A 57,109-nucleotide genomic window follows, 5' to 3' on the forward strand; every position below is an offset into this window, starting at 1 on the left:
CCGAGAAACTCGTCATGTGGTGGAACTTCATCGCCCGCACCGGCGACGAGATCCTCCAGGCCCGCAACGACTGGGAAACCGGCACCCGCTTCGGCCAGGTCCACGGCTACGACGGCCCCCGCCTCCACGCCCCCACCCTCCCCGACATCCCCCTCAAGGCCCGCGGCCGGGAGCGCTGACCTGCGAGGACGACGCCGAAGTGGCGTTCCCGACCACCGGTGTCGGGTGAGGCCGTGCCGGAGTTCGCGAGGGTGATCACGCCCCGGTCCGCTGTCCCCGCTGCCGGTGTGATGTGGGTGGCCCGCCGATCCTCCGGTCCGGGTGTCTGCCGCAGGGGCTGCTCGTATCGACGCCGACCTCGCCGACCCTTCTGATGGCCGATCAGTCTCGAATGGACAGGCGGGCCGGTCGAACGGGTGGGCGGGGCAGGTCCTGCGGTCGGTCGGCTGCTTGTGGAGCCCGTCCGGAAACTGACAGGATCTCAGTTTGGATACCTCCTGGGTGCTGCGGATCGGGCAGCGCCCGGGCGGCGCGGAGAGGGGACGGGATGGCACGGGTGAACCTGCGGGCCGCGTTCATGAGCGGGCTGTCGTCGACCGTCACGGCGCAGCAGGTCTTCACCAACCGGGTCGACGAAGTGGCCGCGTTCAACCGGTCGGTGGAGAGCCTGCGCCGGACGCTGGACGAGGCCGAGGTCTCGCCGGTCGTGGACCGCGTGCAGGGCCGGCGCAACGTCCTGACGCTCTACGGGGTCGGCGGCATAGGCAAGACGACGCTCTCCCAGGAGTTGGAGCGCCGGCTGCTCGCCGACGCGGCCGCCGAGGGAGGCGACGACGTCGTGGCGGTTCGGGTCGACCTCTCCGAGGACGGCGCGTGCGACATCGAGAACCTGGTGATGCGCCTGCGGGCCGCGCTCGGACAGCTGGGGAGCCGGTGGCAGGCCTTCGACCTGGCGCTCGCCTCGTACTGGGTCCGCGCGCACCCCGGTGAGACGCTCCAGGACTTCCTGGACTCGTCGCCGGCGCTGCGCCGCGCCTCCCGCAGCGTCGGCCTCGGTGACCAGATCGCCGAGAGCGTGCGGCAGGTCGACCCGGCGGGGCTCGGTGGCCTGGCGGGGCTGGCGCACCGTGCGGCCCTGGCCACCTACCGCGCCGTGCGTGACCGGGTGCGTGAGGGGCGGCTGCTCGCCAACTGCGAGCTGTTCGCCGAACTCGTTGAAGCAGAGGCCGACTACGAGACCCTCTCGTACTTCCCGTACCTGCTGGCCTGGGACCTGGACCAGCTGCCCAGCCGCGGCAGGCCGGCCCGGCGGCCGACGGTGTGCGTGTTCCTCGACACGTTCGAGGTGGTCAACGGCGGCGCCGACCGGACGGTGGAACGGCTGATCCAGCGGTGTGCCTACCTGATGCCCAACGTGCTGTTCGTGATCACGGGCCGCAACCGCATCGACTGGGCGGACACGGGTGTCGGCGGCGAGTTGGACTTCACCGGTCCCCAGTGCTGGCCCAATCTGCACTTCAGCAACGACGCCGTCGAGCCGAGGCAGCACCTGGTCGGCTACCTCTCGGACTCCGACGCCGACAGCTACCTCCGCGAGGCGCTCGTCCGCGACCACGAGCCCGCCATGACGGACGAGGTCCGCCGGCGCATCATCGACGGCGGTCAGGGCCTGCCCCTGTACCTGGACCTGTCGGTGTCGCACTTCGCGGCGCTCCTGGCCCGCGGTGGCCGGCCGTCGGCCGCGGACTTCGGCGGCTCGTTCACGGCGGTGGCCACCCGCTCGATCCGGGACCTGCCCCGGGAGGAACGCGATCTCGTCCGTACGGCGGCGCTCACCGACCGCGTCGGGGCCGAACTCCTGCGGGCCGGACAGCCCGGCATCTCGGACGGCAGCGTGGCCCGGTTCCTGCGCCGGCCGTTCCTGATGCACGACGACGCCTACGCCCTGCCGTATTCCCTGCACGCGGCGCTGCGCCATGCCATCCGCGAGGCGGACCGGACACTCCCGGACGGGTGGTCCGACCGCGACCGCACCGAGGTCGCGGCCCGGATGCTCGTCTGGCTGGGTGAGCGCCTGGAGCCGTCCGCGGGGCGGGTCACCATCGCCAACGCCCTGGAGTCGGGCCTCCGGCTCTCGGCCGCGCACGGGGTCTTCGAGGACTGGATGGCCCGCGCCACGCAGCGCCTCGTCGAAGCCGGGCAGTGGTCCGAGTTGGGCGCCGGGCTCACCACCGAACGGGCCGCGACGCCCGAGTACCGTGCCCTTCTCGCCGCCATACGGGGTGTTCAACTGCGCCGTACCGGCCAGGCCGCGGAGGCCGTGTCGCTGCTCGCCGGTGCGGGCGAGGGCGTCCGGCAGGGCAGTGCGACGGCGCAACTTCTGCGGCTCCACCTCGCCCACGCGCTGCGCAACCACGGTGACTACACCGAGGCGGCGGAGATCTACCGTGCCCTGGTGGGAGGCGAGTTCGATCCGGCGGCCCGCTACTGGCTCTGCGACTTCGACTACCTCAACGGACGGTTCGGTGCGGCGCTCGGCCTGCTGCGCGAGCAGTGCGGCCGCGGGCCGGAGGCGGAGGGCGAACGGCTTCGGCTGATCGGGCACATCTGGCGGGTCAACGCCCGCTTCGACGAAGCCACCGCCTCGTACACGGAGGCGATCGACCTCGCCCGGCGCGAGGGCCTGGCCGCCGCCGAGGCGAAGGCGCTGGCCAACCTGGCGCAGACCGCCTGCTGGTCCGGTGCGACGGCGCCGGTCTCGGAGGCGGCGGCCCGGGCGCGGGACCTGCTCGATCTGGTGCCCAACCCCGTCGAACTGGTCAAGATCCGTTCCGCGGAGGCGGTCGCGCTCGCGGTGGCCGGTGACGCCGGAGCCGCCCTGGAGGCTGTCGGAGGCACCCGTCGGCTGGCGGACGGCATCGGCTACCGCGGTGGTCACAATCTTGCCGACGTGGCTCAGATCCTGCTCGGGGTGCTCGACGGCGATCACGACGGCGCCCGTCGTACGCGGGTCGAACTCGATGCGCGCACCCGCAGGTCGGGCGGCAACACCTATTGGGTTCCGATCGTGACGAGTTGGATCGACGGTGTCCCGAGGGCGGCGGAGCACGACCCGGGGATCGAGTGGGTCGACGGGCCGGCCGTGTCGTTGGGCCGGTGGGCCGAGGTGGCCGCGCGACGATAGAGGCACCCGGGTTCCGGGGAACGGGGCCGTAGTGGCGGGAGGGAGAGACTCATGACTGACCGCGTTGGCGTCGAGCCGGTGCGGGTCGGCCTGGTCGGGGTCGGCGTCATCGCCGAGACGCACCTGGCCGTGCTCGCGGAACGGCCGGACGCGGAGCTGGACTTCACGGTCGACCCCAGGCCGGCGGGGCCGGTCGTGTTCCGAGGAGCCACGCCGTCCCACTACGGGAGTCTCGCCGAGGCGCTCGATGCGCACCGACCGGACCTGCTCGTCCTCGCGACCCCGACGGAGACCCACGCCGAACTGACGGTGCTGGCTCTCGCCCGGTCGAAGGCCAGGATCCTGGTGGAGAAGCCCCTCGTTCACGATCTCGCCTCGCTCGCCGGGCTGCGCGACCTGGACGGCGAGACCGGCGTCCGGGAGCGTGTGTTCACGGCACACCACTTCGCGTTCTCCCCCGAGGTGGACTGGGCGGCCGAGCTGATCGCCGCGCACCCGGAATGGGGACCGGTCACGGCCGTCACGTCGGCGTTCTACGACCCCTACGTCCTGCGGGGTCCTGAGGCCTTCGCCTCGTACGTGTCCAGTTGGACGGACTCGGGGGTGAACCAGCTCAGTATGCTCACCCGCTTCGTCGAACTCACCGAGCTCACCTCCGCCCGACAGCTCGACGGCGGCGCAAGCGCGTGGTGCACGGTGGCGTTCCGTTCCCGAGGTGAGGACGGCACGGCCCGGCTGCGCAGCAGCTGGCTGACCGGCTCCAGCAGCAAGGAGAGCAGCCTGGTGTTCGGCCGCTCCGGTGTGGAGATGTGGATCGACCACACTGCCATGACCGGATTCGCCGCCAGGGGTGGCGAGTTGGTGGCCGCATTCGGCAACGACGGCCGAACCGGGCGGAAGGTCGCCCACTACCGCCCGCTCTACGCCAGCCTGCTCTCCGACCGGCCCGATCCGGTCCTCGGCTTCGACGCCGCGGCGACGATCACGGCGATCCATCTCGCGAGTCCTGCACCACGGTAGTTCCCGGCTGCCCGGCTCGGAGGGTTTCAGCCGGACCGGGGTGGCCGTGTGCGCAGGGGAGTGAATACGCGCGGGATCGATGCGCACCCGATTGATCCGAGTTGCCGTCAACAGTCCGACATTAGTGCCGAGTTGTCTTCCCCCTCAATGGGGCGGGGAAGTCGTTGCGCCGTGCAAAACGTGTTCGGTCGGGGGTTGACCGGGGTGAACGCGGGGCGGTTCAGTGTGCGCCAACATCCTCCTGCACGGCGTCTGTCGGCGGGCCCGGCCCCCACCGGGTCCTGTTCGGCGTGTCCGTGGTGCACGAAAGGGAAGCTCGTGCTCAGAACTCGTGTGAAGGCGCTGCTGGTCGGTCTGATGGCGGCAGGGACTCTGGCCGCCACGGCACTCGTACCGGCTGCGGCTTCTACCGCCGCCCCCACGTCGGCGGACGAATGCGAGATTGCGCCCAGCTGGTCGCAGGGCGCCAACTACCAGGCGCGCGACATCGTCAAGTACACCGACGGCAAGATCTACGTCGCCCAGCGCGACAACCCCGGATACAACCCCGCGGTGAGCACGTACTATTGGGCTCCGTACACCTGCGGAACCGGTGGCAACCCGTATCCGAACAGCTTCGTGGTGAGCGAGGCCCAGTTCAACCAGATGTTCCCGAACCGGAATCCGGCCTACACGTACCAGGGCCTGGTGGACGCCATGGACGCCTTTCCCGCGTTCGCGCACACCGGTGACAGCGTGATGCGCAGGCAGGAGGCCGCGGCCTTCCTCGCCAACATCAGCCACGAGACCGCCGGGCTGTACTACATCAAGGAGGTCAACGAGGCGAACTACCCGCACTACTGCGACGCCGACCAGCCCTACGGCTGCCCGGCCGGACAGGCGGCGTACTACGGGCGCGGGCCGATCCAGCTGAGCTGGAACTACAACTACAAGCGGGTGGGTGACTTCCTCGGCATCGACCTGCTGAACAACCCGTGGCTGGTGGAGACCGATCCGGCCGTCGCGATGATGACGGCCCTGTGGTACTGGAACACCCAGGCCGGGCCGGGCCCGATCACCGGGCACGACGCCATGATCAGCGGCGCGGGCTTCGGGCAGTCGATCCGCTCGATCAACGGTGCGCTGGAGTGTGACGGCAAGAACCCGCGCCAGGTCGAGAGCCGGGTCAACCGGTACAAGGCGTTCACGCAGACCCTCGGGGTGCCGACGGGCTCCGGGATCTCCTGCTGATCCTCCGGGTAAGGCAGGGCAGGGCAGGGCAGTTGGCCGCGGGCCGGGCGTTCTCGCCCGGCCCGCGGTCGTGTCGGCGCCGGCTGCGGGCCGGTCAGACGACGGTGAGGAGGGTGCCCTCGTAGGCGAGCCACTGCGAGTAGGAGTGGAGGCCCTTGGGGTGGGGGGTGGTGGGTGTCCAGGTGGGCGGGCGGGGGGTGGTGGCGGGGAAGGGCTGGGTGGTGGCCGGAGGTGCGGGGGTGGGGGCGGGGTGGATGGGGACGGGGCGGACGGCGGTGTGGATGGTGCCGGCGAGGTCGGCGAGGGTGGTGGGCTCTTCGGGGGCGACGGTGAGGGTGCGGGGGGCGGGGCGGGTGCGGAGGACGGTGAGGACGGCGTCGGCGAGGTCGTCGACGTAGACGGGGTGGATCTCGGTGTCGGGGGCGCCCGGGACCGTCATCGGGAGGCTGCGCAGGGCGTCCCACACCATCCGGCCGATCAGGGTGTCGCGGGAGCAGCCGGGGCCGTAGACCTCGCCGACGGTGAGGGTGTAGGGACGCGGGTCGTCGGGCAGACTGATCGTCAACGTGCGCTCGGGGGCGCCTTCGCGCAGGCCGGTCAGGTCGAGGACGGCGTCGAGCGGGGCGTCGGGGCCGGCCAGGTCGGTGAGGCGGCGGGCGAGGTGCTCGCCGAGCGGTGAGGCGCCGCCGCGTACGGTGAGGCCGGCGGGGCGCCGGGGGCGGCGGGGGGACGGACCGGCGGCGGCCTCGTGGCCGGCGGCCAGGGCGCGCCGGGCGACGGCGGCCAGGACCTCGCGGCGTTCGGCGATCCGCTCCTCGGTGCTGGTGTTGCTGATGCCGCCGGCGCCGATGGTCGCGATCGCCTCGGCGTACACCTCGGGCCGCACGGCGGGTGCGGAGCCGTCGGGGGCCAGGCCGAGGCGGGCGGCCTCGTGGCCCATGGCGAGGGCGGTGAGCCAGGTGCCCCGGACGTCGGACGCGCCGGACTCCGGGCCTGCGGGCGGTGCGAGCAGGGTGCGGGGCAGTTCCAGGCCGCGCAGGTACTGCTCGCAGTCCATGTGCAGCCAGCGCTCGGGGCCGGGGCCGTCGACCCGCACCGTGCAGCGCGCGACGCCGTACTTGAAGAACGGCAGGACCCGCAGGCCGGTCAGGTTCAGCGCCTCGTCGCCGGGGCGGTCGCCGGGCAGGAAGCAGACCGAGCGGCGCGGGCCGCGGAAGGCGTTGCCCGAGATCGAGCCGTGGTCCTGGTGCTCGGCGAGGTTGGGGACGGAGACGTAGCGGGGGACGCCGAGGTCGGTCAGGTAACGGTGCATCAGGATGTCGTCGGGCCAGCCGCCGAGGCGCGCGCGGCCGTAGCGGACGAAGCCCTCGGCGACGGGCCGGGGAAGTACGATCGCGACGCACGGGAAGTACTCGTTGACCGCGCCGACCCAGCGGGCGCCGGCCATGGCGCCGAAGCGGATCGCGGCCCCGTTGCGGGAGTCCCACAGCGCGAACAGCGCCAGCGCCGCGTCCGGCATCGCCTCGATGGCGAGGTGGACCCGCTCGAAGAACGATTCGGACAACAGCATGTCGTCCTGGACCACGAGTTGGTGGGTGGCGCCGTCCTCGACGGAGTCCCAGGCGGCGAGCGCCGTGCGCAGCACCGAGGGAGTGCCGGTCGGGTCCGGGTCCATGACGACGCGCAGCGCGCCCGGAGGTGCGGCCATGGCCATCCGCTCGGCGGCGTGCCGGCGCTTGGGGTGGGTCATGACCACCCCGCTGAGCTGATGGCGCGTCACGTGGTTTCCCTCTTTCCGATGGGGTGTGGGGGACTTGGTGGCACTCGTGTCGCTATCGGCTACTGCGGGTGCCATCGATTCCGGACAGTACGGATCACGCCGGACGCTGGCAAGAGTGCCGAATTAGCACTGGTGTAACGGTTGGTGTCCCAAGGATGCTGGACTGGCACACCACCTTGCGTGTGAAGCGTGTGGCTGTGTGTGAGCGTGTTTTGAGAGTTGATGGCTGAGAGTTGAGAGTTCGCCGTCTTAACGGAGGGAACCCCTATGTCCGCTGGATCGCACGCGCCGTTGAACGAAGCCGGAACCGACGGGGGTGAGAGCGTCGAGGCACGGCTGGAGAGGCTTCGCGACTCCCGCATCCTCGTGACGGGAGGCGGGGGCCTGGTGGGAAGCCGCCTCACCGCCCTGCTGTGCAAGGTCGGTGCCGAGGTGACCGTCCTGGACCGGATGGACGCCTACCCCGAGAACGGGCACGAGATATTCGGAGTGGAGAAGACCGGGGCCAGGCTGGTCGTCGGGGACGTCTGCGACCGCGAGGTGGTCGCCGGGCTGCTCCGGGACGCCGATTACGTGGTCCACGCCGCCGCCTACGCGGACGTCGCCGCCTGCACCCGGGACCCCGACGTCGCCTTCCGGGCGAATGTGCAGGGCACCCAGGTCATCCTGGAGGAGCTGGCCCGGACGGGGGTGCGCCGGCTGGTGCTGGTCTCCTCCGCGTCGGTGTACGGCGACGGCCCCACCGACTCGCCCGGACCGCACATGTTCCACGAGGACCAGGCGCTCTTCCCGCTGTCGGTGTACGCCAACGGCAAGTTGTGGGCGGAGCACCAGACCCGGCTGATGCTCGGGCCGGCGGCGGGGGCCGAGTTCGCGATCGTGCGCTACTTCTCCGTCTACGGGGACCCGCAGATCCCGAAGCCGGGCAGCCACTCCTGGATGGTTCCCTGGCTGTCGCTCCAGGCCAAGCTCGGCCGCCCGATGCGCCTGAACGGCGGCGGCGTCCAGGTGCGCGACATGATCCACGTCCAGGACGTGGCCGAGGCGACCGCGCTGGCCCTCGTCGAGGAGGGGATGGCGGGCCGGACGGTGAACGTGGGGACCGGGCGTCCGACGGCGGTGCGGGAGGTCGCGGACCTGCTCATGCCCTACTTCCCGGACGCGGAGCGGATCCTCACCCCGCGCCCCGAGGGCGACCCGCTCGGCGGGTACGCCTCCACCGAGCGGGCCCGGGAGCTGCTGCGCTGGCAGGCCCGGATCGGCGTCGCGGAGGGCGTCGACCGCTATGTGCGCTGGTTGGAGCGGACGCCGGAGGCGGTGCCGCGCTGGCTCGCCGAGGACCGCGCGTGACAGTGTGTGACCCCGTGACGTCCGCCGTGGGGGCGGATGTCGGAGGAGGGGGTGCCGGCATGGGCTATGTCGGGTCGTACGTCTGGTCGCTGCGTCAGAAGGTCGGCGGCAGACGGCTGTTGGTTCCGGGCGCTCAGGTCCTGCTGATCGACGGGGCGGGCCGGGGGCTGTTCCAGCAGCGGGCCGACAACGGCGTGTGGGAGCTTCCCGCGGGCGCCTGCGAGGAGGACGGGGGCTTCGCCGACGCCGCCGTCCGGGAGGTGGCGGAGGAGACCGGGCTGCGGGTCGCCAAGGAGGACCTGGTCGCCTTCGGCTCGCTGTCCGACCCGGCCGTGCACACGGTGACGTACCCGAACGGGGACGTCAACCACTGCTTCGCGCTGTGCTTCGAGGCCCGGCGCTGGTCGGGGGAGCTCTCCCCGGGGGCGGACGAGGTGCGCCGGGCGGAGTTCCGGCCCCTCGACGATCCGCCGGCACCGTTGCACCCGCCCACGCGGGTCGTACTGGAGATGTACCGCGAGTTCCGCACCGACGGGAGGTTTCGGGCAAGGTGAGCGAAGAGCAAGTGATCCGCGTCGCGGTGCCGTGCCGGGCGTGTCTGTCGGGGGAGGACCTGGACTGGCTGGGCGACGGCCGCTCGGTCAGCCTGGCCCTCGACCTGCCGACCACGGTGGAGGTCCTGCCCACCACGGTGGGGGCACCGCCCGACAGCACGGACGGCGACTGGCCGGAGCAGGTGTGGGCGTTCCTGGGCGAGCGGCTGCCCGGGGCGGCCGGCCCCCCGCCGGCCGTGCGCATCGGCAGCGAGGCGCCCGCCGCCAGCGGGCTGTCCTCGTCCACGGCCCTGATCGTGGCGCTGTTCCGGGCGTTCGCGCAGGCGGTCGAGGCGGCGGGGCCGGACCGGACGCCGGACGCCGTCCTCGTCGAGTGGGCGTACGAGTTCGAGTTCGCCCGCTTCAACGGCGGCGGCATGGACCACCTCGCCGTCGCCGAGGGCGGCGCCCTGCTGATCGACGGCCGTGAGCGCGGCCTGCCGGTGGTCCGGGAGCGGCTGGAGTTCCCGGCGGACTGGGGGGTGGTCGTGGTGGACTCCGGCACCCGGAAGAACACCGCCGACCACATCCGCACGGTGCGGGCGCAGCTCGCGGCCGGCGACCCCGGCCTCGCCGCCTACCGGGCGGAGGCCGACCGCGCGTCGGGCGCCGCCTGGGCGGCGCTGCGCGGGCACGACCACGAGGCGCTGGGGGAGGCGATGAGCCGGGCGCACGCGGCGATGCGTGACTTCCAGGGCATGTCGACCCCGCTCCTGGAGGAGCTGCGGGCGCTGGCCCTGCGGTCCGCCGCACTGCCGCTCAAGCTCAGCGGCGCCGGCGGCGGCGGTTCACTGGTCGGCGTCTGCCCCGCGGCCGACCTGCCCGGGGTGGCGGCGCGGCTCGCCGACGCGCTGCGCGGACCCTTCCCCGGGGCACGCGTGATCCCCGCCCGGGCGGCTCCGGGGAGCCGGAGTGCCCGGGCGGGGGACCGGGCCGTCGTCAGCACCGGCTGACGACGACCGCGGCCACGGTCACAGGAACGGGTCGTAGTCCTCTCCAGGGGGGACTGCGCCCGTTCCTTGTGCTATCTGCTCCAGCTCCAGGTTGGAACGGTGCCGCGCGCAGTGGAAGCGGCAGTCCCGGCTCGGGTCGACGATGCCGCGGTCCGACGTCTTCCAGATGTCGGGCAGGCTGTCGGTGACGGCGTCGCCGATCCGGGCCAGCGGGTTGCCCCGGTGGTAGGAGCAGATGTACACCCCGGACGGGGTGACCAGGGTGCGCAGCTCGGCGATCGCGCAGCGGTGGTAGTCCTTGGGCTGGACCGGCCCGGTGTGCCGGCGCAGCGAGGTGAGCGTCGAGGAGTTGATGAGCTGGAAGGTGTCGCTCTCCAGCCGGGCGGCCTCGGCGAGCTGGCTGTCGACCGAGTCGAGGAGGTCCTGGGAGACCTGGATGACGTGGTGCTCCTCGTCGAACATCGCCTTGGTCTCGAAGTAGTCGCAGCCGATGTCGTGGGCGAGTTCGGCCGCCTGGAGCACCTCCGTGTGGTTGCTGACGATCCGCCCGTCACGCTCCTGGCGGGTCATGACGAGGAACGAGTAGCCGAGCGCGCCGGTCTTCGCCTCGGCGAGCAGCCGCATGTTGGCGACCACCTTGTCGAAGACGCTGCGGCCCTTGCGGTCGGGGCGGAAGAGGCCGTACGTCTCCGAGGTGCCCGCGTCCATGGAGACGCGGACCCAGGAGGCGTAGGCGGCGAGTTCGTCGAGGTTCTTGTCGATCATGGTGCCGTTGGTGACGACCCCGATGGCCAGGCCGGCCTCGCCGAGGATGCGCAGGACCCGGCGGGTGCCCCGGTGGGCGAGCGGTTCGCCGCCCCCGATGAGGACCACGGCGCGGACGGACATGGAGACCAGTTCCTCCGCGAGCGCGGCGAGCCGCTCGGGGGTGAACCGGCCCTGGTTGAGCAGCTTCCCGCTGATGCACTCGGGGCAGGCGAGATCGCAGAAGGTCGTCGGGTCGAGGTCCACGACCAGCGGGGCGTCCGACGCCGCCCCTCCGGCCGCTTGAAGTATTCGGGGCCAGCCCGATGGCTGGTAGAGCTTGGAGACGAGATCGAGACGGTCGTGCGTCACAGAGTCCTCCTGTGGACGTGAACGGGGTGCGACCGGGGGAGCCGGGTGTTTCGAGTGAGGGTTGGTTCAGCCCTTGACCGCTCCGGCGGCGAGGCCTGAGGCGATCCGGCGCTGAATGACGAGGAAGAAGATGACGACGGGCAGGGCGGTGAGCGAGGCACCCGCCATCAGCCCGCCGTAGTCGGTCCCGAAGCTGGTCTGGAAGGAGACCAGCCAGATGCTGACGGTCTGCTTCTCCGGGGTGGAGAGCAGGATGTAGACGAGCACGTACTCGTTCCACGCCTGGACGAGCGCGAAGACCGAGGTGGCGACGATGCCGGGTGCGAGCAGCGGGAGCACCACCCGGCGGAACGCGCCGAGCCGGCCGCAGCCGTCGACCATGGCCGCCTCCTCCAGTTCCACGGGCACCCCGGCGATGAAGCCGCGCAGCATCCAGACCGTGAACGGCAGCGTGAACACCAGATAGGTGATGATCACCCCGGTGAGGCTGTCGGTCAGCCCGGCGTCGTTCAGCAGCAGGTACAGCGGGATGACCAGGGCCGTCAGCGGCACCATCTGGACGATGAGGATCACCACGACGAAGGCCTTGCGGCCCGTGAAGCGGAAACGGGCCAGGGCGAAGGCCGCGAGCGTGCCGATCACCAGCGACACCAGGACGGTGCCGATGCCGATGACGACGCTGGAGCGGACGTTCTCCCAGAAGGTCTCCGAGTTCAGCGCCCGCGAGAAGTTGGCGAGCGTGGGACGGCCCGGCCAGAACTTCGGCGGCAGGCTGAGGATCTCGTTGGCCGGCCGGAACGAGGTGAGCACCATCCAGTAGACGGGGAAGCCGATCACCGCGGCGACGAGCAGTCCGAGCAGATCGCGGCCCAGCGACCGCTGTCGCCTCATTCGAGCTCTCCCGTTCTGAGCATCTGACGCAGGTAGACGACCGAGCCGGCGAGCAGCAGCACGACGGTCACGACCGCGATCGCGGCGCCGGCGCTGTACCGGTTCACCGCGAAGGACTCGATGAAGGAGTAGACGCCCAGCAGGTAGTACTCCCGCTCGGGCTGGCCGCCGCGCATCAGCCAGATCTGGTTGAAGACGCCGAAGTCCCAGATGGCGGTCAGCGTGGTGACCATCAGCAGCACCGGCTTGATCACCGGGACGGTGACGTGCCGGAAGACCTGGAACGGCTTGGCGCCGTCCAGGACCGCGGACTCCTCCAGTTCGGGCGGGACCTGCGCCAGCGCGGCCCGCAGGGTGATGGCGGCGAACGGCAGCGAGCCCCACACCACCACCGCGACGATGACCGAGAACCCCTGCCAGGGGTTGACGAACCAGTTGTGGTGGGCCATGTCGACCCCCGGCAGGTTGGAGAGCACCCAGTTGGCCACGCCGTAGTCGGAGTCGAAGAGCCAGCGGAAGATCGACGCGGCCACCATGGCCGGCATCGCCCACACCGTGACCAGCACGCCGGCGATGACGGCGCGCACCCAGGGCGAGACCCGGTGCATCAGCTGCGCCGTGAACAGCCCGAAGGCCACGGTGAGGACGACGCACACCGCGGTGAACAGGATGGTGCGGCCCAGCACCGTCCAGAAGAATCCGTCGCCGAAGATCCTGCTGAACTGGTCCAGCCCGGCCCACGGCGGGGAGTCGCCGCTGAAGAGCTGCTCGCGGGTCATGTCCTGGAAGGCGAGCACGACCATGTCCACGAGCGGGTAGCCGAGCACCAGGACCATCGCCAGGACGGTGGGGCCGATCAGCAGGTACGGCAGCAGCGTCGGACGCCGCCGCCGCCGGCCCCGGTCAGCGCTCATTGATCACTTCGTTGATCCGCTTGTCCGCCTCACGGGTGGCGTCCTGCACCGACTGCTTGCCGTTGGAGATGCGCTCCAGCATCTCCTGGAGGATGTTGGACTTCTCCACCGAGGTCCAGCCCGGCGCGAACGGGGTCATCCAGCCGCCGGTCGCCGCCGCCTGGGCCGCCGGGCCGTTGATGCCGCCCGAGGCGACCTCGGTCAGCTGGTTGGTGTTGTTCGGCAGGGTGTTCACGGCGATCAGGGCCTTCTGCGACTCCCGGTCGGTGAACATCTTGATCCAGTCGGCGGCCAGGTCCTTGCGCGTCGACTTGGCCGGCACCGCCAGGGTGGAGCCGCCGAGGAACGGCGGCAGGAGCTTGCCGGACGGGCCGGGGAAGGGGAAGGTGTCGAACTTGTCCTTCAGCTTCGGGTCGCCGCCGGAGCGCTCGTCGGCGGCGGCGGTCGCCTCCCAGGTGTTGCCGTAGAAGACGCCGACCTTGCCCTGGCCGACCACCTGCGGCTGGTCGCTGTTGTCCTTGGCCCGGTCACCGACGTAGTAGGTGTCGATCAACCGCTTCCACTCGGTGAGCCCGGCCATGGACGCCGGCGAGGACAGGGTGCTCTTCCACTTGTCGCCCTCCTTCACCGCGATCTCGCCGCCCGCGTCCTTCACGAAGGCCATCGCCGCGTACCAGTAGCGGCCGGGCATGTAGAGCGCCGAGTAGTTGGGGTCCTCGGCGCCGTAGGTGCTCTTCAGACGGTCCAGCGAGTTGAGCAGTTCGGTATAGGTCTTCGGAGCGCCGGTCACACCCGCACGGGTGAACTGGTCGGTGCGGTAGACCGCGATCCGGGCCCCGACGTAGTACGGCACGCAGTAGGTCTTGCCATCGGCCCGGCAGGCATCGGCCAGCGCCGGCAGCCAGGCCTCCGACTGGTCGAAGCGCGCCGGGTCAACGGGGGAGAAGGCGCCGTTGATGATGTAGTTGGTGGTCTCGCTGTTGCCCATCTCGACCACGTCGGGAACGTTCTTCCCGGCCAGGACGGCATCCAGCTTCTGGTTCTTCGTCGTCCACTGCTGGTACTGGACGTCCACCGAGACCCCGGGGTGGGCCTGGGCGAAACGCTCATTGGTGGACTGGACCAATTGCGGCCAACTGTCCTGGGCGTCCACGGCCAGCCACACCGTCAGTTTGCCGCCCGACTCGGAGCCGCCACCCGATCCGGAGCTACAGCCGGTGGCGGCGAGAGACAGGAGAAACGTGAGGACAAGGGGGCGATAGGACATGCGAATGGCCATGAGGTCTCCAAGTTCGCTATGGGGGTACCCATCTGATTACCCGTCTGATCGCCAAGAGTCCCAGAGGTTTAGACATTCGGCCGGAAGATGACGTTCAGTGTCCCGCATAGAGATCAACCCTTGACTCCTCCGGGGCAGTACCCGCAGGTTAGGCCTCTGCACCCACGTGATCCCGATACGAAGGGCTTGTTACGTGACCGAGCAGACGACTGCCGCGACCGATGAGACTCCCGACGCCTCCTCCCGTCCGATCCGGGTCAACGCCTGGAACGGCTGGGACCCGCTGCGCCACGTGATCGTCGGCCGGGCCGAGGGCACCGTGGTCCAGGCACCCGAGCCCGCGGTACGCCGGGACTACCCCGAGGACGGCTTCCCCCTGGGCACCTACGGGCCGATGCCCGAGGACATGGTCGCCGAGGCCGATGAGCAGCTCGACAACTTCGCCGAGATGCTGCGCCGCCGGGGCATCAGGGTGGACCGCCCCACCCCCCTCGACTTCAACCAGCAGGTCTCCACGCCCGACTGGACCCAGGACTCCATGTTCGGCTGCATGCCGCCGCGCGACCTGCTGCTGACCGTCGGCAACGAGGTCCTGGAAGCGACCATGTCCTACCGCAGCCGCTTCCACGAGTACCTCGCCTACCGGCCCCTGCTGCAGAACCTCTTCGACTCCGACGAGCGCATGCGCTGGGAGGCCGCACCCAAGCCGCGGCTCTCCGACGCCTCTTACAACACCAAGTTCTGGGACACCTACAACGACCTGCCGACCGAGGAGCAGCTCGCCCGGGTCCGCGACTACGACCTGGTGCTGACCGAGGCGGAGCCGCTGTTCGACGCCGCCGACGTCGCCCGCTTCGGCAAGGACCTCTTCGTCCAGCTGTCCTTCGTCACCAACCGCAGCGGCTACCAGTGGCTCAAGCGCCACTTCCCCGACCACCGGGTCCACGCGGTCACCTCCACCAACACCCACCCGCTGCACATCGACGCGACCTGGGTGCCGCTGCGCCCGGGCCTGGTGCTGCACTGCGGCGAGCGGCTCGCGGACGCCGAGCTGATGGAGTTCTTCCGGCTCAACGACTGGGAGATCATCGAGGCGGTGCAGCCGGCCAGCTGGGACCACCCGCCGAAGCTGTCGTTCTGCAGCCCGTGGCTCGCCGGGAACATGCTGAACATCGACGAGAACACCCTGTGCATCGAGGAGAAGGAGGTCCGGCTGTCGGAGCAGCTGGCCTCCTACGGCTTCGAGATCGTCCCGGTGCCGTTCCGGGCGGTCGGCCCGTTCGGCGGCGGTCTGCACTGTGCGACCGTCGACATCGAGCGGGACGGCGATCTGCAGGACTACTTCCCGCGCCGGCACGGTCGTTACTGAGGCCGGTCCTGATGCCGACCGTGCCGATGCCGGAGATCCGCGCCGTCGTCTTCGACTTCTACGGGACGCTGGCGCGGATGGTCGAGCCGTTGCCACCCGACCACCGCGAGATCTTCGACCGCCGGGGCCTGTCCGCCCAGGGCGCCCGCTGGGGCGACCAGTGGGCGGTGGGTCCCGGTGAGGGGGAGGAGCACGCGGCCCACTCCGCCACCGAAGCCGACTACCACCGCTGGGAGTTGGACCGGCTCCGGCGCAGGGCCCTCGACTGCGGGGTGCCCGGGCACGAGCTGGAGGGCCTGGTCGGGGAGATCGACCTGGTCATGAAGGCCGTCCGGCTGGAGCTCTTCGAGGACGCCCGCGCCGTCCTCGGGGAGCTCCGCGCCCGGGGGCTGCTGGTCGGCATCTGCTCCAACTGGTTCTGGAACCTGGAGGACTGCCTGGCGGAGGTCGGCCTCGGCGGCCTGGCCGACGTCGTGGTGGGCTCCGCCCGGGCGGGTGCGCGCAAGCCGCACCCGCTGATCTACCGGACGCTGCTGGAGAAGTGCCGACTGCCGCCCCGGCAGGTGCTGTTCGTCGGGGACATGTGGGCGCCGGACGTGCTCGGCCCGCTCACGGCCGGGATGCCGTCCGTCCATCTGTGCCGGCCGGACCCGGCGGTACTCGGGTCCGAGCCGCCCCTGCCGGAGGGGGCGGCCCGGATCCGCGGGCTGGAGGAGCTGCTCAGCCTCGTGGCGAGCGGTGCCGCAGCCGGTCCAGGAGGTTGCGGGTGACCCGGGCGACGCCGGCGTCCTGGTCGTTCCCGCAGACCACCGGCCAGTCGGTGGTGCCCGCCGAGAACACGGTGCCGCCGGCGGTGTAGAGGCCCATGGTCGCGGCCCGGGGGCTGGTGATGCCAGGCTCCCGGGCCGGACCGTTCCAGTGGTCCCACTTGAAGTCGTGGAAGTCCTCGTGGACGGGGTCGAGGACGTGGATGCCGAGGATCAGGAAGGAGGCGGGAGTGCCGTCCTCGCCGGTGGCGCGGGCGACGCCGTGCTCGTCGCGCTCGTAGGCGGCGCCGTCGCACTCGTACCCGATGAGCGCGGTGCCCTCGCCCAGCCGGTCGGGCCCACCATCGTCGGGTCCACCGTCGTCGGGCCCGCCGCTGCCGGAACCGTCGCGCAGACCGGTGCCGGCGAAGACCCAGTGGTCGGCGTGCTGCACCGTGTACCCCCCGCGCGGACGGTTCCCGGGCCATTCCGCGCTCGCCCACATGCCGCCGTTGCGGAAGCTCACCCCGGTGAGCGAGTTCTCCGGACGGCCCACGCCGTCGGGCTGCGCCGGCCACCACTGGTCGGTGGCGGGAAGGTGTGGATATTCGTCGCCGACGTGGTGGTCGGTGTCCGAGACGAAAGCGGTGTTCCCATCGGTCGGGTGAATGCGCCACCAGCAGGTGTTGGCACTGAGGAAGGCGATGTTCCCGCCGTCCCGGACGAATTCCTCGGCATGGCCGCGCATGGCCTCGCTCCAGTATTCGTCATGGCCGACGCTGAGCAGTAGATCGTACGAGGACAACAGGTCGGGGTCCTCGTGCAGATCGAGGTCCGTGCAGAATTCGACGGGGTAGTCGTTGCGCTCCAGCCAGCCGATGAAAGGGGCGTCCCAGTAGGCCAGGTCGATGATTCCGCCGGGCCGGTGCAGGCTCAGCCGGTGCCCGCGGGGATCGCCGTCCGGCAGGTACACGGGGTGGTCGTAGAGGCTGGCGCCGCGGTCCTCGCCCGGCCGGTCGGCGCGGTTGTAGGCGTGCCGGGTGTAGGTCGACTTCTTGTAGAGGATGCGCGAGCGGCTGCCGGCCCGCCGGGGCCGGACGACGAAGAACTCGCGGGCCGGCCCCTCCAGGCCCGCGGCGTCCAGGAGTGGCGGGTCGTCGCCGTCCTCGACGAACTGGACGACGTGCATGCCGGGGGTCCAGTGCTCCGGCACGGGCAGGGTGAGCGGTGGCCAGTCCCAGCCCCGGGCGGGCGAGACCCGGCCGGGGACGCCGTCGGGGTGCGGGCGCGGCGGGTGGAGCGAGCCGGGGTGCCACCCGGTCTCCGCCACCAGGTCCAGCCCCCTGCCCAGCCGGTAGAACCTCAGCCGGAACCGGGCGGCGTCCGTGGAGACGTGCACGGTCAACTCCTCCCCGGAGGTGACGCTTTCCCTGCCGAGATATCCCTCTATCATTCCGCCTCCCAGCAGAGCGAACGGCCGGCGAACAGGTTTCCGGCGGCTTCGGCCCGCCATCGTAGGCGGTTCCGCGAATTCCGGGCAACGGTGTTGTGGAACCGGTCATTCAGCACCGCCTTTCGGACAGCGAAGCGGATCGGGGGAATCCTCTACCGCCGGGCCGGGTAGTCGGAATTCAGCGGGACCCGACCGGCTACCGCGAATCCTTCACCTCCGGTCAAGAACGAGGCTTTGGCATGAGCAATGAATTTCGAGTGAGAGAACTCGTCCTGGGAATCGAGGGCCTGGCGCTGCTGCGGCACGCCCTGGACGGCGATGAGAAGTTCCTCAAGGAGCGCGTCGAGGACATCCGGCGCTTCGTCGCGGGCGACGCGGAGCTGCCGGGAGGGGACAGCGACGTCAGCGAACTCGGCCTGGCCGAGGGCTACGCCTCCTGGTCGGCGGTGTACGACTCGCTTCCCAACTCGTTCATCGAGGTCGAGGAGCCGGTGCTGCACGGAATACTCGACACCCTTCCCACGGGGACCGCCCTGGACGCCGCCTGCGGCACCGGGCGCCAGACCGGCGCCCTGGTCGCCCGGGGGCACCGCACCATCGGTGTGGACCAGTCGCCGGAGATGCTGGCCAAGGCCGCTGAGCGCGCCCCGCAGGCGGAGTTCCGGACCGGACGCCTGGAGAGCCTGCCGCTGGAGGACGACTCGGTCGACCTCGCCGTCTGCTCACTGGCCATGACCCATCTGCCGGACCTGGCGGCCGGCGTGGCCGAGCTGGCCCGGGTGGTGCGGCCCGGCGGGCGGATCATCGTCTCCGACCTGCACCCGTTCGTCATCGCCCTCCAGGGGCAGTGCGTCTTCGTGCACGGCTCCGAGCAGCTGGCGTTCGTCCGCAACCATGTGCACCTGCCCGGGCGTTACCTGGAGGCGTTCAACGCGGCGGGGCTCCGGGTCCGGGCCTGCCACGAGCCGCTCTTCAACGGCCGCCTGGCGCCTGGTGGTTACGAGGAGTTCATCGCGGACGCGGCCCGCGCGGCCTGGGACGGGCTGCCGATCGTCATCGTCTGGGACGTCGAAGTCCCCGCCTAGGCCTACGAGAAGAAGGAGGAGTTTCCCGATGGCCCTGGTCGTGGTGACCCACGCGGAGAAGCCCGAACTGTGGGACCGCATGCCGGAGCGGTTCGCCGGCATCGTGCCCGAGTACAACCTGCACGGAGACGTCAACGACGGCTACTGGGACCGGCTGTTCTCGGATTTCGCCGAGTACCAGTTCGTCCTGTACGACGACGAGCGCGAGCTGGTGGCGGGCGCCGGGCGCTCGCTGCCGCGCACCTGGGACGGCACGGCCGCCGACCTCGGTCCCGGCCTGGACGACTCCATCGCCCGGGCGTTCGCGGACCGCGACGCCGGCCGGACCCCCGAGGCCCTGTGCGCGCTGGGCATCGAGGTCGCGGAGGACTACCAGCGCCGCGGCTTCTCCAGCGTGCTCCTGGACGGGATGCGCCAGGTGGCCCGGCGGGCCGGCCTGGCAACGGTGCTGGTGCCCGTCCGGCCCACCTGGAAGGACAAGTACCCGCTGGTGCCGATCGAGCGGTACGCGACCTGGCGGCGCGCCGACGGCGCTCCGTTCGACCCGTGGATCCGTACCCAGGTGGGCGCCGGCGGCGCGGTCGCCGGCGCCTCCGAGCGCTCCTCGCGGATCACCGGCACGGTGGCCGAATGGGAGAGCTGGACCGGGCTCGCCTACCCGGAGGACGGCGACTACGTCTTCCCGAACGGCCTCTCCACCCTGCGGATCGAGCGCGAGCGGGACCTCGGCTCGTACTGGGAGCCCGCGGTGTGGATCACCCACCCGGTGCCCCCGGAGGTCACGCCCGAGCTCACGCCGTAGGCCACTTCTCCCCGGCCCTGACGGCGGTCCAGGCGAAGGCGGACATCAGCCGCACCTCGTCCGGCCCGGCCTCCGGCCGGCGCTCGGGCGGCAGGCCGGCGGGACCGGCGGTGGAGACCGCCGAGTCCCGCAGCCGGGCGAGGGCGGCCGGCGGGACGTCGCCGGGGCCGTCGCCCAGCCGGCGGGCGGCCTCGGCCGCCTGCCGGCCGAGCAGCAGGCAGTGGATCCACAGCTCCTCGGCGAAGCTCCGGCCGAACAGCGCGGCCACCTCCGCCGCAAGGTCGGCCGGCATGCCCTCGGCCACCGCCTCGTCCACCGCGCGCTCGGTGAGACCGGTCTGCGGAAGGGCGTCGCGCCAGCGGTGATGGCCGCGCCCGCCGTCCGGGCCCTTCTCCTGGCCGACGAGCCGGATGTAGCCCTCGCCGTACCGCATGTACGGGATCCACCCCGGCTCCTCCAGGACCCGGCCGCGCGCCAGCAGCGGCCCGGCGTCGAAGGCGTCCGTGGGGCAGACCGCGAGCCGAATCCCTTGCGTCGCATGGCCGTTGATGCTGCTGGTGCCGATGTGCTCGACCACGTTGGGCACGGCGATCAGGCCCATCCGGCCGCGGGCGCGGAAGAAGACGGAGAACAGCTCGTCGTCGTGGCGCTCGGAGCTGCCGGCGGCGAACCGGCGGAACTCCTCCGCCGTGTCGACCGGCAGGCAGACGGCGAGGGACGGTGTGAACTCGTCGGGCACCGCCCGCACCCAGGCGGCGCCGGCGAGCGCGGCGAGCCGGGAGGCGCCGCCGTTGCGCGCGTGCCAGTTGGTGTAGTAGACGAGGGCCTCGTCGGGGAACCGGGCCGCCGCGCGGGTGACCAGCGCCACCAGGTTCTCCGGGCAGGCCACGTCGTCCTGGACGACGAGGTGGTGGCTCGCCCCGGCGTCCGCCGCCGCCCAGGCGACCATTGCCGTCCGCATCGCCGAGGGCGGACCGTCCGGCTCCGGGTCGAGCGCCAGGCCGCCCAGCCCGAGCCGGTCGGCCAGCTCCCGGGCCTGGACCAGGCGCACCGGGTGGGTCATGACCGCCGAACTCACGCGCACCATCGTCACCTTGGCTCTCCCTCGCTTCTGGGGTCTCGCGCCATGGTGTCAGGAGCCGCCCAGCTGCGGATAGGGTGCGAAGTGATCTCGGCCGGATTTGGGGCGGTCGGGCTCACGACCAGTGGCGCGCTCTCCAGCGCACGATGGCCCGGGGCTCGCCGGCCGTCCGGTACGCGAGGTCGATTCCGTCGTCCGCCGGACCGTCCGCGGGCCGCCGTCTCGGCACGGCCAGCGCGAGGACCGACAGCCAGGCGATCCCGACGAACACGTCCACACACAGTGCAGGCAGCAGCGGCATCCGGCCGCCGTCGTGCACGGCCACCACCACCCAGGCGGCGGCGGCCGCGGTCACCCCAACGATCAGACAGCGCAAGGCGATCGGCATTCCGTCTCCCTAACAACCGGTCGTGCGGCCAGCGAACCCGGCTGCTTGGGGACACAGTGAACGGCACGGAGTGCCCGTTGTGACGACGTATTCAGGACAGAATTGGAGTAGACCAATTTTGATCACGCGATCCGCCTCGCCGTGGCACGGCAGGGGCCGTCCCACCTGGGGCGGGAGGCGCGGATGCGGTCCAGCCGTTCGGTGTCCTCGCCGGGCGCGTGCGGGACGAAGGAGGCCTGCTCGCGGCGCCGGGTGTGCTCGGCGTTGCCAACTCCCGCCAGTGGAAAGGGAGTCCGCACAGCTCCGGGTCGCAGTACTCCTCGCCGGTGCCGCGATGGCCGTTCACCTGGGCCGTGAAGTCCGATTCGCCCGCCACGCACTGCCGTCCGCCGGTCCGGCACCCGGTGGCGGGCGGGGGCCGAAAGCCGCTCGTGATCCAGTGTCAGGAGGAGTGTCGAGGCCGGCGGCAGGCAGGCCCCGGAGATGGAGCCGGGTGTCTCGACGTCGCCCACGAGGCCTTCCCCGGACCCCGCGCCGCCCCCGCGCCGGCCGGAGGACCCTCCTCCGGCCGGCACGGGGGTCGCACACGCCTCAGCGGCGCAGCGGGCCCTCGCAGGTGTAGTCGGCGGTGCCGGCCTGGCCGGTGGGCCAGACGTCGACCTTGCCGAACCAGCAGTTCATGTCGGCGAGGTTGTTGGCGGCCGCGCCGGCGCGGGTGAGCAGGTAGTAGTCGACGGTGTCGGCCATCGACTCGCGGACCTGGCCGGCGCTCAGGGAGTTGGTGAGGCTGGCGGTGATCCGGCCGGTGCAGGTGAAGCGCATGGTGTTGTTCCAGTCCGCGTTGTCCTTGCAGACCGGGGTGTTCTGGGTGGCGCGGGCGAAGGAGTCCCGCACCTCGGAGGCGTAGGCGAAGCTGAGTTGGCCGTTGGGGGTGTAGGCGGTGGCCGGGACGTAGAGGTCGGCGGCCTTCGGGGCCTGGGCGTCCAGGTACGCGGTGTACTCGCGCTGGAGGTCGGCGTCGCGGCCGAGGCGGTCGCGCCAGGCGTTGTAGCCGTCGACGTCGTCGGCGCGCAGCAGGCGGTACATCTCCGCGAACTGGTCCGGGTGCCGCTCGCCGAGGAGGTTGAAGAAGGCGGCCGCGTACGGGTAGGCGCGGAAGCCGAGGCCCTTCCAGGTGGCGTGCAGGATCTGGTCGACGGTCAGCCGCGGCGTGCCGTACCGGTCGTCGGCGGCGATCTCCTTGAACATGTTCTTGCGTGCCTTGACGCCGTCCTTGGCGGTGGCGCCGGCGAAGTACTCGGCGGTGCCCTCGTTCATGGCGAAGGTGGCGTCGGACGGCCAGCGTTCGGTCCCGCCGATCCCGGGCAGGGCCCAGCGGCCGTTGAGGTAGTGGGTGTACTCGTGCCGGAACAGCTCCTCCAGGCTGAGGTACGACTCGTCGCTGGTGCGCTGGTAGGTGTAGAAGGTGGAGCCCTGCTCGATGTACATGCCGCCGTTCTCGACCTCGCCGATCCGGAACAGCAGGTACTGCAGCAGCTTGTAGTTGGACTTGGTGTCGTACAGCTGCACGGTGAGGACCTGGTTGGGGTCCTCGGCGAGCGGCTGGTCGGTGCCGACGGTGCGGAAGAACTGGGCCTTGACCTGCTTGGTGGCGTAGTAGAGCCGGTCGGCGGTGGCCTTGTCGAGGGCGGTGCGGACGACGAGGGTGCCGTTGTCGTAGCTGTAGGTGTTCGGGAAGAACTGCCGGTACAGGTCGTCCTGGCAGGCGTCGTACGCCCGGCACAGGCCGAGGTCGTTGACCGGGACGGCCACGTTGGCCCACGGGCGGCTGAGCCGGCCGAAGTTGTCCCGGACGGCGGTGATGACGGCGCCGACCTCGTCCTTCAGCACGGGCTTGAGCGCCTCGATGTCGGCCAGCCGGGCGTACTCCAGCATGGCGTCGCCGACGGCCCACTCGGTGCCGGTGCCCTTGAGGTGGGTGTAGTCGGCGAAGGCCCGGATCGCCTGCCGGTAGCCGGGGTTGTCGACGACGGTGGTCCGGAACTTCCCGTCGTCCTCGACCACGTTGCGGATGCCCTGGTAGTTGATCTGGAGCACGGCCTGGAGGGCCCAGTTCCAGCCCCTGTTGCCGATGTACGGGCTGTCGGCGGTGGCGTACTGCCGCAGCACCCGCTCGCCGAGCGGCAGGAGGACGGGCCGCAGCGGGGGGCCGCTGGCGGCGTGGAACACCTCGCCCATGGCGTCGCCCGCCGCCTCGGAGGGCTCGAAGACGCGGGGGTTGGCGGTGTAGGCGGCGATGGCGCCTTCGATCGAGGACGTGGTGGTGTCGTCCTTGAAGTCGAACTCCTCGTGGTCGTAGTCGACGATGGTGGCGACGTGCAGGTAGTACCAGAGTCCGCGCGGGTTGAGGGCGGTGGTGCCGTCGAACCTCGGGGCCAGGGTGGTGATCCGCTCGGCGACGGCGCGCACGTGGTCCGTGGTGAAGACCGTGGCGAGTTCTGGCTTCCAAGTGCGGAGCAGCGGCAGCAGGCAGTCGTCGTAGCCGTGCGCGGGGTCGCCGAGGAAGTCGGCGAGGGCGGTGGGGGAGAGCGCGGCGAAGGCGGCGGGGTCGCAGGCGGCGACGGCCGTGGTGCGGGCGGTGGGGGAGGAGGGGGTGGCCGGGTCGGCGACCGGCTGCCCGGCGGTCGGGATCGACGGGCGGTCGGCGTTCTCCGGTGCGCCCTCGGGGCCGGCGTCGCCGGCCCCGCTGCCGTGGGCGATGTCGCCGGTGGCGCCGGCCGGGGGGCGGGCGGCGTCGCCGAACGTGGACGAGAGGGCGGATGCGGCCGGGCGGGGGCCGGGCGCGGCGGCCTGGGCGCTCCGGACGAGCGGGGCCGTGAGGGTGGCGGCGAGGGCCGCGGAGAGCAGGACTGTGCGCAGACGTGGGGTGGCTGACACGGGAACTCCCGAGAGCGTGGGGGTACTGCCAACCATCATGGGGAAGGCGGCAGTTGAAGGTGTGGGATGAGCTCGCGGGGTCGGAGGCGAGGGGGGTCGACCCGGTAGTCAGTAAAATAGTAATGTCAAATTGCATTGCGCAAGAGGGTGTCGGCCGGACCTCTTGGCAGGGGTGTAACGAGAAGGTCTCGACCGGGCGGCGTTGGCCGCACGGGTCTTGACGGGGACTCAGCAACGGGCGTTTGCTGGCTCCCGCTCGTTCGATGGTGATTGGTTCTGTTTATTTGCGTGTGATTTGAACGTTCAAATCGACTCAAGTGTGGGGGAGGGTCATGCGTGACTACCTGGCGCAGTTCGCCGAACCGTTCGGCTATCTGGACTTCGCCCGGTTCGGGCCGGTCTCGGAGCCGGTCCGCAGGGTCCATGTGCGCGAGGCCGACCGGCTCCACCGCCGGGGCTGGGCCGCGCTGGAGCGCCTCGACGCGGAGGCGGACGCGACCGCCCGGACGGCCGGCGGGCTGCTCGGCTGCGCACCGCACGAGATCGCCTTCGTGAGCTCCACCTCGCACGGCCTCTTCGCCGCCGCCCACGCCTTCACCCGCCCGTTCGCCGGTCAGGACGGAACCGTGCTGATGGCGCGGACGGACTTCCCCGGCGCCCTCTACCCGTGGCTGCGAGCCGCCGGGAACGGCGGATTGACGGTGCGTCAGATCGGCGGGCCGCTCACCGTCGACACCGTCCGCGCCCACCTGGACGACCGGGTGCGCGCCGTCGCGGTCTGCGCGGTGGACGCCGCCACCGGCTTCCGGGCGCCGCTGGCCGGGCTCAAGGAGCTGATCGGCCCGGACCGGGTGCTGGTGGTGGACGCCGTCCAGGCCCTCGGCGCCGTGGAGTTCGACGCCGACGCGGCCGACGTGCTCGCCGCCGGCGGCCAGAAGTGGCTGCGGGCCGGCTGGGGCGCGGCCGTCCTGATGGTCCGCGACCGGGTCGCCGGGCTGCTCGGCCCCGGACTCGGTGGCTGGTCCGGAGTGCTGGACCCGCTGGAGGCCCCCGCCCACCCCTGTCCGCCCCGGCCCGGCGCCGTCGCCCACACCCTCACCAACCCGGACGGCGTCGCCGTCGCCGCCCTGGGTGCGGCGCTCGCGCTGGTGCGCGACGCCGGCGCCGGGCGGATCGAGGTCCGGATCGGCGAGGTGCTCGGCGGGCTGCTCGCCGCCGCCCGCGCCGCCGGGGCCGAGACGGCCGGCGGGCCGGGGGAGCCGGAAGGCTCCGGCAGCGGCATCGCCCGGCTGCGCCTGCCCGGCGCCGACCCCGCCGCCGTCCACCGCACGCTCACCGCCACCGGCCTGGCCACCACCCTGCGCGGCGGCTGGATCAGGCTGTCGCCGCACGCCAGTACCGACCCCGCGACCGCCGAGCCGCTCGCCGAGGCGCTCGGCCGCGTCCGGCGGGGCGTCCACGTCGGCTGAGCGGACCGCCCGCCCCTTTCGCCCCAAGTCCAGTCCTTCGCCCCCCTCGGAAAGGCCTGCAATGTCACACCTCACTCGTCGCGATCTGCTGCGCGCCTCCGGCGCCGGCCTGCTGGCCCTGTCCGCCGGCGGCGCCCTCTCCGCCTGCGGCGGCTCCGGCGGCACCGGCTCCTCCGGCGGGGACGCCGCCACCGGCACCGTCACCGTCTGGTCCTGGACCAACGCCGCCGACGCCCTGCGCGGCGTGGTCCCCTCCTTCGAGAAGGACAACCCCGGCATCAAGGTCGACGTCCAGGACGTCGGCAACCCGGCCATCTGGGACAAGATCACCGTCGGCCTGGCGGCCGGCGGCCAGGGCCTCGGCGACGTCCTCCACATCGGCTGCGACTACCTGCCCGGCTACCTGGAGAAGTTCCCCAACGGCTTCGCCGACCTCTCCGCCCTCGGCGCCGACGCCCACAAGGACAAGTTCACCCCCGGCCTGTGGCCGGTCGTCACCGACAAGGCCGGGCGAGCCCGAGCCCTGCCCTGGGAGGTCAACGCCCAGGGCTTCTTCTACCGCAAGGACATGTTCGACCGGGCCGGGATCGACCCGACCACCTTCGCCACCTGGGACGACGTGATCGCCGCGGCCGGCGCCTTCAAGGCCGCCAACCCCGGCGTCGGCCTGGTCGGCCTCAACCGGACCGGCACCCCCGGCCCCGACGTGGACTTCCTCCAGGCCCTCATGCAGCAGCAGGGCGCCTTCTTCTTCGACCTCCAGGGCGACATCAGCCTCACCTCCCCCGAGTGCGTGCGCGCCCTCACCCTCGTCAAGCGCCTCGACGAGGCCGGCGTCGTCATCGAGACGCCCGGCTCCACCGCCTGGCGCGCCCAGATGAAGGACGGCAAGCTCGGCGCCGGCCCGCAGCCGTCCTGGGCGGCGCACTTCATCGAGAGCAGGTTCCCCGACCTCAGCGGCAACTGGCGGCTCACCCGGCCCCCGGCGGTCACCCCCGGCGGCAAGCGCACCGCCCTGGTCAACTCCACCCACCTCGCCGTCGCCGCCTCCAGTCCGCGCCGCGCCGCCGCCTGGAAGTTCGTCGAGTACGCGCTCACCCGGGTCGACGCCGTCAACTCCATGTTCAAGGCCGGCAGCGTCTTCCCCGCGCTCACCGCCGCCTACCAGGACCCGGTCTACAGCGCGCCGAGCGCCTACTACGGCGGCCAGCCGGTCCTGAAGACCTTCACCGAGCTGCTCGCCGAGGGCGGCGACGCCACCAACTACTCCGGTGACTACGCCCGCGCGCTCAAGGTCGTCAGCGACGCCCAGACCAAGGTGCTGACCAAGGGCGCCGACCCGGCCGGGGCGCTGCGGGAGGCCGCGGAGCAGCTCGCCCAGCAGACCGGGCGCAAGCTCAAGTGACCGCCGCCGCCCCCTCGGTGGACGGCCGCACCCCGGCCGGTGGCACCCCGGCCGGCGGCTCGGCGTCCGGCGGCGCGGCACTCCCCGGCGCCCGGGTCCGGCGCGCCCGGCTGCGCCGCCGGGCCGTGCCCTACCTGCTGCTCGCGCCCGCGCTGCTGCTCTTCGCGGTCTTCAAGGCCTACCCGATCGTCTCCTCGCTGCTGCTCTCGCTGAGCGCCGGCTCGGGCACCGTCACCCACAGCGCCGGACTCGCCAACTACCGGCGGCTGCTGGACGATCCGCTGTTCTGGACGGCGCTCGGCAACACCGCCCGGATCCTCGTCGTGCAGGTTCCGGTGATGCTCGCGCTCGGCCTGCTCCTGGCGGTCGGGCTCAACACCGCCCTGGTCCGCTGGCGTGTGGTGTGGCGGCTCGGCGTCTTCATGCCCACCGTCACCGGCCTGGTCGCCACCGGCGTGCTGTTCTCCTTCCTGCTCAACACCGACAGCGGCGCCGTCAACAAGGCGATCGAGGCGGTGGGCCTGCCCGCCGTCGACTGGTTCGGCAGCGGCTTCTGGTCCCGGACGGCCATCGTCCTCGTCCTGACCTGGCACTACACCGGCTACAACGCCGTCATCTACCTGGCCGGGCTGCAGGGCATCCCGAAGGAGCTGTACGAGGCGGCGACGGTCGACGGCGCCGGAGCGGTGCGCCGGTTCACCTCGGTCACCCTGCCCGCGCTGCGGCCGGTGGTGCTGTTCACGGTGGTGCTCTCCACCATCGGCACCCTCCAACTGTTCGACGAACCCTATGTGCTGACCCGCGGCGGCCCCGACAACGCGACCCTCACCGTCTCCATGTACCTGTACGACAACGGCTTCCGCTACTTCGACTTCGGCTACGCCTCCGCCATCGCCTACGCGCTCACCCTCATCGTCTCGGTGCTCGGCGCGATCCAGATGCGCCTGATGGGAGAACGCGAATGACGCCCGTCACCTCCGTGCCGCCGGGGGCCGCAGGCGCGAGGCGCCGGCTGCGCGGCTGGCCGGCGACCCTGGCGCTCGCCGCCGTCACCGGCCTGTCCGTCGCCCCGTTCTACTGGCTGGTGGTCTCCGCCACCCTCAGCGACGCCGAGATCTTCTCCTGGCCGCCCCATCTGCTGCCCGGCGGCCACCTCGGCGACAACCTCCGGCACCTGAACGACCGGGTCGGCCTCGGCCGGGTGGTGCTCAACTCCCTCCTGGTGTCCGGCATCCAGACCATCGGCGCGCTCGTCGTCGCGCTGCTCGCCGGCTACGCCTTCGCCAAGTTCCGGTTCCGCGGCCGCACGGTGCTGTTCGCCGTCCTGCTGTCGACCCTGGTCGTGCCGGACCAGGTGATGCTCGTGCCGCTGTTCAAGATGATGATGTCCTTCGGCCTGCTCGACACCTACCAGGCCCTGATCCTGCCCGGCCTGTGCGTGCCGTTCGCCATCTTCCTGATGCGCCAGGCGCTTTCGAGCATGCCCGACGAACTCCTCGACGCCGCCCGGGTCGACGGCGCCGGGGAACTGCGGGTGCTGTTCGGCGTCGTGGTGCCGGTCATGCGGCCGGTGCTCGCCGCACTCGGGATCTTCCTGTTCCTCGGTTCGTGGAACAACTTCGTCTGGCCGCTGATCGCCCTGCGCAGCCCCGAGATGCACACCCTGCCGGTCGCGCTCGCCACCCTCCAGGGCATGAAGAGCAACACCGACTACGGCCTGATCCTCGCCGGAACCGCGCTGTCCACCCTGCCGATGATGGTCCTCTTCCTGGTCCTGCAGCGGCAGTTCATCTCCGGCCTGCTGGCCGGCGCCACGAAAGGCTGAACCGAACCATGACGGAGAACGCCGAGAGCACGGCGGCCACGGAGGTCTGGGAACCGCACGCCACCGCCACCACCGCCCGCCCGCGTCCGGTCGCCGTGCCCGGCCTCACCGCCGGGCGGCTGGAACTGCTGGTCGCGGGCACCGCCGAGGTGCGCACCATCGCCCCGGACGTCGTCGAGATCACCGCCGAGGACCCGGGCCAGGACGGCGCGGGCGACGTCCGGATCGAATGGCGCACCCCCTGCACCGACGCCACCGCCTTCTGGACCCCCGAACTGCGCGGTGCCGACTGGCTGCCCGCCGCCTGGAGCGCCCCGCGCCGCACCACCCTCTCCCGCGGCGCCCCCGTCGCCGCCCTGGTCGGCACCGGCGACACCACGCTCTGCGCCTTCGCCGCCGACCGCGAGGACGCCCTGGCCGGCGCCGGCGTCGTCGAGGAGACCGGGGAGTTCCGCTACTGGGTCCAGGCCGCCGGCCGGCTCACCGTCCGCATCGACACCTCCGGCCGGCACTTCGCCCAGAGCCTCGCCGACCTCGCCGACTGGTGGGCCGCCGCAGCCGAACGCAAGGCCCACGTCCCCGACGCCGCCCGCCGCCCCGCCTACTCCACCTGGTACGCGCTGCACCAGAACATCACGCCCGAGGCCGTCGAACGCCAGGCCGCCCTCGGCAAGGAACTCGGCCTGGACACGATCATCGTCGACGACGGCTGGATGACCACCGACCGCACCCGCGGCTACGCCCACTGCGGCGACTGGGAGCCCCGCTCGCTGCCCGACACCGCCGCCCACGTCGCCCGCGTCCACGACCTCGGCGTGCGCTATATGCTCTGGTACGCCCTGCCCTTCATCGGCAAGGACAGCGCCGCCTGGGACACCCTCTCCCGGTACGCGCTCGCCGACGCCGACCACCTCGGCGCCGTGATCGCCGACCCCCGCTACCCGCAGGTCCGCACCCACCTCGCCGACCGGCTCGCCCGCGCCGCCGAGGAATGGGGCATGGACGGGCTGAAGATCGACTTCGTCGACTGGTTCGGCGTCCAGGACCCGCCCGCCCCCGGCCCCGAGGCCGACTGCGCCACCGTCGACGAGGGCCTGCGCCTGCTGCTCGGCGAGATCCGCCGCCGGATCGACGCCGCCCGCCCCGAGACGATGGTCGAACACCGCCAGCCCTACGTCAGCCCCGGCCTGTGGCCCTACGCCACCATGATCCGGGCCACCGACTGCCCGCTCAGCCCACACACGAACCGCCGGCTCGTCATCGACACCCGGCTGATCGCCGGACCGCTCGCGGTCCACTCCGACATGCTGATGTGGCACCCCGCCGAACCGGTCGAGCAGGTCGCCTGCCACCTCATCAACGTCCTGTTCGGCGTGCCGCAGATCTCCGTCGACCTCGCCGCCCAGAACCCCGGACAGCGCGAGGCACTCGCCTTCTGGCTGGGCGTCGCCCGCGCGCACATCGACACCCTGCAACTCGGCGACCTGCGCCCGGCCCGGCCGGACCTCGGCTACCCGATGGTGACGGCGACCGGCGACGGCGAGGTGGTCGTCGGCCGGTACGCGGCGCTGCCGGTCGCGGCGGCCGGGGAGTGGCGTACCCTGCTGGTCGCCAACGCCGACGCCGACCCGGACGTCCGCCTGGCCGGCGGCCACGGCCTCGCGCAGGCCACCGTCCAGGACGCCCGCGGCCGGGACGTCGCCACCGCGACGGTCCGCCTCGACGGCGGGGCCACCGTCCACGTCCCCCGGGGCGGCCTGCTGACCCTGCGCCGGGTCTGAGCGCCGCCCCCATCCGCCGACCGAGGAGCGCCGATGACCACCCCGGGACCGCGCCCCGTCCGCCGCGCCACCACCATCGCGGACGTCGCCCGCGCGGCCGGGGTGTCCCGGCAGACCGTCTCCAACACGCTCAACGCCCCGCACCGCGTCCACCCCGACACCCTCGCCCGGGTCACCACCGCCGTCGAACGGCTCGGCTACCGGCCCGACCAGTCCGCCCGCTCGCTGCGCACCGGCGAGCGGCGCACCATCGGCTACCTCGCCCCGGTCGACGACCCGCACGACCCCAACCCGCTGATGGCCGGCTTCCTCGAAGCGCTCGTCGACGCCGCCGGCGCCGAGGGCAACCACGTGCTGCTCCTCCGCCCGGCGGCGGGGGAGCGGCACGCCCGGGCGGCGATCGATGCCGTGGTGGCGGCCCGCCAGGTCGACGGACTCGTCCTCGCCGACGTCCTGCCCGACGACCCGCGCACCGCCCGCGCCGTCCGCCTCGGCATCCCCTTCGCGGCCTTCGGCCGCACCGGCCCCGGCGTGCCACCGCACTGGGTCGACATCGACAACGCGGCCGCCACCGCCGAGGCCGCCCGCCACCTCGCCGAACGCGGCCACCGCCGGGTCGCCTTCGTCGGCTCCGCCTCGCCGCTGCCCTGGCTCGCCGCCCGCCGCGAGGGCTTCCACCGGGAGGCCGCCCGCCTCGGCCTCACCCTGGTCCCCCCGGCCGCCGACGGTGACCTGCGCACCCTCCTGCGCGGCCCCGACCGGCCCACCGCCGTGGCCGCCGACAACGACCTCGCCGCCCTCGACATCTACGAGGCCGCCCGCACCGAGGGCCTCCGGGTCGGCCACGACCTCGCCGTCACCGGCTTCCACGACACCCCCCTCGCCCGCCACCTCCGCCCGCCCCTCACCTCCCTGCGCCTCCCCCTGCGCCCCATCGCCACCGCCCTCGTCACCCGCCTCCTCACCCAACTCCGCGGCGCCCCCACCCCCACCGAGGGCACCGAACTCCCCGCCGACCTGGTCATCCGCCCCAGCTCCTCCCACCGGCTGCCCTCCTCCTTGGGAGGGTGAGAGCGGCGGTGGGTGCGGGTGTGGGCGTTGGAGTTCGCGCCGACCGGGTCATCCGGCCCGGCTCCTCCCACCGGCCGCCCTCCTCCTGAGGGAGTGAGGTGTTGGTGAGCGGGGTGCGGGTGTTGGGCCCCTTGCCTCAGGCTCCCTCTTCCACGTGGTGGTCGCCGGACGGCTTTGGAGGAGAGTTCTGACGGTCGGTCCGTCCGGTCGCGCATTGTCGCCTGACACGCCGGGCGCGGTCTGGACACGGTGGGGGTGTTCGGCGGACGCTGCTCGTCCGGTGACCGAGACGGAGGAGGCGCTGTGCGGCGGGTTGCGGTGGTGGGGGCGGGGCAGGCGGGGTTGCAGGTGGGGTTGGGGTTGCTGGGGGCGGGTGGGTACGAGGTGGCGGTGGTGGCGGCGCGGACGCCGGAGCAGGTGCGGGGTGGGCGGGTGATGTCGACGCAGGCGATGTTCGGGCCGGCGTTGCGGGTGGAGCGGGCGGCGGGGCTGGATCTGTGGGAGGGGGAGGCGCCCGGGGTGCGGTCGGTGGACGCCGTGCTGGTTCCCGAACCCGGGGTGCGGGCGGTGGAGTTCACCATGACGCTGGACGAGCCGGCGCAGTCGGTGGACCAGCGGGTGAAGATGGCGCGCTGGCTGGAGCTGGTGGAGGAGCGCGGCGGGCGGGTCGAGTACCGGGAGCTGGATCTCGCCGGATTGCGGGAGTTGGCGGCGGCGAACGATCTGACGGTGGTCGCGGCGGGGCGGGGCGAGCTGGCCGGGATCTTCGAACGGGACGCCGCCCGTTCGCCGTTCGACGCTCCGCAGCGGCGGCTCGCGGCGCTGTACGCGCACGGGGTGGGCGCGCCCGATCCGGCGGCCGGGCCGCGCGCGCGGATGCACGCGGTGCCCGGGGTGGGGGAGTTGTACCTCCAGCCGGCGCTGACACTGTCCGGGCCGTGCGACATCCTGCTGTGGGAGGCGGTGCCGGGCAGCCCGTTCGACTGTTTCGGGGATCGGCCGGAATCGGTGGAACAGCTCCGCAGGATGCGGGAGTTGATGGGGGACTATCTGCCGTGGGAGGCGGAGCTGTGGAAGGACGCCGAGCCCACCGACCCCGGCGGCTCGCTGTACGGGGCGCTGACGCCGGTGGTGCGCCGTCCGGTGGCCGAACTCGGCAACGGGGCAGCCGTGTTCGGGATCGGGGACGCGGTGGTGGTGAACGATCCGATCACCGGCCAGGGCGCGAACAGCGCCGCGCGGGCGGCGGAGGCGTACCTGCGGGCGATCGTCGAGCGCGGGGACCGGCCGTTCACCACGGAGTGGATGACGGAGGTGTTCGAGGACCACTGGGAGCGGCACGCCCGCCACGGCGTGGCGCTGACGGCCGCGCTGCTGACGATGCCGGACCACCTCCAGGCGGTGTTCGCCGCCGCCGGTGAGCACGGCGCGGTGGCCCGGCGGCTCGCCAACACCTATGCCGAGCCCGCCGACTACGCCGCCTGGCTGGCCACACCGGAACTGGTCGACGCCTACCTCGCCACCGTCGGCTGAGCCGCCCGGCCGCCGTCAGGGCGCGTCGCCGACCCGCAGGTCGGTGGCGATCTGGCGGCGGCCGGTCAGCAGGGCCTCGGCGAGGACGCCGGCCGTGACCAGGGCGGTGAGGGCGAGGGCCGGGGGCAGGACGGCGGCGGGGTGCAGCGGCAGGCCCGGCGGGACGGGGGTGCCGAGCAGGGCGGACAGGTCGAGGGCCGGGCCGAGCAGGGCGACGGCGGCGAGCGAGGCGAGGACGCCGCCGGCCGCCGCGAGCAGGGTCTGCGGGAGGGTTTCGACCAGGATGAGCGCCAGGCCCTGGCGCGGGCGCAGGCCCATGGTGCGCAGCCGGGCGAGGGCGGCGGCTCGGTCGGGGGCGGCGCGCAGCAGGGTGAGCAGGGCGGCGAGCAGGGCGAACGCGCCCGCGCCGGCGGTGGTGGCCCGGAACACCCGGGTGGCGGCGCGTTGGAGCGGGTCCTCGGCGAGCGCGGCGGTGCGGGCGGCGGCGGTGTCCACCAGGTAGCCGTCCGGGACGTCCTCCGGCCGCGGGCCGACGACCGGGACACCGGTCAGCCGGGCGGTGTCGGCGAGCAGCGGGTGCACCGGCAGGTCGTGCAGCAGTCGCCGGAGGGCCGCCTCGTCGAGGTCGCCGACGGCGAACCAGTGGCCGTGGTCGGCCAGTCCGGGGACCCGGGCGGTGGCCGGGCCGGCCGGCAGGACGATGAACGGGTGGGTGGAGTCGCGCAGCGCGGGGGTGGCGTCGACGGTGCCCGCGTACTGGGCGCGCAGTTCGCCGGTGCTGGTGAGGTAGATCCGCTCGGCCCCGGCGTGGCCGCCGAGTTGCTCGACCAGGCCGCGGGAGTAGAGGGCGGGGACCGGGACGTCGCGCCCGGCCGGCCAGACCGGACCGTCGGGGGCGGCGAGCCGGGAAGGGTCGAAGGCGCCGCGGCCGACGCTGCGGGAGATCTCGGCGTAGGCGGGCGGGTCGACGACCAACAGGCTGATGGTGAGGTGGCGTTGGCCGGGGCGCAGCACCGCCGCGTCGGTCAGCAGGGTGACGGCGGTGGCGGCCCGGACGCCGGGCAGCCGGCCGGCCGCCTCGGTGAAGGACGCGGGCAGGCCGTAGCCCCTGGGGGCGCTGACCATGACGTCGCCGCCGGTGGCGAGTCCGGACTCGCGGACGCGGCCGGTGTCGACGGCGTCGAGCACGTTGGCGCCGAACCCGGCGGTGGTGACGGCGAGCAGCAGCGCGAGCGTCGGCAGGACGGCGGGACGCGGGCGTTCGCCGCAGCCGCGGGCCGCTCCGGCGAGCCCGAGGAAGCCGACCGCGCTGCGCCGCCGGCCGACGGCCCTGGCGAGGGCGCCGAGCAGGAGCGGCTGGAGCCGGGCCAGCAGCAGGCCGGTGACCAGGGCGATCAGCAGCGGCGCGGCGACCAGCAGCGGGTCGGTCCCGGCGCCGGGCGGGGCGGCGCCGCGCCGGCGGACCTCGGCCACGGCGGCGGCGGTGACGGCGAGCAGGGCGAGTTCGCCGACCACCCGGCGCGCACCGCCGCGCCGGGCGCCCCGGCGGGCCCGGGTACGGGCCCGGGTGCGCGGGCCGAGCAGCATCAGCGCGCGGGCCGGGAAGGCGAGCAGCGCGAAACCGGTGGCCGCCGTCCCGGCGAGCAGCGCGGCGCCCCAGCGCGGGGTGGGCAGCAGCAGGAGGGCGAGCAGCAGGCCGGGCGCGGCCCCGGGCAGCACGGTCGTCGCCCCCTCACCGAGCAGCCGCCGCAGCACGCCCCGGCGGGAGCCGCCACGGGCCTGGAGCAGCAGGAGTTCGGGGCCGCGCCGGTCCGCGGCCAGCGCGGCGGCCAGGCACAGGACGACCACGACGACGCCGGCGAGCCCGGCCGGGCCGAGCGCCGCCAGCGGGGCGGCGGCGTCCCGACGGGCGGTGGCCAGGGTGAACAGCTCGGGCAGGGAGGAGAAGGTGCGCAGTTCGGGGCGGCCGGTCTCGGCGGCGAGCCGGGCGGCGGTGGGGCCGGTCAGGTAGCTCGCCAGTTCGCGTTCGGCCGACGCCAGCCGGTCGGCGCGCAGCGAGCCGGGGTCGACGGGCAGCCGCCAGGAGAGCTGTCCGCCGTCCGCCCAGTCGAGCAGGCGCGGCAGGTCGTCGCCGCCGGTCAGGCCGGTGGCCTCCCACCAGCGCTTCCACTCGAAGGTGCCGGGGATGCGCAGGCACGGGCGGGTGAGGCAGTGGATGTCGATCCAGTACGGGTCGGCCTCGTCGTGGGGCCGGAAGGTGCCGACCACCTCGGTCCCCGGGGACGGCGCGAGGCGGGGGAGGGGTTCGGCCGTCAGCACGTCGCCGACCCGGATGCCGAGCCGGTCGGCGGTGGTCCGCGACACCACGATCTGGATCGGCCGGCCGGCGGGGGCGGCGGCGGGCCACCGTCCGTCGACGAGGGTGGCGTGCTCGGGGAGCCCGGCGAGGTGACGCAGTCCCAGCGTCGGGGACGGGCCGTCGGGGCGCGACAGGTGGGGGTCGGTGAGGGTCCTCACCCGCTCGCCCCGGACGCCGTGGACCGGTCCGCTCGCCGAGATGCGGAACTCCCCGCCGGTGCGGGCCAGCAGGCTCGCGGCGACGGCGTCCAGCGCGGCGGAGTCGTCGTCCGGGCGGAGGGTGGCGGTGGTGACCAGGCTGGTGGCGCCGATGCCGCGGTCGCGCAGGAAGTCGCGCAGGGCGGCGTCCTCGCCCCGGTCGACGCCGCGCGGCAGGCCGGCCGAGAGCAGGACGACCGCGAACACCAGCACGGCGTTCAGCAGCGCCGTCCAGGGCGCGGCGCGCAGCCGGGTGCGCACCCAGCGCGCGGGCCGGTGACCGGGGTGCGTGGCGGGCGTCGGGGGTGGTGCCAGGTCCTGCATCCGCCTGCTCCCCCGTTCCCGGTGTCGGGCGACCGGATAGCGGACGATGCTGTCAGAGCGGCGTGCCCGGCGGAAGGTCCGTTCGGGCAGACCCGGGCCGGGGGCGGGGTTGTCGGTGCGGGCGGCTAGGTTCTGAGGTGTCGCCGGGTACCGAGCCCTGCGCCCCACGTCACGCCGTGCCCGGAAGGGGCCCACGCCATGTCAGCCACCGCCACCGACGAGCAGTCGACCTACCTGGAGCTGTCCGAGGACAGCGGCAGCGCGCACAAGTTCTACGAGGTCCGGGTCAGCGGGGCGGACGTCACCATCACCTACGGGCGGATCGGCGAGAGCGGCCAGACCAAGACGACCGGCTACCCGACGCCGGAGAAGGCCGCGTCGGCCGCCGCCAAGAAGATCGGCGAGAAGGTCCGCAAGGGCTACGCCCCGGCGGTGCGCGGGGTGCGCCAGCCCCGGGCGGTGACCCGCCGGGCGATCGTCAGCAGCCGTTCGACGGCCCGCCAGGCGCCGGTGCTGTGGCGGTTCCGCTCCGGCGCGGCGGCGTTCGGCATCTTCATCGGCGAGGAGCACGCCTGGGTCGGCAACGAGCGCGGCGACGTCTACACCCTCACCCACGACGGCGAGGTGACCGGCCGCTACGGACTGCCGGACGGCGTGAAGTGCATCGTCGCCGACGACTGGTGGATCTACGCCGGCTGTGACGACGGCAAGGTGTACGACCTCGGCGGCAAGGTGCCGCGGGTGGCGTACGAGATAGCCGAGGACGTCGACATCTACTGGCTGGACATCCACGACGGCGTGCTCGGCGTGGCCGACGCGCGCGGCGGGATCACCACCGTCGACCACGAGGACGAGTTCCAGTGGCGCCGCTCGGCCGAGGGCAGCCACGGCTGGATGGTGCGCTGCGACGACGACGGCGTCTACCACGGCCACTCGCGCGGGGTGGCCCGCTACGCGTCGCGCGGCGGCGCGCCCGTGTGGCACACCGCCACCGACGGCGCGGTGCTGTTCGGCTGGCAGGAGCGGGACGAGGTGTTCGCCGGCACCTCGCGCGGCTCGGTGCACCGGCTGCGCAAGGCGGACGGCTCCGAGGTGGCCCGCTACCGCTGCGACGCCTCGGTGTTCTCCTGCGCGGCCTCGCCCGACGGCCGTTACGTCTTCGCGGGCGACAACCACTCCTCGGTGTACTGCTTCGCGGCCGACGGCACCCGGCTGTGGAAGCTCGGCACCGGCTGCGGTTCGGCGTACAGCATGCAGTACCGCGACGGCCGGCTCTACCTGGTGACCACGGACGGCTCGCTGGTCTGCCTGGACGCGAGCGAGGAGGCGGTGCGCGCGGCCGAGGAGGGCCTGCTGCCGAAGGCCGCCGAGGTGGACGGCAGCGGCTGGACGGCGTCGGTGGCCGGCGCCGCGATCGAGTCGGTGGCGGTCGGTTCGGCGGGCGCGGCGGGCGGCATCGAGGTGGAGTGCGTGCAGGACGGCGCCCGGCTGCGGGTGCGGGTCGTCTCGCCGGGCTACGACCCGATGCGCCGGGTGCAGTTCCCGAAGGACATCCGGGTGCCGGGCGCGCGCTACCTGGTGGCGGAGGTGCTGGAGTCCGGCAGCGGCTCGTTCTACCGCGCCCGGGGGGACATCAAGCGGCTGCTCTGAGTTCCCCGGACGGACGTTCCGTCCCCGCCGGAAGACCGTTGACAGCCCGTCGCGGCCCTCGGTGTAATGCGGGTGCGATACGCACGCACGGCACACCGACCGTTTCGGGCTGTTCCCGGGGAAAGCAGGGCGTCATGAGCGTGGACACCGCGGCCGGCACGGATTCCGGCGCACCGGCGGCAGGCACCGCGCCGCATTCCCGGATGGCCGGGCTCTACAAGCGCGACCGCGCATGCCAGGGGCTCGGCATCACGCTCGACGCGGTGTCCACCGGGCGCGCGGTGATGCGGATGACGGTGGGCCCGGCCATGGTGAACGGGCACGGCATCGCGCACGGCGGCTTCCTGTTCCTGCTCGCCGACGCGGCGTTCTCCTACGCCTGCAACAGCTACGGTCCGGTGACGGTCGCCCAGGCCGCGCAGGTGACGTTCCTGGCGCCGGCGGCGGTGGGGGACGAACTCACCGCGGAAGCGGTCGAACGCACACGCTCCGGTCGTACCGGCGTTTACGACGTGACGGTGCGGAATGCGGCCGGAAAGGTGATCGCGGAATTCCGCGGCCAGAGCGTGATGCTCGCCGGAACGCCGCACACGGGCTGAGAACCGGCCGGTTCGCGGGCGGGGCCGCCGAGGTCCCCGCCCGCGATCCGATCCGATCCGATCCGATCCGATCCGGTTCGAACCGAACCGAACCGATCCGAACCGGATCGGGCTCAGGCCGGCGGGCGCTCGTCGATGACCTGCTGGAGCTTGCCGGTGCGCGGGTTGGTGAGCAGTTCCGAGCGCGGCACCCACTCCACCACCAGGTCGTGGATCGCTCCGGCCGCCACGTTGTCCGGGTAGAGCGGGCGCGCCTTGTACACCGCCTCGACCAGCCGCTCGGTCAGGCCGGCCGGCGGCAGTTCGGTGTACCCGAGGCGCAGGGTCAGCCCGTCCTTGCCGTCCCAGCGCCGCTGGACCATCTGCATGCCGGAGATGATCTGTTCCGGGTCGTGGGCGAGCAGGACGGCGCGGATCTCCTCGGTGGGCATCGCCACCGTGCCGACCCGGGCGCCCTCGGCGGACCGGCCGACCAGGCGGAACCGCCCGCGTTCCACGTCGACCCACTCGGCGCGGTCGCCGGTCGGGTAGCGCAGGATCGGCATCAGGGTGCGGAACAGGTTGGTGACCACGACCCGGCCGGGCACCCCCGCCCCGGTGACCGGCTCGCCGGTGATGTCGTCGATGAGCTCCACCACGGTCCGGTGGGGGAACGCCTCGTGCACCCGGACGTCGTTGCCGGGCACCGGAGCGCCGACCAGGCCGGCGTCCACCGAGGCGTAGCCGATCGAGGCGACGGCCGCGTTGGGGAACGCCCGGGAGAGGATCGGGCGCAGGTCGGCGAAGAGCAGGTCCCCGCCGAACAGCAGCAGTTCGATCCGCTCGGCGACCTTCCCGTGCTTGACCAGGTACTCGGCGACGGAGCTGAGCTTCATCGGCTCGCCGGCCAGCACGTCCACGCCGAAGTCGTGGATCAGCCCGGCCACGTACGCGTCGGGCGCGGCGCCGACCGGCAGCCGGACGTTGTCGACCGGCGCGTGGTGCAGGGCGTTCTCGATGTAGAGGAAGCCGCCGTACAGCTCGCCGGCGCAGAACAGGTTGGCGACCCGGTGGCCGGGCCTGAGGCCGGCCTGGACCAGGCCCGCGCCGAACGCGGTGACCGAGTCGGCGTGCTCGGCGCGCGACCAGGGGGAGAACTTGGGGACGCCGGTGGTGCCGCCGGTCTTGTAGACCCCGGCGTCCAGCAGGGGTCCGGTGAGCAGCCGGTTGTCCGGCCAGGAGTTGGCGGCCCAGAAGGCGGTCTGCTCGATCACCGGCAGCTGGGTGAGGTGTTCGACGCGCGGCGGCAGGTCCCGGTACAGCTCGGCGTAGAACGGCGAGTTGCGGCGCGCGAAGTCGACCAGCTCGGAGAGGGGTTTGGCGGGCATGGCAAGCCTCCTGACTATTGATCAGTTCGGGTGGTCGGTGCGGCCGATCCAGCTGCGGGCGAGGGTCTGGACGGCCGAGCCGTCCGGGTCGGCGAGCTTGTGGGCCAGATGGTCGGCGGCCCAGGCGTTGGTGGGGACGCGGAAGGCGGGCCGCTCGGCGCGCAGGGTGCGCACCACCACCTCGGCGACCTCGCGGGCCGGCTGCCCGGCGGCCTCCCAGCCCTGGCCGCCGACCCAGGCGAGGTAGTCGGCGAAGGTCGGCGCGTACGGGCCGGAGGCGGCCGCGATGGTGCGGCGGTCGATGTCCGGGAAGACCCCGAACGCGGTGTCGGGCACGAAGCCGGGCACGACGACGGAGACCCGTACGCCGTGCGCGGCGGCCACCGGGGCCAGGCTCTCCATGAAGCCCTCGACGGCGAACTTGGCCGCGCAGTAGGCCTCGTTGAACGGCTGGCCGACCACGCCGTGCACGCTGCCGAGGGTGACCAGCCGCCCGGCGGAGGCGCGCAGCAGCGGCAGCGCGGCCCGGCTGACGGCGATCACGCCGAAGAAGTTCACCTCCAGGTTGGCCCGCAGCGCCGCGTCGGTGGACATCTCCAGGGTGGGGTCGAAGTTGGAGACGCCGGCGTTGTTGACCACGGCGTCCAGCCGCCCGTACGTGGCGGCCACGCCGTCCACGCAGGCGGTGACGGACGCGGGGTCGGTGACGTCCAGCGGGCGGACGTCCAGGGTGACCCCGGCCCGCCCGGCGGCCTCCCGCAGGGCCTCGGCGCGGGACGGGTCGCGCAGCGTGGCGACGGTGGTGAACCCGGTGCGGGCGGCGGCCACGGCGGTGGCCAGGCCGATGCCGGAGGAGCAGCCGGTGATCAGCAGGACGTCGCGCGCGGTCACGACGTGCTCTCCGACAACTCGTTCGCCTCGTCGGCGGGTTGCCGCTTGTCCTCGCGCGCGGCGGCGTCCAGCCGGGGCTGGATGCCGAGCGCGGGCAGGAAGGAGCAGGCCGCCAGCAGGGTGCCGCCGGCCATCACCCAGCGCGCGGCGTCCCGGATGCCCAGCGGCCCGGTGAGCGCGGACACCGCGAGGCCGCCGACCAGCGCGGCGAGCGGGATGACGCCCCAGGTGACGGTGCGGAACGCCGCGTGCATCACGCCCTGGTGCTCGGCGGACATCCGCGACTGGCGGGTGGGGGCGCTGCACACGTTGATGCAGGACATGAAGAAGCCGTAGCAGCCCATGGTCACCGCGATCACCGGCCCGGAGGGCAGCGCGGGCGCGGCCAGTACGCCCAGCCCGACCAGGCAGTGCAGCAGCAGCGACCAAGCCAGGGTCCGCCCCAGGCCCAGGCGGGCGCTGATCCGCGGGGCGGCCACGGCGCCGATCAGCGCGCCCACCGCGCCCACCGACATGGCCGCGCCGAGCACCCCGACCGACACGCCGAGGCCCCGGTAGGCGAGCACCGGCAGCACCGTGACGAAGATCGGCCCGCCCGAGTTGAGCGTGACGGCCGCCAGCACCACCCGGCGCAGCACCGGATCGGCCCAGTTCATCCGGAAGCCGGCGGTCAGCCGCTCCCACACCGTGCCCTCGACGACGGTCCGCTCGCCCCAGCGCGGCATCGACCGGAAGCAGGCGGCGGACACCAGGTAGCTGACCGCGTCCACCAGCAGCGCGCCCACCCCGAGCGCGCTGTACAGGCCGGCGGCGATCGAGGGACCGGCCACCTCGGAGACCGAGCTGCTGCCCTCCAGCCGGGAGTAGGCGCGCACCATCCGGTCCTCGGGCACCACGGCGGGGACGGCGATCAGATAGCCGACGTTGAAGAAGATGGTCGCGCCGCTGATCACCGCCACACAGCCGAACAGCAGCGCGGTGGAGAGGAAGTCCAGCCAGTACGCGAGCGGGATGACCAGGACGGCGGCCAGCCGCAGCAGGTCGCAGACGAGCATGGTGCGGCGTTTGTCCCAGCGGTCGACCAGCACGCCCGCGACCGGTCCGAGCAGCGGGATGCCGAGGTACTGGGCCATCGCCACCACGCCGACCTGGAGGGCGGAGGCGTGCAGCACGAAGATCATCAGGGTGGGGACGACGAACACGGTGATCCGGTCGCCGACCACGCTGACCGTCTGGCCGGCCCAGAACAGGTTGAAGCCGCGCCCCAGGTCCTCCGGGCGCCGCGGCTTCACGAGGCCGCCCCGGGGGCCTGCCGCAGGTCACGGACCACCAGGGAGGCCGTCTTGCCGGTGCGGTCGTTGCTGACCAGCGCGTCGGCCACCCGGACCGTGACGTGCTCCGGGTCGTGCTGGAAGGCGGTGCTCAACGTGAAGGTCCCGGAGAGCAGTTCGGTGCGCAGCGCGGCCGTTTCCACCGCCGCGCCCGGGCCGGCCAGCAGCAGGACCTCCACGCCGGTGGCCCGGCCGCCGTCCTCGGTGACCACCACCTGGGCCCGGGAGACGCCGGGCTCGCGCTCGGCGCGGGCGACCAGCTCGTCCACGTGCAGGCCGAGGCCGCGCACCTGGACGACGTTGTCGCGCCTCCCCAGCACCCGCATCGCCCGGCCCGGACGGCCGCACGGGCAGCTGGTCAACCCGCCCGCGTCGCCGGTGCGGTAGCGCAGCACCGGGTTGAGCATCTCGGGGTTGAGGGTGGTGAAGTCCAGCAGTCCGTCCGGGCCCGCGTGCACCAGCTGGTCGGGCAGCGGGTGGAAGGTGTCGGCGGGGCAGTCGGGCGTGTTGGTGCCGACCACCCAGGTCTCGGTGGAGCCGAACATGCCCCAGCGGCGGGCCTGCGGCGCGACGGCCGCCAGGTCCTCCTCCAGCTGCGGCTGCCAGGCCTCGCCGAGCCAGAGCACCTTGCGCAGGGCCGGCAGCTTCAGCCCGGCGGCGCGGGCGTGCGCGAACCACAGCCGCAGCACGCTCGGGGTGCCGCCGATCGCGGTGACGCCCCGGTCGGCGAGGAAGGCCAGCCAGTCCGGGTACTCCTCCCGGGTGATCGAGCCCAGCGCGATCACCCGGCAGCCCGCCCGGTCGGCGAGCGCGGCGGCGAGGAAGTGCGCGCCCCACATCCGGCCGGCGCCCCAGGCGTTGGCGAACACGTCGTCGCGGTCCAGCGCCTGCCAGTGGGCCTGCACCCCGGCCATGTAGAAGCCGGTGGGCGCGTAGCCGACCTTGGGCGCGCCGGTGGAACCGCCGCTCTGGAACAGCCAGGTGGCGGCGGTGTCGGAGCGCGGCTCCAGATGGGCGAGGGCGGTGTTCAGGTCGTCCTTGAGCAGCGGCGGCAGGGCGGCCAGCTCGTCGAGGGTGCGCACGCCGGCGGGATGGCCGGCGTAGCGACCGGCGAACGCGGGCACCGTCCGCAGCAGCTCCAGGGTCCGCTCCGCGACGTGGAGTCGCGGCCCGGCCGCCTCGGGCGGCAGGGAGAAGGCGTCGGTCATCGGGCTTCCGATCGGGGGGTGGTGGAGAGGGGGCGGTTCGCGAGCCACTTGGCGTGGGCGTCCCGGTAGGCGGTGAACCGGGCCCGGGTGATGTCCCGTTGCAGGGTGCGCCCCGGGTCGGCGAAGTCCGGGGCGATCACGCCGTCCGGCTCCAGCTCCGAGAACCAGTACCGCTCGCCGTCGTACAGGAAGTCCACGCAGAAGAACGGGATCGCCAGCTTCTCGGCGAAGTACGCGGTGGCCTCCGCCAGTTCGGGCGGCACCGGCGGGAAGTCCATCGAGCCGCCGCGGCTGGCGTTGGCCACCGGCGATCCGGGTTCGGGCACCCGCCGCAGTACCGCGTACGGCTCGCCGTCGATCACGTAGACGCGGTAGTCCACGGTGCCGTCGCCGAGGTAGGGCTGGGCGACCAGCGTGGTGTCCCCGCCCTGGGCGAGGCTGGCCAGGCCCCGGACGTCCTCCGGGCCGCGCGCCAGGTTGATCCCGCCGCCGCCGCACCAGCCGGCCGGCTTGACGATCGCCGGGTAGGTCAGGCCGCCGAGCGCCACCTCGTAGTGGTGCTTGGCGACGTCCCGACCGGTGCCGATCCGGACCGAGGGGATCGGCGGCACCGGCGAGTCGGCGAGGTGCAGCACGGTGGCCAGCTTGTCGTTGCCGATCAGCGAGATCTGCGGCGGGAACGGCAGGTAGAAGCCGGCCTGCTCCAGCACCGCGTACAGCGCGTACTGGTTGAAGACGTCCATCGACTGGTACGGCAGCGAGTAGAGGGCGGTGATGAACAGGGTGTCCTGCGGGGTCACCGGCTCCTCGTCGACGTACACCCGGGGGTGCGCGGGGTCGGTGGCGTCCACGGTGACCGCGTCCGGCGCGTGCCGGCACCAGGTGAGGCCCAGTTCCCCGGCCACCTCGGCGTAGAGGTCCCAGAAGTAGTGGCGCCAGGTCGCGGTCGTCCGGGTGGACTCGCGGTCGGGGAAGATCCAGCACATCCGGCGCAGCGGGCCGGGATCGTGCGGGCCGGGATCGTTCGGGGCTGTGGCGTTCACCGTGCTGCTCCTTCCTGGGGTGCGGGCTGCCCGGCCCGCTCCGCCCACCAGCGGCGGCCGGACTCGGGCAGGGTGTCCACCGGGTCGTAGTAGGGGTGCAGGCGCTCCAGCGCGTCGCGCCCGGCCGGGGCGGCGCCGGTCCCGGGGACCTCGGGGCCGGTGCGGTGGTTCTTCGTCCAGTACGAGATGCCGCGCTCGCGGTCGTACGCCACCACCTGGTGCACCCAGCGCTTGCCGAGCCGCGGCACGTCGCAGACCAGTCGCGGGGTGGCGTAGCCGGGCAGGTAGCCCATGATCGCCTCCTGGAGGCGCTGCGCCTGGTGGAGGCTGGTGCGCCAGTGCTCGGCGTTGGGGATCATGTCGCAGAGGTAGAAGTAGTACGGCAGGATGTTGGCCTCGCCCTGGAGCGCGAAGCAGAGGTCCAGCAGGTCCTCGGGGGTGTCGTTGATCCGCCGCATCAGCACGCCCTGGTTGCGCACGTCCCGCACGCCCGCGTCGAGCAGCGCCCGGGCCGCCTCGGCGACCAGCGGGGTGACCGAGCGGACGTGGTTGGCGTGGGTGTGCACGGCGAGGTTGACGGCGCGGCGGGCGGCGAGCGTCGCCATCCGGTGCACGCCCTCCAGGACCCGGGGCTGCAGCCAGTGCTGCGGCAGCCCGACCACGGCCTTGCTGGCGAGCCGGATGTCGCGCACCGACTCCACTTCCAGCAGCCGGCGCAGGAACGACTCCAGCTGCGGCCACGGCACATTGGCGAGGTCGCCGCCGGAGACCACCACGTCGCGCACGCCCGGGGTGCGCTTGAGGTAGTCCAGCATCTGCTCCTGGCGGTGCTCGGGCCGCAGCACCAGCCGGGTCTTGGCGACCTGGGGGGTGGAGGTGCCGACCAGGTCCATCCGGGTGCAGTGGCCGCAGTACTGCGGGCAGGTGGCGACCAGTTCGGCCAGCACCTTGGTCGGGTAGCGGTGGGTGAGGCCCTCGACCACCCACATCTCGGCCTCGTGCAGCGAGTCGCGCTCGGCCTTGGGGTGGCTGGGCCAGTGCGGGAGCCGGTCGGCGCGCACCGGCAGCATGTAGCGGCGCACCGGGTCGGCCAGGAACGCGGCCGTGAACGCCTCGGGGGTGGTCGGGGCGTGCGCGGCCATGGTGTTCAGCAGTTGCGGCGGCACCAGCAGCGGCATGGTGGCGAACTCGGCCTGATCGGCGTCGAGTTGCCCGTAGACGTCGGCGGTCAGCAGATCGCCGGCGACGGCCCGCAGTTGGCGGGTGTTCTTGACGCAGTGGGCGCGCTGCCACTGGGCGTCGCGCCACTGGGCCTCGGTCACGTCGCGCCAGCCCGGCAGCCGGCGCCAGTCCGGCTCGACCAGCGGTGTGCGGACGTACTGGTAGGGCCGCGGCGGCGCGGGGTGCGCGGCGGCGGCGTGGTGGTCGTCCATCCGGGGCTACTGGCCGGTGGCCGACGTGAAGAGGGTGGCGAAGCGGGTGCGCAGTTCGCGCTTGAGCACCTTGCCGGTGGGCCCGAGCGGGAACTCCTCCGGGGTGCGGGCGATCCGGACGGCGGCGAGCGCGGCCAGACCCGCCCCGGCGAGGGCCTTGTTGGCGGCCTCCAGCACGTCGGCCTCGGTGGTGTCCGGGACGTCGTGCTGCAACTGGACGACGGCGAGGGGCCGTTGTCCCTCCCCGGCGGCTCCGGGCACGCCGACCACCGAGCAGTCCCGGACCAGTGCGTCGCAGTCCGCCAGCAGCACCTCCTCGACCGGCAGGCTGTAGACCGGGCCGGCCGAGGTGTCGATGACGTCCACCGTGCGGTCCAGGTGGTGGAACCGGCCCTCGGCGTCGCGCCGGGCGACGTCCCCGGTGAGCCAGTACCCGGCCAGCTCGAAGCTCGCGGTCAGCCGCTCGTTGTTCCAGTAGCCCGGTGTGCGCGAGGGCGAGTCGATCGCCAGCAGCCCGACCGTGCCGTCCGGCACCTCGTGGCCGTCCTGGTCCAGCACGGCGGCCCGGCGCACCACCTCCAGCGGCTTGCCCACGCAGCGGTCGTCGCGCGCCGACTCCGGTGTGGTGACCTGGCCGAACAGCGCCATGCCCATCTCGGAGGAGCCCAGGCCGTCGACGAACTGCGAACCGGGCAGGGCTGGTTGCTCCGCCCGCTCCTGCGGCAGCAGCCAGGGCCGGATCAGCCCGGCCGGGCGCTCGCCCAGCCGCACCAGGCGCCGGATGTGCCCGTAGTGGGCGCTGTCGCCGGTGTTGAACCAGGAGTGCACCTTGGCGGCGCCCTTCACCGGCGGCTCCCCGGTGGCGAGTTCGACGAAGGTGCGCGGGAAGGAGGCGACCATGGTCGGCCGGAAAGCCTCCATCACCGGCTCGACCACCGACCGGCGCCAGTCGGCCATCACCACGGTCGGCAGGCCGAGCAGGGTGGCGGTGAGGAAGTAGCTGAGGCCGCCCGCGTGGGTGTGCGGCATCAGCGACATCAGCCGGTCGTACGGCTCGGCGGGGAAGCGCACCATGCGCGGCTGCTTGCCGTCCCAGAACTGGCGGTGCGCCAGCATGGTGGATTTCGGGGTGCCGGTGGTGCCGGAGGAGTGGATCAGCCCGACCACGTCGTGCGGCGCGTGCCGGTGCGGGTACTCGGCGGGAAGGGCGCCGGCGGCGTCCGCGTCGAAGGCCTGGACCTCGGCGGCGAGCGCCAGGAACCGGGGCCGGCGCTGGGGGTCCTGGCGGTAGGCGGCGGCGAGCCGGGTGGTGTCGTCGGCCACCACGCCGACCACGCCGACGTGGTTGAGGTAGCGGACCATCACGTCGTGCCGCATCGCGTCGTTGACCAGGGCGGGGACGGCGCCCAGCGCGGTGAGCGCGAGGAAGTGCAGCAGCGGTTCCAGACCCTCGGCGATCACCACGGCCACCGGCTCGCCGGGGCGCACGCCGTTGGCGTGGTACCAGGCGGCGTAGCGGTCGCGCAGCGCGGCCAGGTCGAGCAGGCTGTGGCCGCGCAGCACGACGGCGCCGCGGTGGTCGGTGTGGTGGCTGTAGGCGAACGGGACCGCGCGGTTCGGGTTCACGGTGATCGCGTGGTCGAGGAAGTTGCCGGCCCCGAGGCCGGGTTCGGCCATCAGCCGCTCGCGCGCGGCGAGCGGCGCGATCGGGGAGGGCGCGGTGGTGCCCAGGGGGGAACTCGGGTCGCTCATGGCGTCTCCTGAGAAGGGGGTGGGCCCGCGGTTCTTGTGGAACGGGAGCACGGGCTCGGGGGAAGCGGTGCCGGGTGGTGCTGGTGCCCGGGGCGGGATCAGACCCCGCCGTCGAGGATCTCCGTGACGACCCGGTGGCCGGAGCGGATCGCGCCCTCCAGCAGGCCGAAGAACTCGGTACTGGTCTCGGTGCCGGCCCAGTGCACCCGGCCGTGCGGCGCGGTCAGCGTCGGGCCGAGCCGCAGCCAGTCGCCCGGCCCGAACAGGGCGGCGTAACAGCCCTTGCTGTAGGGCTCGTTGACCCAGTCGGTGATGTGGAAGCCGACCGGTTCGGGGAGCATCGGGAAGAGCCGCGCGGCCTGGGCGAGGGCGGCCTCGCGCTGTTCGCGCGGGGTGAGGGCGGCGTAGCGGTGCGCCTCGGCGCCGGTGACGAAGCCGGTGAGCACGCCGACCGCCGCGCCGGCCGGGGAGTCGTCCACCGTGGACAGCAGCGGCCCCTCCGCGTTGACCGACCACCCGGAGAGCCCGTGCTCGCGCCAGAGCGGCGACGGGTAGACCAGGTTGACCTTGACCGCGCAGCCGCGCCCGGTCCGCTCGCCCGCCCGGCGGGCCGGCGGCTCCGGTCCCAGGTCGAGGGCGTCGGCGAGCAGCGGCGGCAGCGCCACCACGGCGGTGTCGGCCCGGTACGTCGCGCCGCGCTCGGTGTGCACGGTGACGCCGTCGGGGTCCTGCGTGACGGCCCGCACCGCCTCGCCGAGCCGGAGGGTGCCGCGGCGCCGTGCGGTCAGCCGGGCGGCCAGCCGCTCGCAGAGCAGGTGCGCGCCGCCGGCGACCCGGTCCTGCTGGGCGCCGCCCTCGAAGGCGTTGAGGTAGCGCAGGCCGCCGCCCGAGCGCAGGTAGAAGGCCATGTGCAGGACCGAGACGTCCGCCGGGTCGGCGGCCATCATCTCGCCGAGGAAGAGCGGGAAGAACAGCCGGGCGTCCGGGTGGGTGAGGGAGCGCTCGGCCCACTCGGCGGCGGTGAGGGTGTCCAGACGGGAGGCGTCCGGGGTGAGCCAGGGGGCATCGGGGCGGACGGCGGCGGTGAGTTCGGCGAGGTGGTCGAAGAGTTCGCCGAGCGCCACCGCGTTGAGCGGCGGGAACCGGCCGTCCCGGGTGGCGTGTTCGTTGCCCGCGGCGCCGGTCCCGAGGGCGAAGCGGCTCGCGCCGAGCATGGTGGTGGGGGTGGTGTGGAGGCCTAACTCCTTGATGAGGTTCAGGAGTTCGGTGTGCCGGGCGCCGAGGTAGGCGGCGCCCGCGTCGATCCAGGCGCCGGGCTCCACCTCGATCCCGTGGGTCCGCCCGCCGACCCGCTCGCGGGCCTCCAGCACGGTGACGTCCACCCCGCGGGCCGCCAGCCCCTCGGCGGCGGTCAGCCCTGCCAGTCCGGCGCCGACGACGACGGCGGATCGCGCTCTGCCGCCGCTCATCCGACGGCCGCGATCAGCTCGGCCAGGCCGGCCGGGGTGGGCGCGAGCACGAAGTCCTCGAAGGACAGCTCGACGCCGTAGGTCCGGGCGACGGCGCTCAGCACACGGGTGGCGATGAGGGAGTCGCCGCCGAGGAGGAAGAAGTCCGAGTCCGCCGTGACGTCGTCGCTCTCCAGGACGCGGCGGAAGATCGCCGTCATGCCCTCGGTGGTTGCGGGGGTGGTGTCTACGCTGCTCAACGAGCTCTCCTTGGCCATCGGGTGAGGGTGGGTCGTTCGTTCGTGCTGGCCCGGGCGCGTCAGGCCGGCGGCGCTACGGACGGACCGGCGTGGGCGCCGAGTGGCGGCGGTGCGAGGCGGCCCGGTCGACCTTGCCACTGGCGGTGAGCACCAGTTCGGGCACGACGGTGATCCGGCTGGGCACCAGGTGGCCGGGCACCCGGTCGCGCAGGTACGCGCGGACCTCGGTGTCCAGCGTCCCGGCCGCCGCCCCTGCGCGCGGCACCACGTACGCGACCAGTGCGCAGCGGCCGGCGACGCTCGCCCCGGTCACCGCCACCGCGTGCACGCCCGGGTGGCCGGCGATGTGCGACTCCACCTCGGCCGGGTCGACCCGGATTCCGCGGACCTTGAACTCGCCGTCCAGCCGCCCCTGGTGCGTCAGTACGCCGTCCGGTGCGCGGCTCACCCGGTCGCCGGTGCGGAACCAGCGCAGGCCCGCGGCGTCCTCGGTGAAGCGGGCCCCGGTGGCCTCCGGAAGGCCGAGGTAGCCGAGTGCCACGGCGGGACCGCCGATCAGCAACTCGCCGCGCTCGTCGATCCGTTCGCGCACATGGGGCAGGGCCCGGCCGATCGGCACCCGGTCGCCGGGCGCCCAGGGGCGTGCCCGGGCGGCGGCCAGCGGTCCGTGCAGGTCGACGGCGTGGGTGATCAGCGTGGTCTCGGTGGACCCGTAGGTGTTGAGCAGCCGGATCCGCCCGGTGTCGAGGGCGGCCCAGTCGGCGAGCCGCGCCGGGTTGGCCGCTTCGCCGCCGATCACCACCAGCCGGACGCAGTCGGGCGGGGCTGCGCCCTCCTCCGCGAGGTGGCGGACCAGTTCGTGCCAGAAGGCGGTGGGCAGGTCGAGCACGGTGATCCGCTCGCGCTCGACCATCCGCAGGAAGCGCGGGAACGACCCGCTGTGGGCCTCGCGGTCCAGGACGAGCGCGGCGCCGGTGGTGAGCGTCGGCAGGATCTCCTCGAAGCAGGTGTCCCAGTTCAGCGAGGCGAACTGGAGCACCCGGTCCTCGGGGGTGAGGGCGAACAGGGTGCGCAGCGAGTCGACGGCGGCGGAGATCGCCCGCCGCGGGGTGACGACGGGTTTCGGCTGCCCGGTCGAACCCGACGTGAAGAGCAGATAGGCCGGTTGCCCGGGCTCGTCGTGCCGCCCGCCGCCCCTGTCGTGCCGCCCGCCGCCCCCGTCGCCGTGGATCCCGGCTAATCGCGGTAACGCCGGCGGCTCCAGGCCGAGTTGCGGATCGAGGCCGACAGCCGTCCGGCAGCCGGCCGCCGCCAGCATCTCCCGCTGCCGCTGCGGCGGGAACGCCGGGTCGACCGGGCAGTACGCCCCGCCCGCGGCCAGGATGCCGAGCAGCCCGACGACGGTGTCCGGCGCGTGCACCGCCGGAACCGCCACCGTGCCCGGTGCGGCGCCGAGTCGGTCGGCCACATCGCTTGCCAATACTTCTAGTTGGCGATAACTGAGGTCCTGTCCGTGGTGGACGATCGCCGGCCGCGCGGGATATCGGCGCACGGTTTCCGTGAACGCGTCAATCAAGTCGGAAGTGGCCCCGTGGATGTTGCGGTAATTTGTCATGCCCGCCCCAAAGAATGCCGGTGCGAGCACGTGTTCGGTGCTCGGCGGACCGGGACTCTACCCGCCGGGACTGTGGAGCCACAATGGTTGTTGAGGATGTCGCTTCAAGGATGTGTGGTTGACATGTGAGCGGGACTGGCTCTACTTGGGCGGGCTCCTGTGGTCGGAGTGACTGCGGTGGGTGCCCGGGCGGTCACGCCGCGCTCCGATGCGGCGGGCGCTATTGCGGGGGAGATCGTGCACCATCCAACTCCGCCGCGATTTCCCGCCCTTCAGGAATCACCCGGCCGGGCCGCCGGTGCCGCGCCGCGCGAACCCGCGACCGGCCGCACGTTCCCGCTGCTCGTGGCCGCCCGCACCCGAGGGCGCCGGTGCGTCCGGGAATTGACGCCGGGGCGCGCCGGAAGGGCCGATCGGACGCCGACGGATCGTCCGTCCGTCAACCGCGTGCCGCCTCCCGCGCCGCCTCCCGGAGGCCCTGCGGGGGCCCGGTCCGGGGTGGAGCCGGGAGGCCGGCGCGCTCGGCCTCCCGGCTCCACCTGCCCGCGGATGCGTCAGCAGGAGAGGTTGCCGCCGCCGACGTCGGTGCCCAGGACCCCGACGAACCGCTTGTAGAGGTTGATCCGGTCGTCGCGCTGGCCCGGGTTCCTCCCGTCGCACTCCAGCGCGCCGTTGATGGTGCGGATGGTCTCGCCGAAGCCCTTGTTGTTGACGATGGCGTCGTGCGAGGTCATCCGGCCGGCGCCGGTCTGGGTGTTCCAGAACCAGAGCGCGGTCTTCCAGGAGACCGCCGGGTCGTTCTGCACCAGGTTGGGGTTGTGCAGCAGGTCGAGGTGCAGGGCGTCGCCCGCGGCCTTGTAGTTGAAGTTCCAGCTGAGCTGGAGCGGCCCGCGCCCGTAGTACGCGGCCTGGCCCGCCGGGCAGCCGTACGACTGCGAAGTGTCGCAGTAGTGCGGGTAGTTGGCGGTGTTCTGCTCGACGACGAACTTCAGGCCGCCGGTCTCGTGGCTGACGTTGGCGAGGAGCGCCGCCGCCTCGCGCCTGCGGGTGGCGGTGTCGCCGGTGGCGGCGAAGTTCGGGTAGGCGCTCAGTGAGTCGACCAGGCCGCGGTAGGTGTAGAAGGCGTTCCGGCTCGGGAACAGCTGGTTGAACTGGGACTCGCTGACCACGAACGAGCCGGCCGCGGAGGCCGGCGCCGTCTGGCCGGTCAGCGGGACGGTGCTCAGGACGGCGGCCGAGGCCGCCACCGACAGGGCGCGCAGAAGCTTCATCGTTCCTCGCTTCGGGAATCCGGGAATCCGGAAATCGGTGGGTGATGCGGTGCTTCGAGAGCGAAGCGCCGGAATCATCGTGGTGCCCGATATCCGGAACCCGCGAGGCGCGCAGGCGTAAACCACTCCTTCGGGGAGCATCTGGTTCATTGATCTGACGACGAATCAAGTCGCCTTTCAGAAAGCGGTGTTGCCGCCGACCAAGGGCTCAGTGCAGCAGCGCCGCGGCGGCCGCCAGCAGGTCCTGGTTGTGGCCGAGGACGTCCCGCCTGGTGAGCCGGTGCAGCGGGTCCGCCGTCACGCCGAAGTCCTCCAGCGGGACGCCGGTGTTGCCCCCGGCCCGGGTGGCGCGGCGCAGGGCGACCCGGAAGCCGGCGCCGCGCGGCAGCGGGCCGAGCAGGTCGGGCAGCCAGACGCCCAGCAGCTCGTACGTCCAGACGTTGGCGCCGCCCGCGCCGGTGGTCGCGGCGGTGCCGAGGACGGGGCCGAGCCCGTTGTCCGCGAAACCGGCGGCGAAGATGTCGGCGGCCGAGTAGGTGAGCGCGTCGACGATCAGCACCTTGGGCCCCCGGTAGTGCGGCAGCCCCTCGGCGACCGCGTCCGGGTCGGTGAGCGCGAACGCCTGCGAGTACGGCTCGCCGGTCTCCACGGCGTCGCGGATCGACGGCGCCCACGGCCGGAAGGCCGGGTTGGCGCGGGCCAGGGCGAGCGCGGCCCTGGTGGTCGGCAGCGAGAACCGGACCGGCGCGACGGGGCCGGCGCTCAGCACCCGCAGGGCGGCCTCGGCGGCCAGGATGTTGCCGCCGGGGTTGCCGCGGACGTCGACGATCAGCCCCTCCGGCGGCGCCTTCGCCGCGAGTGCCGCCACCTGCTCGGCGAACCGCCGGGCGCTCGCCACGTTGAACGAGAAGACGCGCAGGTACCCGTACGGGCGCCGGCCGCGCGTGCTGCGGTATGCGAGGACGTCCCGGGGCGCCCGCGCCGCCGAACGGCGCGCCGGGGCCGGGGCGAACAGCGCGCGCTTGGCCTGTCGGGTGGCCTCGTTGCCGGCGTCGATGCCGAGGTGGGTGCCGGCCGTGGGCACCGGGTCCTGGTGCCGTCCCGCGTGCCGGTCGGCGGCGCGCACCCGCCAGGGCACCCGCGTCTCGCGCAGCTGCCCGTCGGGCGTGCGGTAGGTGAGCAGGACCCAGCGCTCGTCCGGCGGGGGAGCGGTCCGCAGCGGGCGCAGCGTCAGCGACTCCAGCCCGCGGGCCAGCCGCGCGTCGGGGCTGCAGCCGGCCTGCGCGGCGGTGCCGCGTTCGACGGCGCGCTCGACGGGGACGCCGTTCCACAGCTCCAGCTCCACGCCGGCGTCGAAGTCCGCGTGCCGCAGCGCGTCGTCGATCCGGGAGACCGGGTAGTGCGGCGTGCCGTCCGCGTCGTGGTAGCGCTCCACCAGGAAGCCGAGCACGGCGACCTGCCCCCGGTACGGGTCGGGGAGCTGGTAGACGGTGTGCAGGTCGCGCAGGTCCCGGAAGACGGCGGCGAGTTCGGCGTGGAACTGGAGCTCGCTGAGGGCTGGGACCCGCCGCTCCAGCAGCCGTAGGCGCTGTACCGGGTCGGTGGCGTAGCGGGCCCGCTTGAGCGGCAGGTGGACGTAGAGCTCCTCGACGACGACGCGGGCGGCGGTCACCAGCCGGTAGCGGTCGGCGAGCGGCAGCGGGTCGGCGGCGGCGCGGGCCATGAAGGCGTCGAGCCCGGTGGAGTCCGGCAGGGCCCGGGTGGGCGCGGTGTACCGGGGGCTCACGGGTAGCGCGCCTTGAGGCGTTGCAGCTCCGGGATACCACTGCGGTCCACGGCGGCGAGGAAGGCGGCGTCGTGGGTCAGCGCGTCCGGCTCCGGGATGACCAGGCCGGCCGGGACGTCGTCGGTGCCGGCCAGCGCCGCCGCCTCGCCCTCGGGCATGTCGCCGAACAGGGCGAGCGGCGCGTCGGGGTCGTCGAGCGGTCCGCCCCAGGCCGCCAGCGCGTCCTGGGCGTCGCGGAACGCGGCCTGCGGGTCCTGGCGGACCTTGTCCAGCGCCCGCTTGACCCCGGCCCAGTCCCGGGGCCCGCCGTCCGGCCCGGTCCCGCCCACTCCGTCCAGCGCCACCCGGCGGCGCAGCCCGGGCGCGGGCTGGATCGCACTGGTCGCGGCCGCCCCGGCGGCGGTCATCAGCGGCTGGGTGCCGTAGCGCGGCCGGCCGCGGGAGACCACCAGCAGGACGTGGCGCTCGGTGGCGTCGATGACGGCGCGGTACACGTCCTTGCCGGGCTGCCGGCGGTCCAGCACCAGCAGGTCGGCGGCGCTGCCGGCCTCCAGACGCCCCACCTGCGGCCCCCAGGCGGTCGCCAGCGCGTCGCCGGGGTTGGCGGTGACCAGGTCGCACAGCTCCCGGTCGTCGAAGTGGCCGCCCAGCTCGTGGGCGTTGAGGCCGTCGGCCACCTTCAGCTCGCCCAGCACGTGCTTGGTGCCCGAGGGGGACCAGTCGGAGCCGAGCGCGATCCGCAGCCCCTGCGCGGCCGCCGCGACCACGTCCGTCGTCTCGTGGTAGAGCCAGAGGTTGGAGAACGGCGACCACACCACGGTGCCGCGCTCGGCCGGGTCCAGCGCCGTCACGGCGCCCTGCCAGGCCGCGAACTCGGCGGCCGTCAGCGCGGTGCCGTGCACGCAGACCAGGCCGGGCTTGAGGCACGGTTCGAGGTCCTCGAACTCGCGGTGCACGTGCGACACCGGCTTGGCCGGGTCCGGCTCCTCGGCGCGCCGCCCCTCCGCGACGTGGTAGATCAGCACCCGGGTGCCGTCGAGCTTGTCCGCAATCTCGTTGCGCAGCACCTCGGCGTCCTTCTGGAGCGCGGCGGTCAGCACCATGTCGCGCCCCGCCGGCAGCTTCTCGATGTCGACGATCCGCAGCAGCCCGCCGTCGATCGGGCGGGTCGAACGCGGCGCGCCCTGGACCGAGGTGGTGCCGCCGACCAGCGCCTTCACCTCGATGTACGCGAGCAGCGCCTCGGGCGCGGCGTGGCCCAGCACCTTGGCGGGCCAGGTGACGGTGGTCGCGTAGCCGGGCGCGTCCAGCTCGTCCACCCAGCGGTCGTGGTGCAGGTACGGGACGCCGACCGCCTCCCAGAGCGGCAGCGTGTGGTACTGGAGGTGGCCGTGCAGGTCGACCAGGCCGGGCAGCACCAGCGCGCCGGTGGCGGTGAGGTCGACCACGGGGGCGGCGGCGAACCCGGCGGGCGCCGGCAGGCCGGCCGGCTGCACCGCGTCCAGCCGGCCGTCGTCGCCGACGTAGACCTCGCCGGGGTCGAGGATCCGGTGTGCGGCGTCGAAGGTGACGACGGTGCCGCGCAGGACGAGTGCCATCAGTCCGGCGCCTTCCAGAGCAGTGTGTGCCCGTCGTCCGGGGCGGGCCGGCTCACCGCGTTCTGCAGCCCGGTGTCCCCGGCCCGCACCCAGGCGTCGTCGCCCAGGAACGGCGGCACGCCGAACGGCAGGTCGCGGCGGGGGACCGGGCGGTAGTCGGCCTCCTCGAAGACCTCGCCGTAGTTGGGGCCGGTGTTGTCGCCGTCGTCGTCCGGCGTGACGATGGGGCGCAGCGTCGTGACGGCCGCCCGCCAGCCGTTCAGCAGCGCCACCGGGTCGTGGCTCGACGGGTGCGGGACCTTCGCCAGCACCGCCTGCTGCGGTCGGCCGTCCCAGAGCCGCACGGCCTCCTGCGCCATGAACCCCATCGCCACCACGGCCTGGAGACCGGGGCCGACGGCCTCGCTGAACACCTGATTGCGCCAGTGGAGTTGGGCGGCGTCGTCGAGCCGCTCCTTCATCGCCTGGGCACGTGAGGGATGCACCGCGTACGCCCACGCGTTGAGGCACACGTAGGAGCGCGTCAGCCCCAGCTTCCCGAGGAACCCCTGCACCCGCTGCCCCGCGTCGCCGACCAGGCCGCGCCCCGCGATCCGCTCGGTCGGCCCCGGATCCGAGGCCACCACCAGCACCCGCGCCGAGCCGTCCAGCCGCCCCCGGTAGAAGACCGGCCCCCAGTCGAACCAGAACGCCTCTTCCTCGGGCGGATCCGGCACCCGCGCGAACAACTCCGCGAACGCGTCCGTCGGCCCCCGGTCGAACTCGGCCATCGCTCACCACCTCCTCAGCGGCGGCACCCCGGCCGTTGTGGTGTCCCTCCCAATGCACCACACCACCCCGGCCCCCGCAAACGGGTCCCGGGCTCAGGCCTCGTCGAAGGGCTCGTCGCTCCACCGGAACCGGGCCTGGTCGCCCTCGATGTGCAGCAGGAACTCCGCGGCCGGCCCCTTCGGCCCCACCAGCGTCAGAGTGCTCGCGATCCGGTCGTAGCACTCCTCGAACCGCTCCCACTCGTCCGCCTCCACCAGGGCCGCCGCCTCCGTGAACCACGGCTCGACCGCCGCGAACCCCGGCCCCGGAACGAACCGTCCGTACAGCCACGGGAAGTCCGCGGAGTCGACCACGACCTCGCCGACCGGCTCGTCCTGCCGCACCAGCCGCCAGACCTCGCTCTTCACGCCCACCATCCGCCTCTCGCACCCGCTGGGCGGTGCCCGGGAACGTCCCGGCACCCGGGTGTTCCGATCATGAGGGGTGGCGCCGACATCCGTCACACCGGGTCGCGTGCGTGTGCGTCCGATCATGGCCGGAATCCCGACGGCGGGGCAGACGGGGCGGGGGCGGGTGCCTACGCTGGGCGACCATGTCTATTCCCGCCTCGGCGATGAGGCGTGTGCGTCTCGTCGCCGCACTGACGTTGTTCCTCAGCCTGTGGGGCTTCAGCGGGCAGGCCTTCGCCGCGCCCGAGCCACTGCCGCCGCACTTCGCGCTGAGCGTCGACGACACGACGCTCACGCCGGGCCAGTCCGCCACGCTGACGGTGACCTTCACCAACCGCCAGGCCGTCCCGGTGACCTTCCTCTACGCGGCGCTCCTGGTCTCCGACGGGGGATTGCCGTCCTCCGCGGTGGTCCGCCGGGAGATCACCGGATGCTCCGGCGCGAGTTGGTGCGAATTCCTGCCCAGGAACGCCTACTTCAACCTGGTCTCACCAGCGGTTCC

At 73.1% G+C, this 57,109-nt stretch carries 47 protein-coding genes (1 of these 47 cut by a window edge); 21 read left to right on the plus strand and 26 right to left on the minus strand.

Annotation, left to right across the window (positions count from 1 at the left end; genetic code table 11):
* The 4 genes from ACFZBX_RS18895 to ACFZBX_RS18910 all read left to right on the plus strand — a co-directional run.
* Positions 1–179: pirin-like C-terminal cupin domain-containing protein (locus ACFZBX_RS18895; RefSeq protein WP_391535034.1), on the plus strand; the 179-nt coding region annotated here is incomplete at its 5' end.
* A gap of 368 nt (positions 180–547) precedes the next feature.
* Positions 548–3,184: a hypothetical protein gene (locus tag ACFZBX_RS18900; RefSeq protein WP_391534869.1), complete on the plus strand. Its 2,637-nt coding sequence runs from the start codon at positions 548–550 to the stop codon at positions 3,182–3,184.
* Positions 3,185–3,235: 51 nt separating this feature from the next.
* Positions 3,236–4,204 (plus strand): Gfo/Idh/MocA family protein, encoded by a 969-nt coding sequence (locus ACFZBX_RS18905; RefSeq protein ID WP_391534870.1) that lies wholly within the window; start codon positions 3,236–3,238, stop codon positions 4,202–4,204.
* Positions 4,205–4,522: 318 nt separating this feature from the next.
* The gene (locus ACFZBX_RS18910) at positions 4,523–5,434 is read left to right on the plus strand and encodes a glycoside hydrolase family 19 protein (RefSeq protein WP_391534871.1); all 912 of its coding nucleotides are present in this window, start codon (positions 4,523–4,525) and stop codon (positions 5,432–5,434) included.
* A gap of 94 nt (positions 5,435–5,528) precedes the next feature.
* On the opposite strand, the gene ACFZBX_RS18915 is transcribed toward ACFZBX_RS18910, so the two are convergent.
* Positions 5,529–7,214: a hypothetical protein gene (locus tag ACFZBX_RS18915; RefSeq protein ID WP_391534872.1), complete on the minus strand. Its 1,686-nt coding sequence runs from the start codon at positions 7,212–7,214 to the stop codon at positions 5,529–5,531.
* A 267-nt stretch (positions 7,215–7,481) separates the two neighbouring features.
* Here ACFZBX_RS18915 and ACFZBX_RS18920 point away from each other — a divergent pair, with 267 nt between their 5' ends.
* Genes ACFZBX_RS18920 through ACFZBX_RS18930 form a run of 3 tightly spaced genes read left to right on the plus strand, consistent with a single transcriptional unit; the run spans position 7,482 to position 10,110 of the window.
* Complete coding sequence (locus ACFZBX_RS18920; protein WP_391534873.1) at positions 7,482–8,564, plus strand: NAD-dependent epimerase/dehydratase family protein; 1,083 nt, start codon at positions 7,482–7,484, stop codon at positions 8,562–8,564.
* Between the two features lie 59 nt (positions 8,565–8,623).
* Positions 8,624–9,118, plus strand: coding sequence for an NUDIX domain-containing protein (locus ACFZBX_RS18925; RefSeq protein ID WP_391534874.1), 495 nt, complete (start codon positions 8,624–8,626; stop codon positions 9,116–9,118).
* A complete protein-coding gene (locus ACFZBX_RS18930; RefSeq protein ID WP_391534875.1) occupies positions 9,115–10,110 on the plus strand; it encodes a galactokinase in 996 nt (331 codons plus the stop codon). The genes ACFZBX_RS18925 and ACFZBX_RS18930 overlap by 4 nt, the downstream gene beginning before the upstream one ends.
* A gap of 18 nt (positions 10,111–10,128) precedes the next feature.
* Here ACFZBX_RS18930 and ACFZBX_RS18935 read toward each other — a convergent pair whose 3' ends face one another.
* The 4 genes from ACFZBX_RS18935 to ACFZBX_RS18950 all read right to left on the minus strand — a co-directional run bounded on the left by ACFZBX_RS18935 (position 10,129) and on the right by ACFZBX_RS18950 (position 14,184).
* Positions 10,129–11,226: a radical SAM protein gene (locus ACFZBX_RS18935; RefSeq protein WP_391534876.1), complete on the minus strand. Its 1,098-nt coding sequence runs from the start codon at positions 11,224–11,226 to the stop codon at positions 10,129–10,131.
* A gap of 66 nt (positions 11,227–11,292) precedes the next feature.
* Positions 11,293–12,117 carry a carbohydrate ABC transporter permease gene (locus ACFZBX_RS18940; RefSeq protein ID WP_391534877.1) on the minus strand — a complete coding sequence of 275 codons (825 nt, stop codon included), beginning with the start codon at positions 12,115–12,117 and terminating at the stop codon, positions 11,293–11,295.
* The gene (locus ACFZBX_RS18945; RefSeq protein ID WP_391534878.1) at positions 12,114–13,031 is read right to left on the minus strand and encodes a carbohydrate ABC transporter permease; all 918 of its coding nucleotides are present in this window, start codon (positions 13,029–13,031) and stop codon (positions 12,114–12,116) included. The genes ACFZBX_RS18940 and ACFZBX_RS18945 overlap by 4 nt, the downstream gene beginning before the upstream one ends.
* Complete coding sequence (locus ACFZBX_RS18950; RefSeq protein WP_391534879.1) at positions 13,021–14,184, minus strand: extracellular solute-binding protein; 1,164 nt, start codon at positions 14,182–14,184, stop codon at positions 13,021–13,023. Before ACFZBX_RS18950 ends, ACFZBX_RS18945 begins: the two co-directional genes overlap by 11 nt.
* 319 nt (positions 14,185–14,503) lie before the next feature.
* Between ACFZBX_RS18950 and ACFZBX_RS18955 the strand changes: the two genes are divergently transcribed.
* Complete coding sequence (locus ACFZBX_RS18955; RefSeq protein WP_391534880.1) at positions 14,504–15,679, plus strand: serine/threonine protein kinase; 1,176 nt, start codon at positions 14,504–14,506, stop codon at positions 15,677–15,679.
* 11 nt (positions 15,680–15,690) lie between these two features.
* Positions 15,691–16,449, plus strand: a complete 759-nt coding sequence (locus tag ACFZBX_RS18960) for an HAD family hydrolase (protein ID WP_391534881.1) — start codon at positions 15,691–15,693, stop codon at positions 16,447–16,449.
* Here the strand turns inward: ACFZBX_RS18960 and ACFZBX_RS18965 are convergent.
* Positions 16,400–17,824: a N,N-dimethylformamidase beta subunit family domain-containing protein gene (locus ACFZBX_RS18965; protein WP_391534882.1), complete on the minus strand. Its 1,425-nt coding sequence runs from the start codon at positions 17,822–17,824 to the stop codon at positions 16,400–16,402. The two genes, ACFZBX_RS18960 and ACFZBX_RS18965, sit on opposite strands and share 50 nt — an antisense overlap.
* Positions 17,825–18,117: 293 nt before the next feature.
* Here ACFZBX_RS18965 and ACFZBX_RS18970 point away from each other — a divergent pair, with 293 nt between their 5' ends.
* Together ACFZBX_RS18970 and ACFZBX_RS18975 are read left to right on the plus strand one after the other, a co-directional pair.
* Positions 18,118–18,963 (plus strand): class I SAM-dependent methyltransferase, encoded by an 846-nt coding sequence (locus ACFZBX_RS18970; RefSeq protein WP_391534883.1) that lies wholly within the window; start codon positions 18,118–18,120, stop codon positions 18,961–18,963.
* 28 nt (positions 18,964–18,991) lie between these two features.
* The gene (locus tag ACFZBX_RS18975) at positions 18,992–19,765 is read left to right on the plus strand and encodes an N-acetyltransferase (protein WP_391534884.1); all 774 of its coding nucleotides are present in this window, start codon (positions 18,992–18,994) and stop codon (positions 19,763–19,765) included.
* Here ACFZBX_RS18975 and ACFZBX_RS18980 read toward each other — a convergent pair.
* From ACFZBX_RS18980 to ACFZBX_RS18995, 4 genes are all read right to left on the minus strand, one after another.
* On the minus strand, positions 19,755–20,852 hold the full coding sequence (locus ACFZBX_RS18980) for a hypothetical protein (RefSeq protein WP_391535035.1): 1,098 nt from the start codon (positions 20,850–20,852) through the stop codon (positions 19,755–19,757). The genes ACFZBX_RS18975 and ACFZBX_RS18980 overlap by 11 nt on opposite strands.
* A 109-nt stretch (positions 20,853–20,961) precedes the next feature.
* Positions 20,962–21,234 (minus strand): hypothetical protein, encoded by a 273-nt coding sequence (locus tag ACFZBX_RS18985; protein ID WP_391534885.1) that lies wholly within the window; start codon positions 21,232–21,234, stop codon positions 20,962–20,964.
* A 122-nt stretch (positions 21,235–21,356) separates the two neighbouring features.
* Positions 21,357–21,533 carry a hypothetical protein gene (locus ACFZBX_RS18990; protein ID WP_391534886.1) on the minus strand — a complete coding sequence of 59 codons (177 nt, stop codon included), beginning with the start codon at positions 21,531–21,533 and terminating at the stop codon, positions 21,357–21,359.
* Between the two features lie 292 nt (positions 21,534–21,825).
* Positions 21,826–24,171 (minus strand): collagenase, encoded by a 2,346-nt coding sequence (locus tag ACFZBX_RS18995; RefSeq protein WP_391534887.1) that lies wholly within the window; start codon positions 24,169–24,171, stop codon positions 21,826–21,828.
* A gap of 332 nt (positions 24,172–24,503) precedes the next feature.
* On the opposite strand from ACFZBX_RS18995, the gene ACFZBX_RS19000 reads away from it, so the two are divergent.
* The 7 genes from ACFZBX_RS19000 (at position 24,504) to ACFZBX_RS19030 (ending at position 33,255) form a co-directional block, all read left to right on the plus strand.
* On the plus strand, positions 24,504–25,640 hold the full coding sequence (locus ACFZBX_RS19000) for an aminotransferase class V-fold PLP-dependent enzyme (RefSeq protein ID WP_391534888.1): 1,137 nt from the start codon (positions 24,504–24,506) through the stop codon (positions 25,638–25,640).
* 61 nt (positions 25,641–25,701) lie between these two features.
* The gene (locus ACFZBX_RS19005; RefSeq protein WP_391534889.1) at positions 25,702–27,045 is read left to right on the plus strand and encodes an ABC transporter substrate-binding protein; all 1,344 of its coding nucleotides are present in this window, start codon (positions 25,702–25,704) and stop codon (positions 27,043–27,045) included.
* Between the two features lie 110 nt (positions 27,046–27,155).
* Positions 27,156–28,010 (plus strand): carbohydrate ABC transporter permease, encoded by an 855-nt coding sequence (locus ACFZBX_RS19010; RefSeq protein ID WP_391535036.1) that lies wholly within the window; start codon positions 27,156–27,158, stop codon positions 28,008–28,010.
* Complete coding sequence (locus tag ACFZBX_RS19015) at positions 28,007–28,870, plus strand: carbohydrate ABC transporter permease (RefSeq protein WP_391534890.1); 864 nt, start codon at positions 28,007–28,009, stop codon at positions 28,868–28,870. Before ACFZBX_RS19010 ends, ACFZBX_RS19015 begins: the two co-directional genes overlap by 4 nt.
* Positions 28,871–28,878: 8 nt before the next feature.
* Positions 28,879–30,651: a glycoside hydrolase family 36 protein gene (locus tag ACFZBX_RS19020; protein ID WP_391534891.1), complete on the plus strand. Its 1,773-nt coding sequence runs from the start codon at positions 28,879–28,881 to the stop codon at positions 30,649–30,651.
* A 33-nt stretch (positions 30,652–30,684) separates the two neighbouring features.
* Positions 30,685–31,722 carry a LacI family DNA-binding transcriptional regulator gene (locus ACFZBX_RS19025; RefSeq protein ID WP_391534892.1) on the plus strand — a complete coding sequence of 346 codons (1,038 nt, stop codon included), beginning with the start codon at positions 30,685–30,687 and terminating at the stop codon, positions 31,720–31,722.
* Between the two features lie 360 nt (positions 31,723–32,082).
* Positions 32,083–33,255: a styrene monooxygenase/indole monooxygenase family protein gene (locus ACFZBX_RS19030; RefSeq protein ID WP_391534893.1), complete on the plus strand. Its 1,173-nt coding sequence runs from the start codon at positions 32,083–32,085 to the stop codon at positions 33,253–33,255.
* Between the two features lie 15 nt (positions 33,256–33,270).
* On the opposite strand, the gene ACFZBX_RS19035 is transcribed toward ACFZBX_RS19030, so the two are convergent.
* Complete coding sequence (locus ACFZBX_RS19035) at positions 33,271–36,135, minus strand: hypothetical protein (protein WP_391534894.1); 2,865 nt, start codon at positions 36,133–36,135, stop codon at positions 33,271–33,273.
* 198 nt (positions 36,136–36,333) lie between these two features.
* On the opposite strand from ACFZBX_RS19035, the gene ACFZBX_RS19040 reads away from it, so the two are divergent.
* On the plus strand, positions 36,334–37,785 hold the full coding sequence (locus tag ACFZBX_RS19040) for a WGR domain-containing protein (protein WP_391534895.1): 1,452 nt from the start codon (positions 36,334–36,336) through the stop codon (positions 37,783–37,785).
* Positions 37,786–37,988: 203 nt separating this feature from the next.
* Positions 37,989–38,384, plus strand: coding sequence for a hydroxyphenylacetyl-CoA thioesterase PaaI (gene paaI / locus ACFZBX_RS19045; RefSeq protein WP_391535037.1), 396 nt, complete (start codon positions 37,989–37,991; stop codon positions 38,382–38,384).
* A 113-nt stretch (positions 38,385–38,497) separates the two neighbouring features.
* On the opposite strand, the gene ACFZBX_RS19050 is transcribed toward paaI, so the two are convergent.
* The 15 genes from ACFZBX_RS19050 to ACFZBX_RS19120 all read right to left on the minus strand — a co-directional run bounded on the left by ACFZBX_RS19050 (position 38,498) and on the right by ACFZBX_RS19120 (position 56,574).
* Positions 38,498–39,751 (minus strand): phenylacetate--CoA ligase family protein, encoded by a 1,254-nt coding sequence (locus tag ACFZBX_RS19050; RefSeq protein ID WP_391534896.1) that lies wholly within the window; start codon positions 39,749–39,751, stop codon positions 38,498–38,500.
* Positions 39,752–39,772: 21 nt separating this feature from the next.
* Entirely contained in the window at positions 39,773–40,642 is an 870-nt protein-coding gene (locus ACFZBX_RS19055; RefSeq protein WP_391534897.1) for an SDR family NAD(P)-dependent oxidoreductase, read from the minus strand.
* Positions 40,639–41,934, minus strand: coding sequence for an MFS transporter (locus tag ACFZBX_RS19060; protein ID WP_391534898.1), 1,296 nt, complete (start codon positions 41,932–41,934; stop codon positions 40,639–40,641). Before ACFZBX_RS19060 ends, ACFZBX_RS19055 begins: the two co-directional genes overlap by 4 nt.
* Positions 41,931–43,181 carry a phenylacetate--CoA ligase family protein gene (locus tag ACFZBX_RS19065; RefSeq protein WP_391534899.1) on the minus strand — a complete coding sequence of 417 codons (1,251 nt, stop codon included), beginning with the start codon at positions 43,179–43,181 and terminating at the stop codon, positions 41,931–41,933. The genes ACFZBX_RS19060 and ACFZBX_RS19065 overlap by 4 nt, the downstream gene beginning before the upstream one ends.
* Positions 43,178–44,224: a RimK family alpha-L-glutamate ligase gene (locus ACFZBX_RS19070; protein ID WP_391534900.1), complete on the minus strand. Its 1,047-nt coding sequence runs from the start codon at positions 44,222–44,224 to the stop codon at positions 43,178–43,180. Before ACFZBX_RS19070 ends, ACFZBX_RS19065 begins: the two co-directional genes overlap by 4 nt.
* Entirely contained in the window at positions 44,221–45,657 is a 1,437-nt protein-coding gene (locus tag ACFZBX_RS19075) for a KamA family radical SAM protein (RefSeq protein ID WP_391534901.1), read from the minus strand. Before ACFZBX_RS19075 ends, ACFZBX_RS19070 begins: the two co-directional genes overlap by 4 nt.
* Positions 45,658–45,663: 6 nt before the next feature.
* The gene (locus ACFZBX_RS19080) at positions 45,664–47,409 is read right to left on the minus strand and encodes a class I adenylate-forming enzyme family protein (protein ID WP_391534902.1); all 1,746 of its coding nucleotides are present in this window, start codon (positions 47,407–47,409) and stop codon (positions 45,664–45,666) included.
* A 98-nt stretch (positions 47,410–47,507) separates the two neighbouring features.
* Positions 47,508–48,878, minus strand: a complete 1,371-nt coding sequence (locus ACFZBX_RS19085; protein WP_391534903.1) for a flavin monoamine oxidase family protein — start codon at positions 48,876–48,878, stop codon at positions 47,508–47,510.
* Positions 48,875–49,117 carry a phosphopantetheine-binding protein gene (locus ACFZBX_RS19090; RefSeq protein ID WP_391534904.1) on the minus strand — a complete coding sequence of 81 codons (243 nt, stop codon included), beginning with the start codon at positions 49,115–49,117 and terminating at the stop codon, positions 48,875–48,877. The genes ACFZBX_RS19085 and ACFZBX_RS19090 overlap by 4 nt, the downstream gene beginning before the upstream one ends.
* 73 nt (positions 49,118–49,190) lie before the next feature.
* Positions 49,191–50,732 (minus strand): amino acid adenylation domain-containing protein, encoded by a 1,542-nt coding sequence (locus ACFZBX_RS19095; RefSeq protein WP_391534905.1) that lies wholly within the window; start codon positions 50,730–50,732, stop codon positions 49,191–49,193.
* A 554-nt stretch (positions 50,733–51,286) separates the two neighbouring features.
* Complete coding sequence (locus tag ACFZBX_RS19100; RefSeq protein WP_391534906.1) at positions 51,287–52,003, minus strand: chitinase; 717 nt, start codon at positions 52,001–52,003, stop codon at positions 51,287–51,289.
* A gap of 208 nt (positions 52,004–52,211) precedes the next feature.
* The gene (locus ACFZBX_RS19105) at positions 52,212–53,789 is read right to left on the minus strand and encodes a S41 family peptidase (RefSeq protein WP_391534907.1); all 1,578 of its coding nucleotides are present in this window, start codon (positions 53,787–53,789) and stop codon (positions 52,212–52,214) included.
* A complete protein-coding gene (locus tag ACFZBX_RS19110; protein ID WP_391534908.1) occupies positions 53,786–55,387 on the minus strand; it encodes an amidohydrolase family protein in 1,602 nt (533 codons plus the stop codon). The genes ACFZBX_RS19105 and ACFZBX_RS19110 overlap by 4 nt, the downstream gene beginning before the upstream one ends.
* Positions 55,387–56,157, minus strand: a complete 771-nt coding sequence (locus tag ACFZBX_RS19115) for a hypothetical protein (protein ID WP_391534909.1) — start codon at positions 56,155–56,157, stop codon at positions 55,387–55,389. Before ACFZBX_RS19115 ends, ACFZBX_RS19110 begins: the two co-directional genes overlap by 1 nt.
* Positions 56,158–56,250: 93 nt before the next feature.
* Positions 56,251–56,574: a hypothetical protein gene (locus tag ACFZBX_RS19120; protein WP_391534910.1), complete on the minus strand. Its 324-nt coding sequence runs from the start codon at positions 56,572–56,574 to the stop codon at positions 56,251–56,253.
* Positions 56,575–56,750: 176 nt separating this feature from the next.
* Here ACFZBX_RS19120 and ACFZBX_RS19125 point away from each other — a divergent pair, with 176 nt between their 5' ends.
* Positions 56,751–57,109, plus strand: the 5' portion of a protein-coding gene (locus tag ACFZBX_RS19125; protein WP_391534911.1) for a hypothetical protein. Its footprint extends 193 nt past the window's final position; only the first 359 of its 552 coding nucleotides appear in the window; the start codon lies at positions 56,751–56,753; the stop codon falls past the right edge of the window.

The sequence above is a fragment of the Kitasatospora sp. NPDC008115 genome (assembly GCF_042957205.1).
In the GTDB taxonomy this organism is placed as follows: Bacteria; Actinomycetota; Actinomycetes; order Streptomycetales; family Streptomycetaceae; genus Kitasatospora.

Bases quoted from the DNA above. Each gene is read 5' to 3' on its own strand.
- ACFZBX_RS19080 (WP_391534902.1), bottom strand. From the start codon at position 47,409: ATGAGCGACCCGAGTTCCCCCCTGGGCACCACCGCGCCCTCCCCGATC.
- ACFZBX_RS19000 (WP_391534888.1), top strand. From the start codon at position 24,504: ATGCGTGACTACCTGGCGCAGTTCGCCGAACCGTTCGGCTATCTGGAC.
- ACFZBX_RS19085 (WP_391534903.1), bottom strand. From the start codon at position 48,878: ATGAGCGGCGGCAGAGCGCGATCCGCCGTCGTCGTCGGCGCCGGACTG.
- ACFZBX_RS18905 (WP_391534870.1), top strand. From the start codon at position 3,236: ATGACTGACCGCGTTGGCGTCGAGCCGGTGCGGGTCGGCCTGGTCGGG.
- ACFZBX_RS18900 (WP_391534869.1), top strand. From the start codon at position 548: ATGGCACGGGTGAACCTGCGGGCCGCGTTCATGAGCGGGCTGTCGTCG.
- ACFZBX_RS19015 (WP_391534890.1), top strand. From the start codon at position 28,007: ATGACGCCCGTCACCTCCGTGCCGCCGGGGGCCGCAGGCGCGAGGCGC.
- ACFZBX_RS18920 (WP_391534873.1), top strand. From the start codon at position 7,482: ATGTCCGCTGGATCGCACGCGCCGTTGAACGAAGCCGGAACCGACGGG.
- ACFZBX_RS18980 (WP_391535035.1), bottom strand. From the start codon at position 20,852: ATGGTGCGCGTGAGTTCGGCGGTCATGACCCACCCGGTGCGCCTGGTC.
- ACFZBX_RS19100 (WP_391534906.1), bottom strand. From the start codon at position 52,003: ATGAAGCTTCTGCGCGCCCTGTCGGTGGCGGCCTCGGCCGCCGTCCTG.
- ACFZBX_RS19075 (WP_391534901.1), bottom strand. From the start codon at position 45,657: ATGGACGACCACCACGCCGCCGCCGCGCACCCCGCGCCGCCGCGGCCC.
- ACFZBX_RS18970 (WP_391534883.1), top strand. From the start codon at position 18,118: ATGAGCAATGAATTTCGAGTGAGAGAACTCGTCCTGGGAATCGAGGGC.
- ACFZBX_RS18985 (WP_391534885.1), bottom strand. From the start codon at position 21,234: ATGCCGATCGCCTTGCGCTGTCTGATCGTTGGGGTGACCGCGGCCGCC.
- ACFZBX_RS19040 (WP_391534895.1), top strand. From the start codon at position 36,334: ATGTCAGCCACCGCCACCGACGAGCAGTCGACCTACCTGGAGCTGTCC.
- ACFZBX_RS19050 (WP_391534896.1), bottom strand. From the start codon at position 39,751: ATGCCCGCCAAACCCCTCTCCGAGCTGGTCGACTTCGCGCGCCGCAAC.
- ACFZBX_RS19035 (WP_391534894.1), bottom strand. From the start codon at position 36,135: ATGCAGGACCTGGCACCACCCCCGACGCCCGCCACGCACCCCGGTCAC.
- ACFZBX_RS19095 (WP_391534905.1), bottom strand. From the start codon at position 50,732: ATGACAAATTACCGCAACATCCACGGGGCCACTTCCGACTTGATTGAC.
- ACFZBX_RS18975 (WP_391534884.1), top strand. From the start codon at position 18,992: ATGGCCCTGGTCGTGGTGACCCACGCGGAGAAGCCCGAACTGTGGGAC.
- ACFZBX_RS19005 (WP_391534889.1), top strand. From the start codon at position 25,702: ATGTCACACCTCACTCGTCGCGATCTGCTGCGCGCCTCCGGCGCCGGC.
- ACFZBX_RS18940 (WP_391534877.1), bottom strand. From the start codon at position 12,117: ATGAGGCGACAGCGGTCGCTGGGCCGCGATCTGCTCGGACTGCTCGTC.
- ACFZBX_RS19025 (WP_391534892.1), top strand. From the start codon at position 30,685: ATGACCACCCCGGGACCGCGCCCCGTCCGCCGCGCCACCACCATCGCG.
- ACFZBX_RS19020 (WP_391534891.1), top strand. From the start codon at position 28,879: ATGACGGAGAACGCCGAGAGCACGGCGGCCACGGAGGTCTGGGAACCG.
- ACFZBX_RS19120 (WP_391534910.1), bottom strand. From the start codon at position 56,574: ATGGTGGGCGTGAAGAGCGAGGTCTGGCGGCTGGTGCGGCAGGACGAG.
- paaI (WP_391535037.1), top strand. From the start codon at position 37,989: ATGGCCGGGCTCTACAAGCGCGACCGCGCATGCCAGGGGCTCGGCATC.
- ACFZBX_RS19110 (WP_391534908.1), bottom strand. From the start codon at position 55,387: ATGGCACTCGTCCTGCGCGGCACCGTCGTCACCTTCGACGCCGCACAC.
- ACFZBX_RS18925 (WP_391534874.1), top strand. From the start codon at position 8,624: ATGGGCTATGTCGGGTCGTACGTCTGGTCGCTGCGTCAGAAGGTCGGC.
- ACFZBX_RS19115 (WP_391534909.1), bottom strand. From the start codon at position 56,157: ATGGCCGAGTTCGACCGGGGGCCGACGGACGCGTTCGCGGAGTTGTTC.
- ACFZBX_RS19065 (WP_391534899.1), bottom strand. From the start codon at position 43,181: ATGACCGACGCCTTCTCCCTGCCGCCCGAGGCGGCCGGGCCGCGACTC.
- ACFZBX_RS18945 (WP_391534878.1), bottom strand. From the start codon at position 13,031: ATGAGCGCTGACCGGGGCCGGCGGCGGCGGCGTCCGACGCTGCTGCCG.
- ACFZBX_RS18960 (WP_391534881.1), top strand. From the start codon at position 15,691: ATGCCGACCGTGCCGATGCCGGAGATCCGCGCCGTCGTCTTCGACTTC.